Annotated in this window: 60 protein-coding genes (1 of these 60 running past the window's edge); 13 read left to right on the top strand and 47 right to left on the bottom strand. The window is 40.4% G+C overall.

The window, feature by feature from the left end; genetic code table 11:
• Positions 1-1,507, top strand: the 3' portion of a protein-coding gene (locus FW757_RS04240; RefSeq protein WP_182718557.1) for an alpha/beta hydrolase family protein. It extends 989 nt beyond the left edge of the window; 1,507 of the gene's 2,496 nt are visible here — the last part of the coding sequence; its start codon lies beyond the left edge, outside the window; its stop codon occupies positions 1,505-1,507.
• A gap of 154 nt (positions 1,508-1,661) precedes the next feature.
• Entirely contained in the window at positions 1,662-2,369 is a 708-nt protein-coding gene (locus tag FW757_RS04235) for a response regulator transcription factor (RefSeq protein WP_149980436.1), read from the top strand.
• A gap of 13 nt (positions 2,370-2,382) precedes the next feature.
• Here FW757_RS04235 and FW757_RS04230 read toward each other — a convergent pair whose 3' ends face one another.
• The 3 genes from FW757_RS04230 to dinF form a co-directional block, all read right to left on the bottom strand.
• Positions 2,383-3,897, bottom strand: a complete 1,515-nt coding sequence (locus tag FW757_RS04230) for a YifB family Mg chelatase-like AAA ATPase (RefSeq protein WP_182718556.1) — start codon at positions 3,895-3,897, stop codon at positions 2,383-2,385.
• A gap of 33 nt (positions 3,898-3,930) precedes the next feature.
• Positions 3,931-4,545, bottom strand: coding sequence for a trimeric intracellular cation channel family protein (locus FW757_RS04225; protein WP_145237840.1), 615 nt, complete (start codon positions 4,543-4,545; stop codon positions 3,931-3,933).
• A 116-nt stretch (positions 4,546-4,661) separates the two neighbouring features.
• Entirely contained in the window at positions 4,662-5,996 is a 1,335-nt protein-coding gene (gene dinF / locus FW757_RS04220) for an MATE family efflux transporter DinF (RefSeq protein ID WP_182739920.1), read from the bottom strand.
• On the opposite strand from dinF, the gene FW757_RS04215 reads away from it, so the two are divergent.
• Complete coding sequence (locus FW757_RS04215; RefSeq protein WP_404687737.1) at positions 5,973-7,004, top strand: polysaccharide deacetylase family protein; 1,032 nt, start codon at positions 5,973-5,975, stop codon at positions 7,002-7,004. The genes dinF and FW757_RS04215 overlap by 24 nt on opposite strands.
• A gap of 64 nt (positions 7,005-7,068) precedes the next feature.
• Here FW757_RS04215 and FW757_RS04210 read toward each other — a convergent pair whose 3' ends face one another.
• From FW757_RS04210 to FW757_RS04150, 13 genes are all read right to left on the bottom strand, one after another.
• Positions 7,069-8,100, bottom strand: a complete 1,032-nt coding sequence (locus tag FW757_RS04210) for a protein-glutamate methylesterase/protein-glutamine glutaminase (RefSeq protein ID WP_182739922.1) — start codon at positions 8,098-8,100, stop codon at positions 7,069-7,071.
• 10 nt (positions 8,101-8,110) lie between these two features.
• Positions 8,111-8,728 carry a chemoreceptor glutamine deamidase CheD gene (gene cheD, locus FW757_RS04205; RefSeq protein ID WP_182718552.1) on the bottom strand — a complete coding sequence of 206 codons (618 nt, stop codon included), beginning with the start codon at positions 8,726-8,728 and terminating at the stop codon, positions 8,111-8,113.
• Positions 8,721-9,542 carry a CheR family methyltransferase gene (locus tag FW757_RS04200; RefSeq protein WP_182718551.1) on the bottom strand — a complete coding sequence of 274 codons (822 nt, stop codon included), beginning with the start codon at positions 9,540-9,542 and terminating at the stop codon, positions 8,721-8,723. Before FW757_RS04200 ends, cheD begins: the two co-directional genes overlap by 8 nt.
• Positions 9,543-9,663: 121 nt before the next feature.
• Positions 9,664-12,351 carry a methyl-accepting chemotaxis protein gene (locus FW757_RS04195; RefSeq protein ID WP_182718550.1) on the bottom strand — a complete coding sequence of 896 codons (2,688 nt, stop codon included), beginning with the start codon at positions 12,349-12,351 and terminating at the stop codon, positions 9,664-9,666.
• 47 nt (positions 12,352-12,398) lie between these two features.
• Entirely contained in the window at positions 12,399-12,884 is a 486-nt protein-coding gene (locus FW757_RS04190; RefSeq protein ID WP_149980428.1) for a chemotaxis protein CheW, read from the bottom strand.
• Positions 12,881-14,968, bottom strand: a complete 2,088-nt coding sequence (locus tag FW757_RS04185) for a chemotaxis protein CheA (RefSeq protein WP_182718549.1) — start codon at positions 14,966-14,968, stop codon at positions 12,881-12,883. The genes FW757_RS04190 and FW757_RS04185 overlap by 4 nt, the downstream gene beginning before the upstream one ends.
• A gap of 15 nt (positions 14,969-14,983) precedes the next feature.
• Complete coding sequence (locus FW757_RS04180; protein WP_145237813.1) at positions 14,984-15,346, bottom strand: response regulator; 363 nt, start codon at positions 15,344-15,346, stop codon at positions 14,984-14,986.
• A gap of 9 nt (positions 15,347-15,355) precedes the next feature.
• Positions 15,356-15,628, bottom strand: coding sequence for an STAS domain-containing protein (locus tag FW757_RS04175; protein ID WP_149980677.1), 273 nt, complete (start codon positions 15,626-15,628; stop codon positions 15,356-15,358).
• 170 nt (positions 15,629-15,798) lie between these two features.
• The gene (locus tag FW757_RS04170; protein ID WP_182718548.1) at positions 15,799-16,422 is read right to left on the bottom strand and encodes an SCO family protein; all 624 of its coding nucleotides are present in this window, start codon (positions 16,420-16,422) and stop codon (positions 15,799-15,801) included.
• Positions 16,419-17,327 carry a heme o synthase gene (gene cyoE, locus FW757_RS04165; RefSeq protein WP_182718547.1) on the bottom strand — a complete coding sequence of 303 codons (909 nt, stop codon included), beginning with the start codon at positions 17,325-17,327 and terminating at the stop codon, positions 16,419-16,421. The genes FW757_RS04170 and cyoE overlap by 4 nt, the downstream gene beginning before the upstream one ends.
• 8 nt (positions 17,328-17,335) lie before the next feature.
• Positions 17,336-18,325 carry a COX15/CtaA family protein gene (locus FW757_RS04160; protein WP_145237805.1) on the bottom strand — a complete coding sequence of 330 codons (990 nt, stop codon included), beginning with the start codon at positions 18,323-18,325 and terminating at the stop codon, positions 17,336-17,338.
• Positions 18,326-18,342: 17 nt separating this feature from the next.
• Positions 18,343-18,837, bottom strand: coding sequence for a transmembrane cytochrome oxidase associated protein (locus FW757_RS04155; RefSeq protein WP_182718545.1), 495 nt, complete (start codon positions 18,835-18,837; stop codon positions 18,343-18,345).
• Entirely contained in the window at positions 18,834-19,574 is a 741-nt protein-coding gene (locus FW757_RS04150) for an SURF1 family protein (RefSeq protein ID WP_145237798.1), read from the bottom strand. The genes FW757_RS04155 and FW757_RS04150 overlap by 4 nt, the downstream gene beginning before the upstream one ends.
• A 12-nt stretch (positions 19,575-19,586) precedes the next feature.
• On the opposite strand from FW757_RS04150, the gene FW757_RS04145 reads away from it, so the two are divergent.
• Positions 19,587-19,901, top strand: coding sequence for a DUF2909 family protein (locus FW757_RS04145; protein WP_145237795.1), 315 nt, complete (start codon positions 19,587-19,589; stop codon positions 19,899-19,901).
• Here the strand turns inward: FW757_RS04145 and FW757_RS04140 are convergent.
• From FW757_RS04140 to FW757_RS04115, 6 genes are all read right to left on the bottom strand, one after another.
• A complete protein-coding gene (locus FW757_RS04140) occupies positions 19,801-20,676 on the bottom strand; it encodes a cytochrome c oxidase subunit 3 (protein ID WP_182718544.1) in 876 nt (291 codons plus the stop codon). The genes FW757_RS04145 and FW757_RS04140 overlap by 101 nt on opposite strands.
• A 35-nt stretch (positions 20,677-20,711) precedes the next feature.
• On the bottom strand, positions 20,712-21,239 hold the full coding sequence (locus tag FW757_RS04135; protein WP_182718543.1) for a cytochrome c oxidase assembly protein: 528 nt from the start codon (positions 21,237-21,239) through the stop codon (positions 20,712-20,714).
• Entirely contained in the window at positions 21,239-22,837 is a 1,599-nt protein-coding gene (gene ctaD, locus FW757_RS04130) for a cytochrome c oxidase subunit I (protein ID WP_145237784.1), read from the bottom strand. Before ctaD ends, FW757_RS04135 begins: the two co-directional genes overlap by 1 nt.
• Positions 22,837-23,979, bottom strand: a complete 1,143-nt coding sequence (gene coxB, locus FW757_RS04125; RefSeq protein WP_145237781.1) for a cytochrome c oxidase subunit II — start codon at positions 23,977-23,979, stop codon at positions 22,837-22,839. The genes ctaD and coxB overlap by 1 nt, the downstream gene beginning before the upstream one ends.
• A 421-nt stretch (positions 23,980-24,400) precedes the next feature.
• Positions 24,401-25,018 carry a transcriptional repressor LexA gene (lexA, locus tag FW757_RS04120; protein ID WP_145237778.1) on the bottom strand — a complete coding sequence of 206 codons (618 nt, stop codon included), beginning with the start codon at positions 25,016-25,018 and terminating at the stop codon, positions 24,401-24,403.
• 74 nt (positions 25,019-25,092) lie between these two features.
• Positions 25,093-25,887, bottom strand: coding sequence for a hypothetical protein (locus FW757_RS04115; protein WP_182739926.1), 795 nt, complete (start codon positions 25,885-25,887; stop codon positions 25,093-25,095).
• A gap of 121 nt (positions 25,888-26,008) precedes the next feature.
• Here FW757_RS04115 and FW757_RS04110 point away from each other — a divergent pair, with 121 nt between their 5' ends.
• A complete protein-coding gene (locus FW757_RS04110) occupies positions 26,009-26,452 on the top strand; it encodes a PaaI family thioesterase (protein ID WP_149980420.1) in 444 nt (147 codons plus the stop codon).
• Here FW757_RS04110 and FW757_RS04105 read toward each other — a convergent pair.
• Entirely contained in the window at positions 26,449-26,829 is a 381-nt protein-coding gene (locus FW757_RS04105) for a hypothetical protein (protein ID WP_145242456.1), read from the bottom strand. The genes FW757_RS04110 and FW757_RS04105 overlap by 4 nt on opposite strands.
• A gap of 167 nt (positions 26,830-26,996) precedes the next feature.
• Here FW757_RS04105 and FW757_RS04100 point away from each other — a divergent pair, with 167 nt between their 5' ends.
• The gene (locus FW757_RS04100) at positions 26,997-27,713 is read left to right on the top strand and encodes a hypothetical protein (RefSeq protein ID WP_182794411.1); all 717 of its coding nucleotides are present in this window, start codon (positions 26,997-26,999) and stop codon (positions 27,711-27,713) included.
• A gap of 112 nt (positions 27,714-27,825) precedes the next feature.
• Complete coding sequence (locus FW757_RS04095) at positions 27,826-28,479, top strand: endonuclease (RefSeq protein WP_145242452.1); 654 nt, start codon at positions 27,826-27,828, stop codon at positions 28,477-28,479.
• Positions 28,480-28,546: 67 nt separating this feature from the next.
• Here FW757_RS04095 and hmpA read toward each other — a convergent pair whose 3' ends face one another.
• Both hmpA and FW757_RS04085 read right to left on the bottom strand, forming a co-directional pair.
• Positions 28,547-29,728 carry an NO-inducible flavohemoprotein gene (hmpA, locus tag FW757_RS04090; protein WP_182718539.1) on the bottom strand — a complete coding sequence of 394 codons (1,182 nt, stop codon included), beginning with the start codon at positions 29,726-29,728 and terminating at the stop codon, positions 28,547-28,549.
• A gap of 10 nt (positions 29,729-29,738) precedes the next feature.
• Entirely contained in the window at positions 29,739-30,971 is a 1,233-nt protein-coding gene (locus FW757_RS04085; protein ID WP_446440894.1) for an NnrS family protein, read from the bottom strand.
• Positions 30,972-31,137: 166 nt separating this feature from the next.
• On the opposite strand from FW757_RS04085, the gene norR reads away from it, so the two are divergent.
• Both norR and rsgA read left to right on the top strand, forming a co-directional pair.
• Positions 31,138-32,706 (top strand): nitric oxide reductase transcriptional regulator NorR, encoded by a 1,569-nt coding sequence (norR, locus tag FW757_RS04080; RefSeq protein WP_182761244.1) that lies wholly within the window; start codon positions 31,138-31,140, stop codon positions 32,704-32,706.
• A 234-nt stretch (positions 32,707-32,940) separates the two neighbouring features.
• Positions 32,941-33,990 carry a ribosome small subunit-dependent GTPase A gene (gene rsgA / locus FW757_RS04075; protein ID WP_149980415.1) on the top strand — a complete coding sequence of 350 codons (1,050 nt, stop codon included), beginning with the start codon at positions 32,941-32,943 and terminating at the stop codon, positions 33,988-33,990.
• Positions 33,991-34,073: 83 nt separating this feature from the next.
• Here rsgA and FW757_RS04070 read toward each other — a convergent pair whose 3' ends face one another.
• Positions 34,074-34,970 (bottom strand): LysR family transcriptional regulator, encoded by an 897-nt coding sequence (locus tag FW757_RS04070; protein WP_182783889.1) that lies wholly within the window; start codon positions 34,968-34,970, stop codon positions 34,074-34,076.
• 126 nt (positions 34,971-35,096) lie between these two features.
• Between FW757_RS04070 and FW757_RS04065 the strand changes: the two genes are divergently transcribed.
• Positions 35,097-35,666, top strand: a complete 570-nt coding sequence (locus FW757_RS04065; RefSeq protein ID WP_145242441.1) for an NADPH-dependent FMN reductase — start codon at positions 35,097-35,099, stop codon at positions 35,664-35,666.
• Positions 35,667-35,671: 5 nt separating this feature from the next.
• On the opposite strand, the gene FW757_RS04060 is transcribed toward FW757_RS04065, so the two are convergent.
• Positions 35,672-36,118 carry a tellurite resistance TerB family protein gene (locus tag FW757_RS04060; RefSeq protein WP_145242439.1) on the bottom strand — a complete coding sequence of 149 codons (447 nt, stop codon included), beginning with the start codon at positions 36,116-36,118 and terminating at the stop codon, positions 35,672-35,674.
• A gap of 96 nt (positions 36,119-36,214) precedes the next feature.
• Between FW757_RS04060 and FW757_RS04055 the strand changes: the two genes are divergently transcribed.
• Positions 36,215-36,586, top strand: coding sequence for a hypothetical protein (locus tag FW757_RS04055; protein WP_182718534.1), 372 nt, complete (start codon positions 36,215-36,217; stop codon positions 36,584-36,586).
• 3 nt (positions 36,587-36,589) lie between these two features.
• Here the strand turns inward: FW757_RS04055 and FW757_RS04050 are convergent, their stop codons facing one another.
• From FW757_RS04050 to FW757_RS04020, 7 genes are all read right to left on the bottom strand, one after another.
• Complete coding sequence (locus FW757_RS04050) at positions 36,590-37,183, bottom strand: hypothetical protein (protein WP_182739931.1); 594 nt, start codon at positions 37,181-37,183, stop codon at positions 36,590-36,592.
• A gap of 125 nt (positions 37,184-37,308) precedes the next feature.
• On the bottom strand, positions 37,309-38,274 hold the full coding sequence (locus FW757_RS04045; RefSeq protein WP_145242433.1) for a hypothetical protein: 966 nt from the start codon (positions 38,272-38,274) through the stop codon (positions 37,309-37,311).
• 118 nt (positions 38,275-38,392) lie between these two features.
• Positions 38,393-38,992, bottom strand: a complete 600-nt coding sequence (gene leuD / locus FW757_RS04040) for a 3-isopropylmalate dehydratase small subunit (RefSeq protein WP_182718532.1) — start codon at positions 38,990-38,992, stop codon at positions 38,393-38,395.
• A complete protein-coding gene (gene leuC, locus FW757_RS04035) occupies positions 38,992-40,392 on the bottom strand; it encodes a 3-isopropylmalate dehydratase large subunit (protein ID WP_446440893.1) in 1,401 nt (466 codons plus the stop codon). Before leuC ends, leuD begins: the two co-directional genes overlap by 1 nt.
• Before the next feature lie 75 nt (positions 40,393-40,467).
• Positions 40,468-41,544 carry a 3-isopropylmalate dehydrogenase gene (gene leuB, locus FW757_RS04030; RefSeq protein ID WP_149980410.1) on the bottom strand — a complete coding sequence of 359 codons (1,077 nt, stop codon included), beginning with the start codon at positions 41,542-41,544 and terminating at the stop codon, positions 40,468-40,470.
• Positions 41,541-43,094, bottom strand: a complete 1,554-nt coding sequence (gene leuA / locus FW757_RS04025) for a 2-isopropylmalate synthase (RefSeq protein WP_446440892.1) — start codon at positions 43,092-43,094, stop codon at positions 41,541-41,543. Before leuA ends, leuB begins: the two co-directional genes overlap by 4 nt.
• Positions 43,095-43,645: 551 nt before the next feature.
• Positions 43,646-44,860, bottom strand: coding sequence for an ankyrin repeat domain-containing protein (locus tag FW757_RS04020; RefSeq protein WP_182718531.1), 1,215 nt, complete (start codon positions 44,858-44,860; stop codon positions 43,646-43,648).
• Between the two features lie 142 nt (positions 44,861-45,002).
• On the opposite strand from FW757_RS04020, the gene FW757_RS04015 reads away from it, so the two are divergent.
• Complete coding sequence (locus tag FW757_RS04015) at positions 45,003-47,693, top strand: hypothetical protein (RefSeq protein WP_182767852.1); 2,691 nt, start codon at positions 45,003-45,005, stop codon at positions 47,691-47,693.
• Complete coding sequence (locus FW757_RS04010) at positions 47,690-49,045, top strand: tetratricopeptide repeat protein (RefSeq protein WP_182718529.1); 1,356 nt, start codon at positions 47,690-47,692, stop codon at positions 49,043-49,045. The genes FW757_RS04015 and FW757_RS04010 overlap by 4 nt, the downstream gene beginning before the upstream one ends.
• A 72-nt stretch (positions 49,046-49,117) precedes the next feature.
• On the opposite strand, the gene FW757_RS04005 is transcribed toward FW757_RS04010, so the two are convergent.
• From FW757_RS04005 to FW757_RS03945, 13 genes are all read right to left on the bottom strand, one after another.
• Positions 49,118-49,561: a hypothetical protein gene (locus FW757_RS04005; protein WP_182718528.1), complete on the bottom strand. Its 444-nt coding sequence runs from the start codon at positions 49,559-49,561 to the stop codon at positions 49,118-49,120.
• Between the two features lie 155 nt (positions 49,562-49,716).
• Positions 49,717-50,562, bottom strand: a complete 846-nt coding sequence (locus FW757_RS04000) for a hypothetical protein (protein WP_446440891.1) — start codon at positions 50,560-50,562, stop codon at positions 49,717-49,719.
• Complete coding sequence (locus FW757_RS03995; protein WP_446440890.1) at positions 50,559-51,680, bottom strand: hypothetical protein; 1,122 nt, start codon at positions 51,678-51,680, stop codon at positions 50,559-50,561. Before FW757_RS03995 ends, FW757_RS04000 begins: the two co-directional genes overlap by 4 nt.
• Positions 51,680-51,979, bottom strand: coding sequence for a hypothetical protein (locus FW757_RS03990; protein WP_446440889.1), 300 nt, complete (start codon positions 51,977-51,979; stop codon positions 51,680-51,682). The genes FW757_RS03995 and FW757_RS03990 overlap by 1 nt, the downstream gene beginning before the upstream one ends.
• A complete protein-coding gene (locus tag FW757_RS03985) occupies positions 51,976-53,109 on the bottom strand; it encodes a hypothetical protein (protein ID WP_446440888.1) in 1,134 nt (377 codons plus the stop codon). Before FW757_RS03985 ends, FW757_RS03990 begins: the two co-directional genes overlap by 4 nt.
• Entirely contained in the window at positions 53,109-53,417 is a 309-nt protein-coding gene (locus tag FW757_RS03980; RefSeq protein WP_182719706.1) for a hypothetical protein, read from the bottom strand. Before FW757_RS03980 ends, FW757_RS03985 begins: the two co-directional genes overlap by 1 nt.
• Entirely contained in the window at positions 53,414-54,535 is a 1,122-nt protein-coding gene (locus FW757_RS03975; protein ID WP_446440887.1) for a hypothetical protein, read from the bottom strand. Before FW757_RS03975 ends, FW757_RS03980 begins: the two co-directional genes overlap by 4 nt.
• Entirely contained in the window at positions 54,535-54,834 is a 300-nt protein-coding gene (locus FW757_RS03970) for a hypothetical protein (RefSeq protein ID WP_446440886.1), read from the bottom strand. Before FW757_RS03970 ends, FW757_RS03975 begins: the two co-directional genes overlap by 1 nt.
• Positions 54,834-54,986 (bottom strand): hypothetical protein, encoded by a 153-nt coding sequence (locus tag FW757_RS03965; protein ID WP_259398924.1) that lies wholly within the window; start codon positions 54,984-54,986, stop codon positions 54,834-54,836. Before FW757_RS03965 ends, FW757_RS03970 begins: the two co-directional genes overlap by 1 nt.
• A 29-nt stretch (positions 54,987-55,015) precedes the next feature.
• Complete coding sequence (locus tag FW757_RS03960) at positions 55,016-55,924, bottom strand: hypothetical protein (protein ID WP_446440885.1); 909 nt, start codon at positions 55,922-55,924, stop codon at positions 55,016-55,018.
• A 58-nt stretch (positions 55,925-55,982) separates the two neighbouring features.
• The gene (locus tag FW757_RS03955) at positions 55,983-56,384 is read right to left on the bottom strand and encodes a hypothetical protein (protein WP_446440884.1); all 402 of its coding nucleotides are present in this window, start codon (positions 56,382-56,384) and stop codon (positions 55,983-55,985) included.
• A 1-nt stretch (position 56,385) separates the two neighbouring features.
• Positions 56,386-57,042: a PGRP and LysM peptidoglycan-binding domain-containing protein gene (locus FW757_RS03950; RefSeq protein WP_446440883.1), complete on the bottom strand. Its 657-nt coding sequence runs from the start codon at positions 57,040-57,042 to the stop codon at positions 56,386-56,388.
• A gap of 49 nt (positions 57,043-57,091) precedes the next feature.
• Positions 57,092-57,436, bottom strand: a complete 345-nt coding sequence (locus FW757_RS03945; protein ID WP_259399482.1) for a hypothetical protein — start codon at positions 57,434-57,436, stop codon at positions 57,092-57,094.
• Between the last annotated feature and the right edge of the window lie 235 nt (positions 57,437-57,671).

Below are 57,671 nucleotides of genomic sequence, written 5' to 3'. Positions count from 1 at the left end.
AACCTCACAAGCTTACTTATTAGATATAAGTACAGGCCTGAGTAAAGCATTGAGCCAAGGACCACTTAGTCACAGTATTGAAGATTTTAATAGCAAACGTGGTACGGTATTACTGAGTCGTGGTGTGCAAGTAATGCAAGCGTCGACTCACCCCACCACAGAGTTAGTGGAACTGAATATTGCCAATGCGAGCAACACAGTTATTGGTCAGTTTACTACGTTTAATCAAGCTAAATACACAGGTGATGACATTTATGTCACTGCGGGTCCTGATTTTAAAGATGGTTTAGGCAGAAACCTACCTGAGAATATGCTTGCCAACAACTATGATGGACAGCTTTACCTATTAACTGATCATGGTAAAAATGCAGCACCATTAAGTCGTGAATTTGATCCTGCCATTGGTCAACTTGAAGTACTCGCTAATGGCGATGCCCTCGTTAAAGTCACTGAGCAAGATACGATTGCTTTATACCTGTACGATAAAAGTAAACAACGCTTTAGCAAACTCAAAACAGGTTTTGATGTAGTTGAACAATTCAGTTATTCAAACAACCGCAGCCCAGCTATTTTAGTTAGCGGCTCTAATGCATCATCTCCACAGCAATTAAAACAGTTAAGTATTAATAAAAACACCGCAACCACATTGTGGGATTCTAAACCACAAGCGTATGCAAATACCGATATAGCCAGCTTAGATGAATTTAACTTCATCAATACCGCAGGTGTTGAAATTAAAGGTCGTGTTTACTTTCCAAGCAATCTTGATAAGAACAAACACTACCCAGCATTAGTATATTACTATGGCGGTACATCACCGGTTACTCGTGGTTTTACTGGGCGTTATCCTTTCAATTTATGGGCAGAGCATGGCTATGTGGTTTATGTAGTGCAACCGACCGGTGCAACTGGATTTGGCCAACAGTTCTCTGCTAAGCATGTGAATGCGTGGGGTCAATATACTGCTGACGATATTATGCAAGGTACCCAAGCACTATTAAAACAGTATCCATTTATTGATAAAAATCGTTTAGGTAATTTAGGCGCATCATACGGTGGCTTTATGACTATGTTACTGACCACTAAAACAGACATGTTTAGTGCCTCAATCGCACACGCGGGGATTTCTAATATTACCTCGTATTGGGGTCACGGTTGGTGGGGCTATTTATATTCTGGCGAAGCCTCTAAAAACAGCTATCCTTGGAATAATAGTGAACTATACAGCCAACATAGCCCGGTTTTCCATGCAGACAAAGTAACCACACCGCTACTGCTATTACATGGTGATGCTGATACCAATGTACCTGTAGGCGAAAGTCACACTATGTATACTGCGCTGAAACTACTAGGCAAAGATGTTGACCTTATTGAATATAAAGGGGCGGACCATCAAATTTTTGCTCGCGATCAACGCTTTGATTGGTGGAATACTATGCTTGCCTACTTCGATAAGCATTTAAAAGAGCAACCACAGTGGTGGCAGTACTTATACCCTGAAAAGTAGCTTTTATTCTGTTCAACAGGTAAACCTAGTATGTTTACCTGTTGATAATAATTAAATAATCACCTAAATAGTGCATAAATACTAAAAATCGCCCTTCTCACCTTTTACGAATGAGTGATAACATAGAGGCATCATTAAAGGTAATTAAGATACTATGACTATTCATGTTTTATTGGTTGAAGATGACGAACTATTAGTTAAACGCATAATCAATCATTTTGCAGAGACTGAATTTTGCATTGAGAATGATGCAACTGGCGCTGATGCCTTAGCTATAGTGCAATCTCGCGCTAATAATTATGATGCCATATCATTAGCAATTATTGACATAGTATTACCTAAACGTGATGGCTTACATTTAGCAAAAGAACTCAACACCCTCACAGACATTGGTGTGATCATGCTTTCAAGCCGAGATTCTCAAGCCGATCGTATTGCCGGACTTGCTCAAGGCGCTGATGACTATATTTGTAAACCTGTTGATTTATTAGAGCTTGAACTGCGTATAAGAGCACTTTATAAGCGCTTAAAAAGCAATAATAACAGTAGCGATGAAAGCGAAGAATTTATTGAATATGCTGACTTCAAACTGCATCCAGACAACCGCACTTTAATCACTGCTAATGGCATTGAATCTAGGCTCACTGAAGCGGAACATAAAGTGTTAATTTGTTTGATCTCAAACGCAGGAAAAGCCACGTCTCGTGAAAAAATATCAGAAGAAATTGGCCAGCCAGATTGGAGTCCAAATGACAGAACTGTTGATGTTTTAATTGGTCGCTTACGTAAAAAACTGAGCGATGAAAAAGACCAAAAACGCATCGTTACGGTACGCGGTAAAGGCTACATGCTGTCAATTTAATGCAATCTAACCACTAATACTGGGTTAATTGTGATAACAAACGTTCAAATGCACGATAATTGAGTGCCTCTTTTAGTTCATCTAAACTAATATTATCTTGCCCTTTTAGATCACTAATAGTTCGCGCTACTTTGATCACTCGATGATAAGAGCGTGGCGATAATGATAGCTTTTCACTGGCTTTAGCTAAAAACTGTAACTCTGGCGCTGCAAGCGCGCAATACACACTCATTTCTTTATTATTAAGTCGCGCATTGACTTTACCTTGGCGACGCAATTGCAGATTATATGCCGCCTCCACCCGCGTGCGCACAGTCGCACTACTTTGTTCTTCTTGAGTGCTTTGCAATTGCGCACTGTTTAAACGTGGTAGCTCTATTTGTAAATCAATACGGTCAATAAATGGTCCTGACACTCGCGATAAATAACGCATAACTTGATCCGGAGTCGCGCGCTTATCATTATGGCAACCCGTAGGACTTGGATTAAGAGCCGCAATTAATTGAAACTGTGCAGGAAACTCCATTTGCCTTGCCGCTCTTGAAATCGTTACAGTGCCTGTCTCCATTGGCTCGCGTAATGAGTCAAGCACCTTACGTTCAAACTCAGGTAGTTCGTCAAGAAATAATACGCCATTATGTGCCAGTGAAATCTCCCCTGGTTTTGGGTTTGAAGAGCCTCCGACTAGCGCCACAGCGGAGCATGTGTGATGAGGATTACGAAATGGTCGCTTGCGCCAGTTAGTTAGATCGACACTTTGGCCAATAATTGAATACAACGCTGCGGTGGAAAGTGCCTCATCATCAGACATGCCCGGCATAATAGTCGGCATACGTTGCGCGAGCATTGACTTCCCCGTACCAGGTGGCCCCAAAAAAAGTAAATTATGGCCACCCGCCGCAGCAATTTCTAACACCCTTTTCGCGCCCGGCTGGCCTTTTACATCACTTAAATCAATTAAGAACTCAACACCGCTATGTTGCTGTTCTGGGTAGCTAATATTAAGAGGTAAAGGCTGCTGATTGAGTAAATCACTCCATACTTCTTGGATAGAAGAGACCGCTTTGCGCTCAACGCCATTTACTAAACTCGCTAAACTGTCATTTACTAAAGGTAAAAAACAACAACGCCCTTGTGCTTTAGCTGCTAAAACTGATGGGAGTATTGCATTCACGCCACGCACTTCGCCATTCAGTGCCAGCTCACCATAAAATTCATAGCGTTCAATATCAGTGCAAACAATTTGCTCTGAAGCGATGAGAATACCAACCGCAATCGCTAAATCAAAACGCCCCCCCTCTTTGGGTAAATCAGCAGGTGCTAAATTGACTGTAATGCGTTGGTCTGGAAAACCAAATTTAGAGTTTTCTAATGCGCTGCGTACACGATCTTTGGCTTCTTTTACTGAGGCTTCGGGCAAACCTACAATATGAAATGCTGGTAAACCATTACCTAGATGCACCTCAACGATCACTTCAGGTGCTTGAATACCCACTTGGGCACGAGAATAAATTCGAGCTAATGACATCCTTTGTCCCTGTAACGTTCTGTTCTTTACAGTCTAGTCAGGATATTTAAAAATATGTAGTGTTAGTTGCCATTTCATTGCTGCAAGGCGTAACAGCAAGGTGGTTAACATCGCTAACACCATCGCTATCTCTGTCTCAATGTTCAATACAATTGCTTGGGTATAAACAATACCACCAGCAATACAAGTAATTGCATATAGCTCACCTTTTAATAGCATAGGAATATTGCCTGCCAACACATCTCGCGTTACCCCGCCAAAGCAACCGGTGATCACCCCCATAATAATTGCGGTTGTAGCTGGCATCCCCGCGAGCAATGCTTTTTGCGCCCCCATTACAGCAAAGAACGCTAAACCAAACGCATCTGCAACTTGTAAATGATATAAAGGAATTGATTTTTGCTTATTGATCAATCGCGTGGTAACAAAGACAGACGCAAATATCGCGATAAAATAACTTTGGTCGTGTAACCAAAATACCGGAACATCTAAAATCAAATCTCGAATTGTGCCACCACCTATCGCGGTGACCGTCGCCAGTACCACGACTCCAAAGCCATCCATTTTTTTATCATAGGCAATTAAAGTGCCTGACATGGCAAATACGGCGATGCCAATTAAATCAAACCAATGATAAAGTTCAGTCATATATCCAAGCCATCCCAAGATGCGAATCGAAGTTAAAATAAACAGTGCTTAACGACGCCGTTTTAGCACAATAAATCCAAAGTTATAAGTGAACTTTAGATTTATTGCTATTTCTATTAATTCAGTAACTGCTGCGCTGTTTGCAACTGCTTATAACGTACGACCAATGTAACGCCACGCAGTAGCATAAAGCAGGTCATTGCTAACCAAAGCGCATGATTTTGCCAAGCATTAAACACCCAAAACACGCCAAAGAATCCAACTAATGCTGAAATTAGCATAGTATTTCGCATATCTTGAGCTCTGGTTAGGCCAACAAAAATACCATCAAACAAAAAGCAACTCATTGCCGCTAATGGCATAAAAATCAACCATGGTAAGTATTCATAGGCGGCTTTGATCACTTCAGGAATATCTGTTAATAAGGTAATAATTTGCGAACCAAACAATGCAAAAAACACGCTATAACAAAAAGCAAATAGCATTCCCCAAAATACGCTTATTTTTACCCATAAGTTTATACGTCGTACGCTATGTTGACCTTTTGCTTGGCCAACTTTTGCTTCACTTGCATAGGCAATACCATCAAGAGCAAAGCTCACTAGCATTAAAAAGTTCAGTAATACAGCATTTACCGCAAGCGTTACCTCGCCAATGCGTGCACCATAGAAGGTCATAAAGCTAAAACACAGTTGTAAAATTAAGGAGCGAATAAAAATATCACGGTTAATACTTAATAACGCCCACATTTTATCTCGGCTAAACCACCCACCTAAAAATAGCGGCACAGTCATTTTTTTCGCTAACCTAAAAACCAAGAATAACGCAAATAATAGCGCGGTATAATCGGCAATCAACGATGCCCAAGCAGCTCCGGCGACTTGCCAATCTAAGTACACAACAAAATAAATATCTAAAACAATGTTGGTGATATTAGTAACTAGTAATAAATAAAAAGGCCCTTTACCGTAATGAATCCCTAACATCCAAGCTAATAATACCAAGTTACATAATGCCGCTGGTGCACTAAAAATACGAATTTCAAAATAACTATAAGCTTGTGCGAGCACCTGCGCACTGGAACCAGAAAGGTAAGCTATGGCATTTTTAATAAGTGGCGATAAAGCAATTAAAGAAAATGCCACGATAAGCGCTAATACTAAACTGCGCTTTAATAATCCGGCTAATTGAGGATAATCTTTCTTGCCATAAGCTTGCGCAACCAGCCCTGTGGTACTCATGCGTAAAAAGCCCGCCAACCAAAATAGCAATGAAATTACCGTGGCGCCCAAGGCAATTCCGGCAAGAAAATGAGCACTACCAAGATGCCCTATTACTGCAGTATCAACTATTCCTAACAGTGGCACGGTTATATTTGATAATATCATTGGACCAGCTAACAACAGCAAGCTTTTATGGTGTGCTTTATGACGATTAAGAAATTTTTTCACAGTCTGCTATCGATCCTCTTTTGTCTATCTTTACCTGCTCACAGCGCAGTTATTTTACAATATCACCATGTCAGTGAGACCCTGCCAGCAGTCACCAGTGTCAGTGCAGAAACCTTCACTGAGCATTTAAACTATCTAAAACAGCATGACTTTAACGTAGTGCCACTGAATGAATTACTATCTGCTTTACAACAAGGCCAAAGTTTACCAGATAAAACCGTCGCTATTACCTTTGATGATGGTTACAACAATAATTATGAACAAGCAGCGCCGATATTAGAAAAGTTTGCTTACCCCTATACTATTTTCGTTAATCCAAAATTAATTGATGAAGGTAAAGGCTATGTAATGGGCTGGGATAAACTCAGAGAACTTGCCAAAAAAGGTGCTCTGATCAGCAATCACAGCGCACAACATGATTACCTACATCGTAAATTAGCCGATGAAACAACCCAACAATGGCAGGCGCGTATTAAGCAAGATATTTTGTCATCACAACAACGGATCAAAGAAGAAATTGGCCATGACTATAAATACTTAGCATATCCATATGGCGAGTTTAATAACCAATTACAAAGTTTAGTGAAAGAGTTGGGCTTTATTGGTATTGGCCAACACTCTGGTGCCATCAACAAAGACTCTGATTTTAGCCGTTTACCACGCTTTCCGGCTTCTGGGTTTTATAGCAAGCTTGATACGCTAGTGACCAAACTAAACTCTCGCGCATTTTCAATCCAAGAGCTTACTTATATTGATAGCGTGACCAGCCAAAATCCACCTCAGATCAGCATTAAATTTAATATGGGAGACTTTCATAAAAGTCAGCTAGCTTGTTATGTATCGGGCATCGGTCAGGCAAAACTAAACTGGTCAGCAGCTGATACTGTGACCATAAATTCACCGAAAAATTTAGCTCAAGGGCGATCACGATTTAACTGCACAGCACCATCAATTGCTCATAAAAATAGCTATTATTGGTTTTCACAACCGTGGGTAATTGTGCAGTAAAAATATAATCCCTTGACAATTATCAACCTGAGCCCGGGATAATCAGCTCAAGTTTATAAGATGACTACTTTTTCATTGCTTGGTTTAGTAGATGCTGCGTCACTTTATCAAGCGAGACCACCGCTAAAGCTGCTCCGATCTCTACAGCGGCTTTAGGCATGCCCCATACCACTGACGATAGTTCATCTTGCGCTACGGTATAAGCACCATGCTGTTTTAGCGCCAGTAAACCTTGCGCGCCATCGCTCCCCATACCCGTTAATAAAGCTGCGATGGTATTTTTAGGGCACACTTTAACCAGCGAGTTAAACAATACATCAACCGCAGGACGATGACGGTTAACCGGCTCGCTCTCATCAAGCTGACAATATAAGCTGCCTCCTTGCTGTATAACGCTTAAGTGTTGACCACCCGGGGCGATAAACGCCCAGCCAGCTTTTAACTTATCGCCTTGCTGCGCCTCTTTGACATTAATAGTACATGTCCTATCCATGCGCAAAGCAAATGAACTGCTAAACACAGGTGGAATATGCTGCGTGATAACGATCGGAGGGCAGTTTTCTGGCATTCTTATTAGCACCTCTTTAATCGCCTCTGTTCCTCCTGTTGAAGCTCCAATCGCCAAAACCTTATTGATACTAAACTGTGCATTACTTAACGTTTCGATAGGTTGTACTTGGCTTAATTTAAAAGGCCGTACTCGTGCCGCCGCTGCCGTACGGACCTTTTGTTGCACTAATTTAGCATACTGGCTTAATTGCTCAGATACATTGACTGTCGGCTTAGCTATAAAATCAACTGCCCCTAATTCCAGCGCCTCCAAAGTCATCGGTGAACCTTTTTGGGTGAGCGTTGATATCATTACCACAGGCATAGGCCGTAGACGCATTAGGTTTTTCAAAAAACTAATACCATCCATTTTCGGCATTTCAATATCTAAAGTCAGCACATCGGGATTAAGCTGTTTAATCATTTCTCGTGCTTGATAAGGGTCTTCTGCACACCCTACGACCTGAATATCATCAGCCTGGTGTAGTACCTCCGTCAATACTCGTCGAATCAATGGCGAGTCATCAATCACTAACACCTTGACCATTTTTTACCCCTTAAAATAACTCAATATCGGTTTTAGAATCTTGTTCTTCAATATCGTGTAAATAACGGACTTCGCGTTTTTCAATCACATCAGTGTGCATGTCGCGCAATTTTTTAACCTGTGCTTTGCCTGTTTGAGGGTTAAAATTGACCTTACGCGGCCAAGGCCCCCCCACATCATGAGACACTAATTCTAGCCCTTCTTCTTGCACATAAGAGTAAGCAAAGCGAATATTACCAAGGCCAATATCTGTCATCGAGCGAATAATTTTACCGCCGCCAAACAGTTTTATTTTTAGATTTTGCCTAGAGGCGCCATTTTTAAGTACTTCATTAATTAAAAACTCCATCGCCCAGTTACCATAACGACAATTTAAGTTATGCGCACTAGTTGGCTCTGCGCCTTTTTCAATCGGTAACATAAAGTGATTCATGCCACCCACACCAAGCTTGTCATCATAAATGCAAGCTGCAATACATGAACCTAGCACAGTGGAAATCATCTCATCGTTTTTTGACACGTAAAATTCACCGGGCAATACTTTAGCAATAACTTGCCGCTGACCTGAGTCCCAAAACCGCTTAATATGCTCAAAGCCATGTAATACTGGCTTAAAATGACTATCCATAAATCACCTTCTGATACATAGTTTTACCTAAGTTTTTAAACTCACTATGCTCCTTTCCCATGGTTTCAGAATGACCTAATAATAGGTATCCATGATCAGCTAAAATATGACAATAACGGTGGAATAGCTGATCTTTTGTTTCTTTATCAAAATAAATCACCACATTACGACAAAAGATCACATCAAAAGGCCCTTTCATTGGCCAGTCTTGTAATAAATTCAACCGCTTAAAATGAATTTTTTGCTGTAATTCAGGTTTAACTTTGAATAACTCACCATCTTTAGTTTTTAAAAACCAGCGCTGTAATTGATGTTGTTCAAGTCCATTCACATTAGCCGCAGTGTAGGTACCTGATTGTGCTTTAGCTAATACGTTTGAATCCAAATCAGTGGCTAAAATTTTCACATCCCAATCGGCTGGAAATAACCCATGTAAGGTCATAGCTAAAGAATAGGGTTCTTCCCCAGTTGAACAACCTGCAGACCATATCCGAACTCGCCGAGTACTTTTATTTGTCACTAATAACTTTGGTATTACATGGGATTGCAAATAATCAAAATGATGTGATTCACGAAAAAAAGAAGTCAGATTAGTTGTTATTGCATTGATAAAATCACTAAATTCTTGCTCTTTATGTGCCTCTAAATAAGCTAAATACTGTTTAAAATTTGTCAGCTGCAATGTTCTGAGCCGACGAGCAAGACGTGAATAGACCATTTCTCGTTTATGATCACCTAATACAATGCCACACGCGTCATAAACTATTGCAGCTATTTGCTTGAAATCATGGTCGGTTAGTAAAAACTCTTTCATTACAATTACTCGCAATAGGCGTGACTGAGCTGCGATTGAATATTAACAAAATTGCTAAAAGTTAAGACTCTGGATTTTTCAAAGTACAGAGGCTTAACTAGTAATCCGATTGCAAAAAACGTTAAAATTCCTCCCATTCATCAGCTGAATTAGCAAAGTTATTACCTCGCGCTTTACTACGGATATTATTACTACGTGGTGGCGCGGTAGTAGGAGTTACTGATGCAGTATTAATTACAGCGTCTTGCTGACTTATAGTAAAAAAGTTCAGTAACCGGGTCATATCATTCGCTTGCTCTGACATTGACTCGCTGGCCGCGGATGCTTGCTCAACTAAGGCCGCATTTTGCTGGGTCATTTCATCCATTTGCGAAATAGCTTTGTTGACTTGCTCAATACCTGAACTTTGCTCTTCGGATGCTGCTGCAATATCAGATATCATTTCAGTTACTTTTTGTACTGCAATAACAATTTCTTTTAAAGTGGCTCCTGATTCATTAACTAATAAAGTGCCATCTTCAACTTTACCAACGCTATCTCTGATCAACTCTTTAATTTCTTTTGCAGCCCCCGCGGAACGCTGCGCTAGATTACGCACTTCGCCGGCAACGACAGCAAAGCCACGCCCTTGTTCACCAGCTCTAGCAGCTTCAACAGCGGCATTAAGAGCTAATAAATTAGTTTGAAAGGCAATCTCGTCAATCACGCTAATAATATCGGCAATTTTTTTACTCGACTCATTAATTGCCGACATGCTGATCACCGCGCGATTAACAACTTCGCCCCCTTGCTGCGCTTTGTCGCGCGTTTCTTCTGCTAATTCATTAACCACTTTTGCATTATCAGCATTTTGACGTACTGTACTGGTCATTTCCTCCATGCTAGATGCTGTTTCTTCAAGCGATGAGGCCTGCTCTTCTGTACGCTGGCTTAGATCAGCGTTGCCTTGAGATATTTCCTCTGCCCCACTTGCCACTAAGGTTGCCGAGGTATTAATACGATTAATGACTTCCGTTAATTTATCAGCCGTGGTATTGGCATCACGCTTGAGTTTTTCAAACGACCCCTGATACTCTTGCTCTATCCGTTTTGATAAATCACCATTGGCCATCGCATCAAGCATATTAGCAGTACCGGTGACAGCATCATCAACAATACCAATTAAACCATTTAGACCTTTAGCTAAACGTAAAAAGAAACCGCCCTTACCTTGCTCTGTAACACGAGCGTCTAGATTACCTTTGCGTGCAGAGCTGACTAAGTCAGCAATTTCTTTTTCTATTGCGACTTCGGCTGTTCGATCTTCCCACTCCACCACAGTGCCGATTCGTTCATTTTCTGAGTTAAAAATAGGGTTAGCAACTAAACCAAAAGTGCGCCCGCCAACCAGTATCTCTGCACTGTAAGTATCGGTTAGCTTGCTTAACAGATTGCGTTGATGCGCTGGATTTTTATGAAATACATCAATGTTTTGCCCTAATAACTGGCTACTATCAAAATTAGGTAAATCGCGACGTAAATCTTGCTCAGCGTTGCGCATCATATTTTGCACTGCTTCATTCATATAAATAATATCGTTTTTAGTATTTGCAATCATGGTATTTGTTGCAACTCGATCCAGGGCTTGACGCACCCTAAGATTTTCTTCAGCAGCACGTTTTTCAGCAGTCGCTTTTTTAATACTTTCGGTTAAATCTTGCCACTCAATTATAGTTCCTAATCGTTTACCTTCTTTATTAAACCAAGGGGTCGCAATAATATTAAAAATTAACGATGCAATTTCTAGTTTTGATTCAATAGAGTCGGTCAAGTTTGTATACAACTGAGCCTGCTGTGCTGTATTTTCAAAAAATGCCGTAATACTTGAGCCCACTATACTATTGACGGAAAAATCACCTAGTACACTCTGCAGCTCACCTTGTCTGGCTTGGAGCATTTGTTTTAGTTGATTATTAGCAAACACTATCTGTAAATCATTGTCTGCCATCATCACACTCGCCTGGCAGATCGTTAATGCGCTCGATAGATCAGCATCCCTTTTTGATTCTTTTTCTAATTCTTTTTGAGCTGTGATGTCTGTCGCATATTTAACCACCTTATAAGGTTTGCCACTGAGATCAAATATTGGATTATAAGATGCTTGGATCCATACTTCACTGCCATCTTTAGCAATACGTAAATACTCACCGGAGTCAAATTCACCACGGCCTAATTTTTGCCAAAACAGTTGGTATTGCTCACTTTTAGCAACCTCAGGCTCAATAAATATACGATGATGCCGTCCGACTATTTCCTCTAACTGATAACCAAATGTCTGCAAAAAGTTGTCATTCGCGGTCAACACGCTGCCATCTAAATCAAACTCAATCACCGCTTGAGATTTACTAATAGCAGCAATTTGCTCCGCAGCTTCAACAGCGACCATCTTTTGCGCCGAAATATCACTGGCAAATTTCACAACTTTTATAACATTTCCATGCTCATCCTTAACGGGGTTATAAGTTGCTTGGATCCACACTTCTTTGCCACTTTTACTGATCCGCTTAAACTCATCAGCAATAAACTCTCCGCCTTTCAAGCTTTGCCAAAAGCTTTTATATTCACTGCTCTGAGCTTCTTTTTTAGATACAAATATTGAATGATGCTGGCCCTGAATTTCTTCTAAGGGGTAACCCATTACATCTAAAAAGTTATTATTCGCCGTAATAATTATGCCGCTAGGCTCAAACTCAATCACCGCAAGTGACTTATTTAATGCCGTAACGATTAAATCATTATTTGATTTTTTAGAATTACTAAACCACCCCATGCCCATCACCTTCTTGTTGATCACCATTTGCTATATTTAGTATTTGGCTAAATATCCATTGTTTTTTGCAGGTCCAATAACGCGACCATCTTCTCACCGACATTCACTAACCCTGCGATAAATTCAGCATTCTCTGAGCCGCTAAAGTTAGGCACCGTCTTCGCATCTTGCTCTACAATACTGTAAACATCAGATACGGCATCGACTACCATTCCCATAATCTTGCTATTTTGCTCAAAAATTACTTTCACTACGATCACCACTGTTAACGGTCCATAGTCAATCGTCGCTAAGCCAAACCGTAATCTAAGATCTAAAATAGGTACTATGGTGCCACGTAGATTAATCACCCCTTTTACATAATCTGGGGCATTCGGGATCTCGGTGATCTCCTCCCAACTACGAATTTCTTGAACAGTTAAAATATCAACACCGTATTCTTCATCAGCCATAATAAAGGTTAAAAACTGCTTAACTCCTTGGCCCTGTTCAAGCATTATTTTGTTATTTAATTCGCTGTGCGCAGAGATCATGAAGCCTCCAAGTTAGCTTGCGATTCAATAATCAATTCTTGGCTACCGGGTTTTCTTAATCCTGATAATTTAATTAAGCCGCTGATATCGACAATCAACGAAACCCGACCATCCCCTAATATAGTGGCACCTGACACGCCATCTACTTTTTGGTAATTAGCTTCTAAACTTTTAATCACTACTTGTTGCTGTGACAATAAATCATCAACTAACAAACCAATTTTTTGATTATCGCTTTCAACTACCACTAACAAGGTTTTATCAAGCGCTTCTATCGCACCTTGATGATTGAAAATACTGTATAAACGCAAGATAGGAATGTATTCATCACGCAGTCTAAGTACGTCTAAGTCTTTACCCACTCGACTGACTTTATTGATATCAATTTGTAATGATTCAACAATAGATATTAATGGAATAATATAGGTGTGCTTTGCAACCCTCACTAACTGACCATCTAAAATAGCCAGAGTAAGTGGCAAGCGAATAGTAAAGGTAGACCCAACACCTGCAGCAGATGACACTTCAACCGAGCCATTAAGTGATTGGATATTACGCCTGACCACATCCATACCAACACCACGTCCGGATATGTCACTTACCTCATCTGCGGTTGAAAAACCGGGCATAAAAATGAGCTCATTAATTTCATCATCATCTAACTCATCAGCTTCGCTTACGAGCCCATTAGCAACCGCTTTTTGTTTAATCTTTACAGTATTAAGGCCTTGTCCGTCATCCATGATCTCTATAACAATATTGCCACCTTGGTGAAATGCATTAAGTGTGACTGTACCGACTGGGTCTTTACCTGCAGCAAGGCGCTGTTCAACCGTTTCTAGCCCATGATCCAGCGAATTTCGTACTAAGTGCACCATAGGATCTGATATTTTTTCCATTACGGTTTTATCAAGCTCGGTCTGTTCACCTAACAGTTTTAGCTCAACTTGCTTATTCAGTTTTTGCGAAATATCTCGCACCAAACGCGGAAAACGACTAAATACAAAGCTGATTGGCAGCATTCGGATACGCATTACATTTTCTTGTAAATCACGAGTGTTATGGGCCAATTGCGCTAAGCCTTCCTGCAAAGAGGCGATAGTCGCTTCGGTGATCTCTTGTTGACCAATTTGGCTCAACATGGCTTGAGTGATAACCAGCTCTCCAACCATATTGATCAATGAATCAACTTTATCTATGCCTACTCTGATTGAAGTAGATTCTGCAGCTGGAGTGCTTGCTTTGACCGCAGTGCCTTTTTTTATTGGTTTAACCGCAGCAACATTGACAACTGCAGGGGCTGAAGTTGAATTAGAGTTTTCCTCAATTACATCAGGTGTTGTAATTTGCGCATCATCATCAGCAAATAACCCTCCACACAACGCGATGGTAATATCAGCATCATCTTCAACCCACTCAAATATTTCTCGAATCGCACTCTCATCTTTTGCTGTGTTTAAAAAGAATCGCCAAGATAAAAAACAATCGTCGGGACTTAAATCAGCAATGTCAGGGATCTCATTATTGAAAGCTTGAGTCTCTAAATCGCCCAATTCAGCCAACTCACTGATCATATAAAGTGGCTCATTGCCTGTTTTAAATAAATGATGATGTGGTTTAAAATCAATCTGATAGGTGTTTAGCGCAAGTTGAGCGGGGCTAGCAGTGACTTCCAGTTTATTTTGTTCGGCTTGGTTTACTCCTAAAATCTGTTCAAACTTAATTCTCAGTGCAATTGCTTCTTCTAAATTAGGTTCTTGCTCTGCTTGTAAGCCACGAAGTAACTCCCGCAAGCAATCAACAGATTTAAGTAATAGGTTAACATGCTCTGCGGTAAGCTCTCGTTTCCCCTCACGAATTTGATCTAATAGGGTTTCTAGCACATGAGTAAAGTCAGACACAGAGTTAAAACCAAATGTACCACTGCCGCCTTTGATAGAATGCGCAGCACGAAAAATGGTATTGATTGTTTCTAAATCTTCTTCGCCAGGTACTAAGTTTAATAACTCAGCTTCCATCGCATCTAAGCCTTCAAAACTTTCCTCAAAGAAGACTTCAAAAAATTGACTTAAATCTATACTCATACCCCGTCCCCTAGATTAGCGAATTACTTTTTTTAAAACCGCTAATAACTGTTCAGGATTAAAAGGTTTAACTATCCAGCCTGTTGCACCAGCAGCTTTCCCTTCTACTTTTTTGTCCATACCTGATTCTGTTGTTAGCATTAGCAATGGCGTAAATTTATAGTTTGGTAAGGTGCGTAACTCCCTGATCAAAGTAATACCATCCATCACTGGCATGTTTACATCTGAAATAACAGCATCAAAACCTTGTTGTTTTGCGATGCTAAGTGCTTCACTTCCGTCCTTTGCCTCAGTGACATCAAAACCCGCCTTTTTCAGTGTAAAACTCACCATTTGACGCATTGATGCCGAATCATCCACGGCTAAAATTCTTTTCATATGAACCCCTTAATCTACATTTTCAAGTATCAGATATTCACTTAGGCCTAAGCGACTAATGGCATTTTTTAAAGGCTCACTTTGCCCAACCCAAATAATTTTGTGATGGACGCACAGCAAGTGCTTTTGCAGAGCACACAATAGTTGAATAGAGGCAGTATCTACGCGTACAACTTCACTAATGTCTAAACAAACATCATCATTGCGGTGTAATTCTTGTAATAAATCTTGGTGTAAGTTTTCAACTTGGGTGATTGCTAGTTCAGCGGGAAGCTTCATCATATTGTTCGCACTTTCCATGTTTAACCAATTCATAACAAAAGCTTAGACTGAGTTAGTAAAAATGCCATAAATGCGTTGAAAAAAGAGTGAAATTATTTACAGGGGGGATAAAAGAAAAACAAAAAAGGAGCTCATCGCTCCTCGAAAAGAATTAAAGTATACTTATGCTATTAATAATGATCCGCAATCTGTTTAAACTCAGTTATTAATAATTTAGCATTAATTAACGGCACACTGCCTTGTTTAAATTCAGGTTTAAATATGGCTCTTACCGCTCCTTGAGGGTCAACCATCGCAATTGAAGCACTATGGTCAACGGCATATTCTTGCTCATCACTATTGCTAATTGCGTAAATTAAACCTAGCTCTCTAACTAGTGGGAATAAATCTTTATGCTCCCCTGAGACCGCTAAAAAATCAGGATTAAAATAATCAATGTAGGCTTTACGTTTAGCGACTGTATCGCGTTTTGGATCGACCGCTAAAAACCAAATTTGTAATGGGTATTCATCTTTCAACGCTTTATAAACACCATTGAGTTTAGCTAATGTCAGAGGGCAAATATCTGGGCAACTGGTATAACCTAAAAACACTAAATTCCATTGACCTTGCAATGTTTGCTTAGTTACTGGCTGAGCATTTTGATCTTGTAAAGTAAAATCACTCAAAGGTTTGGCTTGTTCATATACCAAAGCTTCAACGTCAGGCATAGCGCTGTCACTACAAGCTGTTAACAGCAATAAACTTAACGCCAACCACACTCTCCCCCCACGCTTAACTGCTAAGCTATTCATATAACGAACCATTTATCTATAAATAAGGCGACAAAGAGTATCATTAAATGAATAATTGAAAAACGGAATAAATCCATTGCTTTATCGTCATTCCCCGCTATTTTTAGTTTTACCGCTTTATAGATGAAAATCCCATTAAGTAATGTCGCAGCAATTAAATAAATGAGCCCCGACATACCAATTAAATAAGGCAATACACATACCAAAGCCAATAAAATAGAGTATGCAACTACACAGGTTTTACAAAAATCAATACCATGAGTGACTGGCAACATGGGGATCTTAGCGCGTTCGTAATCACTTTTGCGAGCAATTGCCAGCGCCCAAAAGTGCGGCGGAGTCCAAGTAAATATGATCATCACTAATAACCAAGGAGCAGCTGCCATATGGCCAGTTTCAGATACCCACCCTAACAACGGCGGCATGGCCCCTGCTAGTCCTCCTATAACAATATTTTGTGGCGTTGCACGCTTTAAAAAGGAGGTATAAATAAACGCATAACCAACTAACGCAAATAAGGTTAATACAGCGGTTAAAGTATTAGCCCAGATCATCAACATAATGAAACCACTCACCCCAATAACAGCGGCAAAACTTAAAGCATGCAGTTTAGATAACCGCCCCTTCGCCACTGGCCGATGGCGTGTACGTGCCATTTTGCTATCTATTTCGCTATCAACCACATGATTGATCACCGCAGCTGCTGCGGATAACAAGCCAATCCCCAGTAAACTAATAAACTGTACGCCAATACCACGACCAACATCGGGTGCCAGCGCTAAACCAACCCATGCTGTTAATACCAACATCGCGACTACTTTAAATTTACTGATCGCTAAATAATCATTTATTAAGCCGCTAATTTGGCTAGGTGCTAACTTTGTTATTGCTATTAATGGTGTCATAACTGCCCCTATGTACGTGCTTTTAAGTAAAAACATAAACGAACGACTGTTAACAATAGTATGGCAGCCATTAAATTATGTGCCAGCGCAACGCCGAGCGGGAAATGCCAGTGCACAACCGCCAAGCCCAAACAAATTTGACACAGCAACGCGACCAATACGGAGACTGTACAATGCTTTATTTTTCTCGACACAGCACGGCTATAAATGCGCCACATGATCAGCGCTAATACTACACAGGTAACTAACGCCCACATTCGATGTAATAAATGGATCGACATTCTAGCCTGCTGTGAAAGTACACCATATTCATAAGTACTTTGCTCTAATGGCAACTGAAATACACTACTCAATGAAAACGGCTGTCCGTAACTACACAATGGCAAGCCATTGCAGTGCGGCGCCGCATAATTAGCAGCAAGCCAACCGCCTAGCGCTATTTGCAATACCAACACCACTAATGCGACTAGACTAAGTTTAAAGTAACGCCGAGCTGGGGCGTCGCCGCCAAAAATTGGTTTTGCCGTTAGCCGTAAATACAATAATGTAACCAATGATAAAATACTAAATCCACCTAATAAGTGCCCCAATACAATCAGCGGCTGTAAATTCATGGTGACGGTCCACATCCCTAAAGCCGCTTGAAACACCACCAGTATTAGTAATAGTAAGGGTAATTTAATTGGCGTGGTTGGATATTGACGTTTTAATAAAGCCAATATAAATAACGCTAAAATAAGTAAACCTAACGTGCCGGCAAAATAGCGATGGATCATTTCTTTCCACGCTTTAGCGGTTTCGAACATCATATCTGGGTAGGTTTGCTCTACATGGGCTAAATCAGCCTCATGCTTGGGTACCGTCAAAAAGCCATAGCAACCGGGCCAATCCGGACAACCCAATCCGGCATCACTCAAGCGCGTATAAGCCCCTAAGCCAACAACTAAGATCGATAACATAAAAGTGGCTAATACCAAATGTTTATAGTTTTTATACATAATTGGCACTCCTTAAATTAGCTAGAACGCGAATAGTTAAGTAATTTTTTTAAATCTTTTAACAGTCCTTTTTGAGTCAAACGGTTTTGCTGTGGCTCACTATGGTAAGGATACTGCAAGACCACTAAGCCCATATGATCAATTAGATATAAACTAGCTGGTTGCAGTACATCAACCTCAGGTAACTGACGCCATGGCAGCTCTTTTTGCTGTGTCTGGCCAAGGATGGCTACATCGACTTTACCTTGATTTTTACCAAGAGCGATGTAGAGGTTCTCTAGTGCTTGTAACTGCTGTGCACAAGCTTGTTGGCATTGTGCTGGGTGATTTAAAGCAATAGTCCATTGTTTATGCTCCGTTTTTTTCCAATCTTGTAGTTTTATTTCCTGTTTTAAAAATTCCCCTTTATTACTCGATGCACTAGGTATCCACTCAAGCTTTAACGCCAAATACGCCAGTATTAAAGGCACTAAACAACAGCCAATAAATATTAATAACGGATTGTTTTTCATTGTAATTCCTTCTTTTTAAAAGCAAATACAGCAATAACAAGGCAGGCAATCGCAATCAATAACCATTGCACTGCGTAGGCTTGATGTTTTTCGGGGCTCATCACCACAGCTTGGTAATGCGGCGCAGCAATCTCATCCGCGATACCTTGCCGATAACCAATAAAGTCAATCATGTCGCGACCTGTTTGCTGTGAAAACAATGCTAAATCGATAATTTGTACGCGCTTGGGCCATGCTGTATCCGTCTTGTGTTGTGCATCTTGCAAAGTAAAGCCACTGAGCTTTCCTTGCTTTAATTGCACGGTCATTGCCAAAGGAGTCGATGGTAGGTTTATACTAGGGAGTTGCTGGCGAGTAAGTGGTGCTTTAACCCAACCCAAATTCACCAACAGAGTTTGCTTACTTTGCTGTAAACGCAGCAAGGTAAGTACATCGTAGCCAACCTGACCTTGGTAAACTTGATTATCTAACAACCAATATTGCTGCGTATCTAGCACTCCAGAGATACTTATCTGCAAGCCCGTTTTATTCCAATCACTAGGCAGTTGCTGCATTTGCTGCCAGCTCATTACTCCCTGACTTTGCAGGGCTGCTATTTGTGTTAATTGCTCAGTTTTACTTTCAGCTCGCTGTAATTGCCAATACCCTAGGCGTAAACATACCAATACCACAATGGTTACCACGCAAATGGTAATAATTGAGCTAAGCTTTTGTTTACGCCATAAAATTAACTGCATAAAGGTGACCCAGTGATTATTAAAATTATTATCGTACTGTTGCTACTATTTATACTTTTTAACTTGTTCCGTGCCTTATTTATTATGGTATCGGGTAAAACAGATGGACGGCCTATGTCTCACTATTTAGGCCGTCGTGTGCTGTTTTCTGTTATCGTCTTAGTGGTTGTTATTGCAGCCCTTAAACTAGGTTTCATCCACAGTAACTCATCACCAATTGATAAAGTTACAGCACATATACAAACACAAATAAACACAACCACACCACATCAACAAAATGCCAATACCAAGCTGCGGCTTGAAACGCAAAATGTTTATCTGGGCTAAAGTGGCCCTTTAAAATACGGATCAGCATGACTAATAATAAAATAGTTCCTAAGGTCACATGCATGCCATGAAAGCCGGTTAGTAAAAAGAAAGTATTGCCATATACGCCAGCATCTAAGGTCAGTCCTAAATCCTGATAAGCATGCATATACTCTACGACTTGCAGCCCTAAAAAACAGACCCCTAATACGATTGTCAGTGCCATAAATACTTTTAATGGCCCACGCTTATTGTTCTCCATGCCTACATGAGCAAAATGTAAGGTAACCGACGAGGTTAGTAATATTAATGTGTTGATCAGCGGCAATCCCTGCCAACCCATAGCCTGTGTCGTACTACCACCGGGTGTAGTAACTAATGGCCAGATTGCTTCAAAAGTAGGCCACAGTACCTCATTGGTCATGGCATTATTTCCGGCGCCGCCAAGCCAAGGCACAGAGATCATCCGGGCATAAAAAAGGGCACCGAAAAAAGCCATAAAAAACATTACTTCAGAGAAAATAAACCAGCTCATACCTTGACGAAACGAGCGATCCATTTGTGCTGAATATAAGCCTTGATCAGACTCCTCAATGACATTTTTAAACCAGCGAAATAGCATAAACAGCAACACACCAATTCCTGCGTAAAGTACATAATGGCCAGCACCACCGCCGCTGCTTGCTTGCATTACAGTAAGACCTGCACCAACAGCAATAAAAAACATCGCAAATGCGCCAACTATTGGCCACGGACTTTGCGCGGGAACATAATATTTTTCGTAATTTTTATCCATTTTGTTTGCTCCTAATTAGCTATTAGCTTGGCAACCTAATTACTAGCCACTATCTGCCCGCTAATATCAAACACGGTATAAGACAAAGTTAACTCTTCAACATCTTCAGGTAATTGCGTATCAACATAAAAAAGCAGTTTAAATTCCACTTCTTCACCTGCTTTCAAAAGTTGTTGATCAAAACAAAAGCAAGCCATTTTATGCAAATACTTAGCTGCTTTGCCTGGAGACACCGACGGTACAGCTTGCATGACTTTATCTTCATTACTGGTATTTTTTGCTCTAAACAGCACTTCGCGCATAGCTCCGGGCTTTACTACCACACTATACTCATGTGATTGCACCTCAAATGGCGCTCCACTTTGCGCATGAGTTGTGAAGCTTACGTCGATTTCTCGTGCCTCATTAACACTCGTACTTTGCTTTGCTTGCTCTAACGAAGGCTTACCATTAAGGCCTGTTACATCACAAAAAACGTCGTACAACGGCACCAAAGCAAACGCAAAAGCGAACATGCCAAGACATATTAAAACTAAGCGCTTAAGCAGTGGTGCATGACTCATTACTTAATCTCCGGTGGCGTTTCAAAAGTATGATAAGGCGCAGGAGATGCCACCTCCCATTCCAAACCCTCAGCACCATCCCACACTTTGGCGGGCACTTTATCGCCGCCTCGTGCACACTTAAATACTACAACCACAAATAACAATTGTGATAAACCAAAAGCAAAGCCACCAATACTAATAATCGCGTTAAAGTCTGCAAATTGCAGTGCGTAGTCAGGAATCCGGCGCGGCATACCGGCCAAACCAACAAAGTGCATAGGGAAAAACAATACATTCACGCTCACTAACGACAACCAAAAATGCCATTTAGCCAAGGTGATATTGAACATATTTCCCGTCCATTTTGGCAGCCAATAATACGCCCCGGCCATAATTGAAAATATCGCCCCAGTCACTAACACATAATGAAAATGCGCCACCACAAAATAAGTATCATGGTATTGAAAATCAGCAGGAGTAATCGCCAGCATCAACCCAGAGAAACCACCTAAAGTGAATAACACAATAAACGCAATACTAAATAACATAGGCACTTCAAAACTAATCGAACCACGCCACATGGTGGCTACCCAGTTAAATACTTTGACCCCAGTTGGCACCGATATCAGCATAGTGGCATACATAAAAAATAATTCGCCAGCGACAGGCATACCTGTGGTAAACATATGATGCGCCCAAACTATAAAGCTCAGTAAAGCAATCGAAGATGTGGCATATACCATAGAGGCATAACCAAATAATTTTTTACGTGAAAAGGTCGGCACTATAGTCGAGATAATGCCAAAGGCTGGCAGAATCATAATGTACACTTCAGGGTGACCAAAAAACCAAAATATGTGCTGGAACATCACCGGATCACCGCCCCCAGCAGCATCAAAAAAGCTGGTTGCAAAATACTTATCAGTCAATACCATAGTCACAGCACCGGCCAATACCGGCATCACAGCAATCAATAAAAAAGCGGTGATAAGCCATGTCCACACAAACAGCGGCAGCTTCATCCAAGTCATACCTGGCGCACGTAAATTAACGATAGTTACAATCACATTGATTGCGCCCATAATTGAACTAATACCCATGATGTGAATAGCAAAAACAAATAATGCGGTATTATCGTTACTGTAAGTTGTTGACAGTGGTGCATAAAAAGTCCAGCCAAATGCCGGGCCACCACCTGGCATAAATAGGGATGCCAGTAAAATAATAAAAGCAAAAGGTAAAATCCAAAAGCTCCAATTATTCATCCGTGGTAATGCCATATCTGGTGCGCCAATCATGAGTGGTACCATCCAGTTAGCCAATCCTGTAAAGGCCGGCATAACGGCACCAAAGACCATGATCAAGCCATGTACTGTGGTCATTTGATTAAAAAAGTGAGGCTCTACTAACTGTAAGCCAGGTTGAAATAACTCTGCGCGGATCACCATCGCCATGGCGCCACCAATTAAAAACATCGTCAACGAAAAAATTAAATATAAGCTTCCGATATCTTTATGGTTAGTAGTATAAAGCCAGCGTTTAAAACCTTTCGCAGGATGATGATGTCCATCATGGTGTGCAGCTTGATCATGTTGTTGCTCTGTTACGCTACTCATTATTTAGCCTCCGAAGTTGCATCAATCGCGGCTTGTATCTGACTCGGTTGAATTACATCCCCAGTGTCATTGCCCCATGCATTACGCTTATAGGTGATCACAGCTGCTAGCTGCTTGATTGATAACTGCTTGTCAAATGCTTGCATAGCGGTACCTGGGCGACCATGAAGCACGACATCAATATGATCTTTAATATCTCCTAATACTACCGGACTGCCTTTGAGCGCAGGGAAAACCCCCGGTAAGCCCATACCTGTTGGTTGGTGACACGCAGCGCAACTGGCCATATAGACTTGCTCGCCGAGTGTCATTAATTCTTCTTTTGGTAATGTTTGATCTAATAAGGCAGCATCAGCAATTGCAGCGTTTGCTTTTGCCTGCTTAGCTTCGCTCAGCCAGTTTGCAAATGCTTGCTCAGATTTAGCTTCAACCACCACAGGCATAAAGCCATGATCCTTTCCGCATAGTTCTGCACATTGCCCTCGATAAATGCCCTCTTCATTAATTCTGGTCCAAGTTTCATTGATAAACCCAGGGTTAGCATCTTTTTTCACTGCAAAATCAGGCACCCACCAAGAATGAATAACGTCGTCTGAGGTCATTAAAAATCGTACTTTTTGATTAATTGGCAACACCAAAGGTTTATCAACTTCAAGCAGGTAATTAGGGTTTTTATTTGCAAGATTAGTTATTTCATCTTGAGGTGTAGCAAGCATTGAATAAAACTCAACATCTTCACCCATGTACTCATAATGCCATTTCCATTGAGAACCAGTAATTTTAATGGTGAGATCAGCTTTACTAGCATCTTCCATTGCAATCAAAGTTTTTGTCGCAGGAATTGCCATACCAATTAAAATCACAAACGGGATTGCCGTCCAAAGGATTTCAACTTTAGTACTTTCATGAAATTGGGCTGGTTTTGCCCCTTTAGATTTACGGTGGTGGATCAGTGCCCAAAACATCACGGCGAACACGATGACCCCAATCACACAACATATAATAAATATTGTCATGTGCAGCTGATAAACATCATTACTTATATCTGTTACGCCCTTACGCATATTAAACTGGCTATTAGCCAATACTTGCTGCGGTAGAACAAACAATATAAGCCACAAGGTAGAGCTCAATTTACCCATGTGACGGCTCCTTTAAATGCTATTGCAAAACGCAAAGCGAAAAGGCGGCACAGCTTTATTCGCGCCAATTCGTTATTTTTTATTGTTACTGAATATTAACGCAACCCTAAATTATGCTATTGAGCAAAATTGTTAGACTTTTAAAGTAGCTGTTAACACAGTGTATTAACCAATTAGTTAAAAAATGAACAATTAGCAAGTTTTAAGAGCAATTAAATTCTTTTTTGGTGCATAAATAACAGCTAAAAATCAGCGCGTTATTTTGTAATTAGGGATAATATTAGAGGGCTAAAAGTAGCTGGTAAGTAGATTTGATAGGGCTTAGGACGCTATAGCTAAGTATAAAATCTAGCCATTAAAGCGGTAAAAAATTAAATGCACCAAACTTCACCAATTTGGTGCAAAATATAGATCAAAAAATTTACATCCAATCAGCGTTGCGGATCACCCCAACAGCCAACCCTTCAATATTGAAAGATTCATGTTCAAGATCCACTTCAATCGGTGAAAATTCATCATTTTCAGCATGTAAAAAAACTTTTTTACCTGCTTTTTCAAGGCGTTTTACTGTTACATCGTCATCAACACGGGCAACCACCACCTGGCCATTTTCAGCAACTTGAGTGCTGTGTACAGCCAATAAATCGCCATCCATAATACCAATGTCTTTCATACTCATGCCTTGCACACGCAGTAAAAAATCAGCAGCCGGTTTAAACAAGAGTGGATCTATTTTGCAATGACTTTCAACATGCTGCTCTGCCAAAATAGGCTCACCAGCGGCAACTCTGCCTATTAGAGGTAAACCAAGTTGTTCCGGCTCATCCTCTTCAACTAACTGAATACCTCGACTGGCACCGGGCTTCATTTTAATAACGCCCTTTTTCGCTAATGCCTTTAAATGTTCTTCCGCTGCATTAGCACTTTTAAAACCTAACGTTTGCGCAATCTCAGCACGGGTTGGCGGCATACCGGTATCTTTAATAAAAACTTTAATAAGTTCGAGAATTTGAGCTTGGCGATTCGTTAATGGGCGCATACAACTGGTTTTCCATACAGTACATTTAACTGTGAGTATATACAGTTATCTGAAAATCGCAAATATAAATTGGCTTAAAATCGCGCCGTTAATAACAAGCTCATACTATTTAAACCACTTCCAGAATCAAGCGCAGATCCAAGACCAAACTTTAATGCTACATGTTGATTAAACCAATATTGCGTTTGCAGTTCATAGTTGTCTTTTAGATTTTTCTGATTACGAATATTAGCAACGACTCCCACTGACCATGCTTGATTTACATAATAAACCGCCTGCCCCTGCACATAACGATAACGCCCTGCCAATTGCTTTAGCTCTAAATCCCAACCTTGATTGCTAACTATATTTGTCCAACGAACATAAGGAGCATAAGTCCATTCAACCGCGACTCTTTCATTATCTTTGCCAAACCACATATCATGGCGCTCTAAGCGACTGTAATATATATTGAACCCTAGTTGTAACTGCTCATTCATTTGCTTACCAACAGCGGCACTCACTAAATAATCAGTATTTTGCCAATAGCTATTATCCTCACAGAGGCGCTGCGCGCTGGCACTAATAACTAATCCTGCGGGACCATAGATGGCAGCATCGGCATTTAAATAGCTAAAATCATCATTAGCAAACCCACCAATAGCATAATTATTGACTTGATTTAAATACGCTTTTAGCTCGTATGGACCAGTCAACGATTCAAGATCTTGCGCAAAATATCGATACCGTGCGCCTAAAAAAGATTCATCTAAACCAGCTAAATCGGTAAAACCAATATCGAGTTGATGTTGGGTACTAGCAACAGCCTGCGGCTGAGCAACAAGGCTCATTAATAATATTGCACCACATCCAAATACCTTTACTTTCATCCTTAAGATCCATTAACAGTTAGATAATATAGGTACATTTTATCTATTTTTATGATCTTAACTGTAGGAAAATGTTTAAAAGTGTAGACTGATTTAGTAAATAACTTAGTGAGGCAGGCAGATGAGTATTTGGTATCAACCGATCACCCTAGCACAATGTAAGCAACTTGATGACGGCATAAGTGGTCAAGGCACATTGATGAAAACCATGGGCATTGAAATAAGTGAAATAGGCGATGATTATTTAGTAGCAACGATGCCCGCGATCCCAGCTCATCATAACCCTATGGGTATGGTGCATGGCGGCGCAAATGTTGTACTTGCAGAAACGGTGGCGAGTTATGCTGCAAACTTTGCTGTTGATTTTACAAAGTTTTATTGTGTTGGCCAGGAGATCAATGCCAATCATCTAAAAGCATCACGTAATGGTATATTAACCGCGATAGCAACACCACTACACTTAGGCAAGCGTACATCCGTATGGGAAATAAAAATCACCAATAGTCGTGGAGAACTGTGCTGCGTATCAAGAATGACCGCAGCAATTGTAGAGCGAAAAGGCTAACTTGAAAGTGGATAAATTGTAATTTCAATACCTGCGCCAATAGCAGAAATACGCAATAAAGTATCGGCACTGAGCGCTTGATTAAAGCATTTTGGCGAAGTGCCTGATTCAAAGCCAATATCAAAGGTGCGCTTTGAGCATGATAACCACTGCTTTAATGCATTGCGTGAGCAAGATTCAATTAACTCACATAAGTGGTTAATCGCTTTATCTGGTGAGATAACGTCTTCATTAGACTCAATACGTGCTAGTTGACGGTACTCATCTTTATCGTAATGCAAAACCACAGCACTTTTTTTTAAGTCTGCAACTAACAAACTAATATCTTGCTTTGATTCAAGCTCTAGATCTACATTTAAAAATTGAATTTCCGACATTGTTTCATTTTTACCCTGCGTTAATAACAACGCAAACTTTAACCTAATTTTGCGTATATACCAAATCTAGAGTAGCTAGTTTTATTTTGTTGATGCGACAATTTGCCACATTGGCAAACTCAATATAATTTATAGAATACCGCACTAATAACAAACAGGTAGTCACTATGGATAAACGCATTTTTAAACATGCGCGTAAGTTTCACAAATGGTTAGGTTACTTATTAGCGCTACAAATTTTTGCATGGTTACTCGGTGGTTTAATTATGAGTGCTATACCGCTTGAAAAAGTTCACGGTAAACATTTAGCTGCGCGGCAATTAAATAACCCATTCAAACAAGCTGATTATCTAGCCTCAGTTGATAATATCGTTGCAAAAATTACTCAACCAAGACAAATTAGTTATAGTCACTTTTTAACAATCCCTACCATTATTGTGAGCAACAGTAACGGTGAGTACAGCTTTAACGGAGTTACTGGCCGTCCTTTGGTAGCACCGAGTAAAGCGCAAATTATTGCCAATGCCCAAGCTCATCTATTAATTAATGCGCAAGTAACAGACGTGATCAAACTAGCTAAAGGTACTCGCGAAGTTGGCTTTAAAGAAAATATTTGGCAAGTAAATTTTGACGATACGTTTAACACCACACTATATTTATCCGCTGATAGCGGCCAAGTTATTACTGTTCGCAGCACAATTTGGCGAATTTTCGATTTTTTCTGGATGTTACACATAATGGACTATGAGCAACGTGAAGATTTTAATAACCCATTATTAATAAGTTTTGCAGCCAGTAGCGTATTGTTTTGTTTAACTGGCTTTATTTTATTACTACAGAATATCCGTTTTAGAAAACGTACTTCCCGTCGCCCAAGTAGCTAACCTTACCTTAGAGATGAGTTAAAATTCCCACTACATCACACAGTTAAGCGATTTACTTTTTGAATAATCGCTCTAAACTAGCGCTTCCTGTAGTTCACTAAAGTGATTGGATATGCCGCATTTAATTATTGCGCTGGTATTGTGTTGTGTGAGTTTTAACCTTTATGCAGAACAATTCACCAGTTTTTACAGCGCAAAAAAACACCTCATCAAAACCCTTCCTGATAACGCCACCAGCCTCTATTGTGGCTGTAATATTAAACGCCAAGGTAAAAAACTGGTGCCCGACCCAAATGCATGTGGTTATGTGCCTCGCAATGCGGTTACTCGTTCAGGCAAACCAAATGCGCGCGCAACTCGGATTGAGTGGGAACATATTGTGTCTGCATGGGAATTTGGTCACCAGCTACAATGCTGGCAAGATGGCGGCCGAAAAAATTGCATTAAAGTCAGTGCGCAATTTCGGAAAATGGAAGCTGATATAAATAATCTCGCTCCGGCAATTGGTGAAATAAACGCAGACCGATCTAATTACAGCTTTGGCATGATTGCAGGTAATGCAAGCCAATATGGTCGCTGCCAGGTAAAGGTAGATTTTAAACAGCGTGTGGTAGAGCCGCCCTTTTATGCACGAAAACGCATTGCCGATGCTTATTTTTATATGCAAAAAACCTATGGTTTAAAAATTTCCGACAAGCAACAAAAATTATTTACCGCATGGCAAAACCAAGCTTTAGCAGCGAAAAATAGCAATGCTGTACTTTAAGTAGCCAAAACCATAAAAAAGGCGCATTTCGCGCCTTTTCACTTAAAACCTGCATTTAGTTTCGTCATTAAATATCTTGATGTGGGCCAAACACCTCGTAGTGAATACGCTCAGCAGCGACTCCTAATACGAGTAATTGCTGTTTAATTGCAGCCATAAACCCCGTTGGGCCACAGATGTAGAAATCACCTTCTTCAAGCGGTAGCTGCTCAGCAACAGCGCTGACATTCATCAATCCAGTAAACTCAGCTCCCTCGCCACCTTGATTAAACCAAGTGTAGTAATTTAATCGAGTATGCGCCGCGGCTTGCTCCGCCAAAAACTGACTAAATGAATGCTGCAGGATATTTTCACAGGCGTGTAAATAGGTGACCGCTTGATTCGATGTATCACATAATAATGTTTGTAACATTGCCAGCATCGGTGTTTGACCAACGCCCGCAGAAATTAATACCACAGGTTTTTTATTTGCGCGTAAAAAGAAGTCTCCAGCCGGTGGATAAAGCTCCACAACGCTGCCCACATCAAGTGAGTGCAAATAATTAGATACAATCCCCGCTGCTGGCAATAACTCTTTTTTCACGCTAATACGGTAATTTTCACCATTACTTTGCTGAGAAATAGAGTATTGGCGTATCTCACTATACTGTGTATAAGCTGGTTTTACTTTGATACCTAAATACTGCCCTGGTTTATGAGTCATTACCGCTTTACCATCGACTGGCACTAAAGTAAAACTGGTTACTAACTCTGATTCAGGCTGTTTTTTAGCAATAACAAATGCTCTAGTACCCGACCAGCCACCGTGGTTATTTTTACTGTGCTCGTATAGCGCCGCTTCTTCGGTAATACAAATATCAGCAAGTAGTGCGTAAGCCTCACGCCATGCATATTCAACTTCAGCTGTAAATTGCTCAGGGAGCAATTCTTTTAAAGTGCCAATCAGATGTCCGCCAACTATTGGATAATGCTCAGGTAAAATATGCATGCTGGTATGCTTATGATTAATGCGTGCCAGCGCCTCTTTTAATACGGCTAAATTATCAATATTTTGAGCATACGCAGCCAAGGCATTAAATAATGCAAATTGCTGACGGCCACTACGTTGATTGGCCATATTAAAAATATCCTGCAGCTCAGGGTTATGACTAAACAGCCGGTTATAAAAATGCTCCGTGACAACGGTGCCCGCCTGCGCCAATAAAGGCGCTGTGCTTTTTACTATTTCAATGGTTTTATCAGATAACATACAACTTCCTTTAACCACGACGCCCATCAACACGACGCCGCGTTAAAATAGGAATACAGTGGAATAAGAACAATAAAAATGCCACGATCCACAGTACAGCACTCAGCTGCCATGCGATGTGTGGCCCAATAACAACAGGTAATAACGAACGAATAATTGCTGCAATAAACACTAAAGCAAACGCCACAGCCATAAAGTGAGGAATAGTTAAAGGGCGGCCAGTATGACCATGAGATACCCGCGTCATCATCGCTAAGATCATCATGCCAATCGTACCTATAGTGATCATATGCAGCGCGTCTTTAAACAAAATAACCGAGCTGTAAAAACTCAGCGCAAGCAATACTAAACCAAGCCCAAGAGCTAGATAAGAGAAGTGCAACGACCATAACAGTGGTACTTTGAGTATTTGATTATTCCACCACAACAATGAGCGACTTAAATGCACTACAGCAACAACAGCCAATGCCCAACCAGGATTAACGCTTGCTATAAATAATTGGCTGATAAAATAAAGCGCGACAGCAAACAATGAGCTGTAAAGCAGCACTTTATCTAAACGAGGAGTACGCACTTGCTCCGCTAAACCAAGACCACGAGCAGTAAAAAAAGGTAATACCCGCCCAGCCACCACACCGACAAGTAAGGTCATTACTAGTACTGCGGTATCGGCGACTGCCAATGCAAGTAGCATGTTTTGTTGTATTGCTAAGCATAAATAAATAATATTGAGCACACACAATGCGCTTAGCATCGGTAAAAATTGGTAGTTATTTTTATTGCCAGCTTTAAGGAGCATATTAGCCAGCGCCATAACTGCACCTAACCACCAAAGCAATTGGAACAATAACACCGCATATAAACTAAAGTTTTCAATACCTGCACTGGTAATAAAAAACGCAACACGAGCTGCTAGCCACACTAGGGTTAGCAACATCAATTTACGACCATTAATACTCGCAACCCCGCTCCAAGTTTGTGCTGCGGTTAATAAAAACCCCACAGCTACAGCGCCTGCAAAGCCAAACATCATTTCATGGGCATGCCAAAGTGTTGCTGGCATAGTCAATTGCCATCTGGCATGGCCTGTTAAAATGAGTAACCAATAACTAATCGACAAAACGGCCAATAAGCCAGCTCCTAAAAAGTAGGGCCGAAATGCTAACATCCATAACGGCCATTGACTGACTTGATAAAAACGCACTTTTTTGGGCATTGGTTCGGTTAAATTGATTGCTCGCATCAGCGTATTAGACTCATCTATCTAGGTATTTATAACACGCTATTGCACAAGCCGAGCCAAGATTTAAACTGCTTATTATTCAAGATATTAACTATTTTGCTATTGACAAAAAAGTCTTTATGACTCACCTTTAAATAAGATAAAAACACATTTGAGTCATTTTGACATGGTAGATAAACAAAGCTTACTTAATGTCGCCCTTGTGCTTGCTAAAGTGAGCGACCAAAAGCAGCCTTTTCAGCAGTTAATTCAGTGTATCAAACAAGTAATACCCAGTGACGCTATTGCACTGCTTACCTTACAAGGAGATGTGTTAAAACCACAAGCTATTCATGGACTGACGCCTGACACCCTAGGACGACGCTTTGTAATAAACGAGCATCCACGTTTACATGCCATTTGCAACGCTAAGCAACCATTACAGTTTGCCCATGATTGCCCAATTCCTGATCCGTACGACGGTTTACTATCGAGCAAAACTGGCGATATCCCTGTTCATGCTTGCTTAGGCATCCCCCTACTTGATAGCGAAGATAACTTACTAGGGGTGATCACCCTCGACAGTCTCGATGCAAATGCATTCGACAGTTTTGACCTTGAGCTATTTACTCAACTAGGTACGCTTTGCACCGCGCATTTGCAAACTGTATTAAAACTGCAGCAATATCAAAACCACGCGCAACATAGTAGCGCTTTAGTGCAAGAGCTAAACCGCGAAGCGCTTACCCGCGATGGTGCAGAGATCATCGGCCAAAGCACCGCCATGCAAGCCCTTCGAAGCGATATAAAACTAGTGGCGGCTTCTGAGTTTAGTGTCTTGATCCAAGGTGATACCGGGGTAGGTAAAGAGCTAGTAGCACGCAATATCCATCTTCATTCAAAGCGTAGCGAAATGCCGTTAATTCACTTAAATTGTGCATCATTACCAGAGAATCTCGCCGAAAGTGAATTTTTTGGCCACGCCAAAGGCGCATTTACCGGCGCCCATAATGCACGTCAAGGCAAGTTTCAGCTGGCTGATGGTGGCACCTTATTTTTAGATGAAATTGGTGAACTACCACTTGCCATGCAAAGTAAACTATTGCGCGTCTTACAAAGTGGTGAAATCCAAACGGTTGGCGAAGATGAAGTAAAATACGTCGATGTAAGGGTTATTGCGGCTACAAACAGGCATTTAAAAAACGAAGTCGCTCAAGGGCGTTTTCGAGCCGATTTATATCATCGGTTAAGTGTTTACCCGCTCAACGTTGCGCCACTTAAACAACGCGAAAACGATGTAATTTTACTTGCAGGTTACTTTGTTGAAAGAACAGCCCGTAAGCTAGCTATCAAACAACTCAAACTCAGCGTCGAAACGCAACTACTACTCACTCAATATGACTGGCCGGGAAATGTGCGAGAACTTGAGCATGTGATCAGCCGTGCAGCATTAAAAGCCAAACAAAGCCAGTGGCAGCAAGCAATAATTACTATTGAACCTGCTCATTGTGAACTTAACCTAAGTACAAATAACCCAACGCCTGTCGCATTAACAACTGCCGATAACAATAACATAAATAAACAAAATTTCTCGCTCAAACAAGCAACGGATACATTTACTCAGCATTTAATCAGCCAACAGCTAGAACAACATAATTACAACTGGGCCAGTGCAGCACGAACATTAAAAGTTGATCGCGCTAACTTAGTGCGATTAGCCAAACGTCTTGGTATTACAGTAAAAAAATCTATTTAATGTGTATTTTATTCACCCAAACTTGGCTATAGTACCAACTGGTGTAAAACCACAATAAACATCTAAACAGGAGATATTTGATGATTGTATTAAACCCCCTTGCTGGGCAAGTAAGTGCTTAATTTTATTTTTTAATATTAAGTTTTGCCCGGCCATTAGCCGGGGCGCTGTTGATAGCTAAAATTTAACAGCAAACCCCTTTGTTATTTTTACTCTTTGCAGTAATGGGGTTATATGAATACTAATTTAAGTTTAAGCCAACTGGGTTGGCGCGCATTTTTCCAACAACAACTTACGCTCAATGATTTAGAGCACACACTGATTGCACGGATCATTACCTACCATCGCGACCACTTTGTTGTACAGAGTGAGCAGGGTTGCCACAAGGTATTGGTAAATTCAGATCATCCCCCCTTAACTGTGGGTGACTGGATATTACTTACGCAACACAACGAACACTGGCTGTTTACCCGATTGCTTGAGCGCTTAACATTGCTCAGTCGCAAAAGTGCGGGAAGTAAATTAAGTGAACAGCTTATTGGCGCTAATATTGATACTTTGTTTATTGTCAGCTCGCATAATCAAGATTTCAATCTAAGCCGCTTTGAACGCTACTTAGCGTTAGCGTATCAAAGTGAGTGTTTACCCGTTGTTGTACTGACCAAACGCGATCAATGTGCAGAACCAGAGCAACATATAGCACAACTAACAGCGCTTGATAATCACTTAACCGTGCTGTCTGTTAATGCATTAGAGCGTGGCAGTGTTGAGCAATTAATGCCATGGTGCGGCAAAGGTCAAACATTAGCTTTTGTTGGGTCTTCGGGTGTAGGTAAATCCAGCTTAGTTAATAGCTTATGTGAACAGCAGCTAAGTGACACTGGTGCAATTCGTGAGGACGACAGCAAAGGTCGCCACACCACGACTCATCGAGCATTGCATGTTCTTAACGTAGGAGCGCTGTTACTCGATACTCCCGGCATACGAGAGCTGCAACTAAGTGACTGTCAACAAGGTGTAGAGCTTACTTTTAACGATATAAGTGAACTGGCGCAGCAGTGTCGATTTGCCGATTGTAGTCATCAGCTAGAACCCGGTTGTCAGGTGCTAGCTGCGTTACAAAAAGGCTTATTAACGCAGCGGCGTATCACTAATTATCAAAAACTGTTAAAAGAGCAGCAACGCAATACTCAGAGCCTTGCGCAATTACGTAGCCAAGATAGAAGCTTAGGTCGGTTTTATCGTAACGTACAAGCAGACATGCGTAATTTAAAAGGACGTTAATTAATTTTTCTCAGTCGTTAAACAAAACGTGGCTAAATACTGTTTAGCCACGTTTTTGCTGATAGAAAGATTAACCAGCTAAATTACGCGAGCTTATGCTCCTTAAAATACGCTTTTAAAAGCTGACTGAACGCCTGTACCTTAGCTGTTCGGTGCACTAAGTGATGGGTTACTAGCCATAAATCCGTTGGCCAACTCAGTTCATCCGCTAGTATTGGTACTAAATCAGCATACTGCGCCGCCACGTCATGCTGCATCCCGCCAATTCCCAAGCCTTTAACAATCGCACGGGTTGCCTCTGAGGTTTCAGACACGCGTAATTTCACTTGTGAAGTTGGTATATTTTCATCAACCCAAACAAAATAAGGCACTTTGCCATTATAGCCGGCCACCCCCGAAACAAAATTATGCAACGGCAATTGCTTAATACTTTTTGGCACGCCATGCTTATCAATATAACGCTTTGATGCATAAAATCCTGACGACAAATGCGCCAAATGCTGGGCGATATAATCACCTTCATCAGGACGGGGACCTGCGCGAACCGCTATATGTGCTTGGCCGTGGTCAAGACGTAAACGCTTTTGATCTAATATAACTTCCAGCTGCACCTGTGGATGTAAACTTTGAAATTGTTCACACACATCACTCAGTACATCAATAAAACCACTGACCGTTGTAAGCAATAAACTACCACGCAAAGTACTATCTGCGGCAATAATATCATTGTGTAAGCGTTCAAGTTCACTATTAATAGACTGCGCTGCTGTAAAGAGTTTAGCGCCAATCTCAGTTACTTTATAACCCCGGGCATGACGATGAAATAAACGTGCATTTAAACTTTGCTCAAGGTTATTAATGCGCCTAAGTACCGTACTGTGATGAACGTTGAGCTTTTCAGCCGCCGCTGTTAACGTTCCTAACCGCGCAACTTCATAGGCTACTTTTACATCTTGCCAGTCATCAAATTGAATCGCCATACCTGCCCTTAACCTTAAGTGTGCGTATATGCACATAAGTTTTGCGTTTATTTGGCTTTTCTGCAAGTAAATATTTGCTAAAGTAGTTAACAGGCAAACCCAACTACGTTATTGAAGGCGACCACCATGACAGCACCAAAAATTATTGCCTTAGCAGGCAGCTTACGTAAAGACAGCTTTAACCAAAAATTGATCAATGAAGCAGCCCGCTTTGCATTAGAAAGCGGTGCAGAAGTTGAAGTAATTAAACTGGCAGATCTAAACTTACCCATGTTTGACGAAGACGTTGAAGCGCAAGGCACACCAGTAGGCGCTCAGTTATTAAAAGACAAACTACGCGCTGCAGATGGCATCTTACTTGCCAGCCCTGAATATAACGGTTCAATTACCGCGGTACTAAAAAATGCCATTGATTGGGCATCACGTACTGAGCAAGGCGCAGTTCCAGCATTTCGTAACAAGGTAACGGCTTTATACGCCTCATCACCGGGAGGCTTAGGTGGCTTGCGTGGTCTAAATCACGTTCGCGATATTTTATCGGGTATCGGCAGCTTGGTATTGGCAGATCAACTTGCCGTACCTGCAATTCACACTTTGCTTGATGAAAATGGCCGCATTAGTGACCCTGTGACAGCAGAACGAATTGCAGGCCTTGCTCAGCAGCTCGTCAGCGTTGCCAGCAAATTAAATAAATAAACCGCTTAAGAAAGCTTTGTCGCTGCTAACTTGGCAGCGATAAAATCCTCATGCGCGACATACAACAAGTTAGAAACACGGCGAATTACATACTCTTCTTGCGGATCTAACTCACCATCGGCATACGCTAAGCGCCATAGCAGCTCTATAATTTCAATGCGTTGCTCTGCGCTGCATTGATCATTAATTTGTTTAGAAAACTGAAAGTAATCAATCGCGTCATCCAAACTTTTTCCTGCGCTTTGCATTAGCTCACTAACGTCTTCATCACTCAAATTAAAATACTTTTTTAAAGTCAGAGATAACGTTTTCAATTCATCGTCTTGCTGCTCGCGATCAGCACGCATTACTTCAATCAATAATGCCGCTACAGCCGTTTTCAAATCATGCTCTTGCAGCTGAGCTGGTTGCTCATCAAAAGCTGAAAATAGTTGTTTTATTTGTTTGAACATCACATTTTCCCTTTTTGGGTGTTAGACTTACAGCATAACTCGTTGCATCACTGTAATTAAATAGTGCGCTCAATACAATAATGGAGTTAAAGGTTTATGAAAGGAAAAACAGCAAATAGGCTAGTAATTATCAGTGCACTGGCACTATTAATAGGCAGTAATGCGGTATTAGCAGATAAAGGTGAAACCGAAAAACTCTATGACTTCGATGAAAAAGTCCATTATTACCAAACAAAATTAGACGCAAATAACTATCATCTAGAAATTCAATCTGACGACTATCAGCACTTTAAAAATCAAAGTGTATTTTTATTGCGCCATGCTGACCGTTTATGCCGTGGTAATCCGTTTATGCTAAAAGTGACTGATGGTGTACAAGAGTATGATCGTTTCCCAACCAAACCCCGCGCCTATCAGCCACCTTTAACGGTATTACTACAATGTGAGACAAAGCCCAGCAAAGACTAATCTTTAGTCTTTATAACCCCAAGGCGCTGGCGGTGGTGTAATTGGTTTTGTTAAATCAAAATCAACGCGAAACTCGCGGCCTTGGCGAATTAAACGATAAGTAAACTTTTCAGGGTAAATATACATCTGCCATGTATTACCGATAGATTGTGGAATACTTTGGCTAACAAACAATTCTTTTGAATACTGATCCGCAGGGAACGACTGCACGTTAGCAAACCCAGCATCAACAGTATGACCACCGTACATAGTCGATACATCATCAGTTCCATCTTGATGGCGATGATCATGTTTTAAACTCAAACCACTACCGGTTTTGGTAATGATCCACGTACGTGATGCATCATCACCTACATGAAACGGAATTTGTAACTCACTATCAGTACATTTACGAACATGCATGACTAGTTTTTTGCCTGCAAACGAGCTAGGACCAGTGGCATTATCAACCGTTACTTTACCCTCAAAAGCTTTACCACAATAGGCGGCAATATTATCAAAAAAGTCATCATGTGTTGGGATAGATACTAAAGGCGCAGGGCGAGCAAACGCCGCCGTAGATGCCAGCAATAAAGTTGCCGCAGTTAATAATTTCATAGCATGTTCCTAAAAGTATAAAGTTGCAGCTTAGCCTGTTAATAAATACAAAGGAAGTAATCGCGGTGAATGGTGGTCCAGCGGTGAGTAAGCTAAAAAAGTTTGCAAGCCAACCATAAAATAGCTTAAACGGCTTTTTCAGCTCGGCTTTTCATCAACTTTAATAGTGAATTATGAAAGTCTTGAAAAATAACCTCACCCCATAATCGAGAGTAAATAGTAAAGTTGGTATTATCTTCAACAGTGGTTTTTAACGTTAAAACGGTTTGTCCATTAGCGGTTTCTGCTAAATAATAGCCTCCATAAAGAGGAGAAAAATATTCTCCACCTAGCTTTACATGTTTATCTAGTGCGTTGTCTGGAATCAAATCAGGGTCGATATCAAACTGGTAGAGCATTTGTTTATTTGGCTGCCAATCTGTTATAACTTCTTTAAATACAACGCCATTTTGCCATTTACTAGTTCTCACTGCACCTACACCTTGTGCATCCATATCCGCCTGCAAAGGGCGAGGAATACCAATCAATTGCGAAAATGACATTGGGAACTCCCCCTCTGCAATGTAACTTACATTCGCCAATTGCCGCCAAACAACATCTATTGGTGCATTGATAACAACTGAATTTTTAACTTCGTATGTTTGCGATAGCTTTAAAAAATTCACCTCTAGCGGTGATAAAATCAAAGGTATTAATGCCACTGACATGACGACTTTTTTACTTTCTTTTTCTAATTTACGATGTACAAATCCAGCTAAGACTCCTCCTATACTTGCAAATAACATAAATGCAGGTAGCGCCATAGCGACACAGATACTCCCCTCTAAAAGAGTGACTACACTGACCAGTAAAAATACAAAAATAGGCTGCCAAGCCTTAACTGCCATTTGCTTATAAGACATTGATTTATTGAGTTTGCATTCAAAATAAATACGAATATAGCCAATCGCAATGGGGACTAAAAACATAAAAGAAATAGTGACTAAACTGCCGAAGTTAAACGCATCACTAAACTCTAGAAATACCCGTATAGATATGCCGTAAAGCACACCTAAAATAATGCCTATATATTTTGGAGAAAGCGTTCGCATAAATAGTTCTTTCAATGTTTAATTGCCAATAATGTTCCGAAGTTAACAACTATTTCTAACCGCAGCAATAAAAAACGCGGCCTGAGCCGCGTTTCATTGTTTAATAACTTTTAAACCTTTACTGCCAAGGGCGCTCAGCGTTAAGCTTTGCCTCAAAGGCGTCAATTTGTGGGTTGAGGGTTTCGGTGACGCCGATAAAATCTAAGCCACTTAATAAACGCTCTTTTACGTCTTTGCGAATATCAAAGCAAATTGGTGCAAACTTGTTACTGATAAGTACCTGATTTTCAAGATCGATGTCGATATGAATATCGTCGTGTTGCTCGCTCAGTACAAACAAGTCTTCCAATGTTTGCGCTGGTAGTGCAATAGCTAGCATCTGGTTATTGCCACAGTTATTAAAGAAAATATCAGCAAAGCTTTCCGCTAAAATCACTTCAAAACCATATTGCTTAAGCGCCCATGGTGCATGTTCACGTGATGAGCCGCAGCCAAAGTTATCGCGAGTTAGTAATATTTGCGCGCCTTGGTAACATGGCCGATTTAAAATAAACTCAGGGTTTGGCTCGTCGTTATCTAAATAGCGCCAATCATAAAACAATGCCGCATCAAAACCATCACGGCTGGTTGAGGTTAAAAACTGCTTTGGAATGATTTGGTCGGTATCGACGTTGTTTTTATCAAGTGGGGCCATTAAGCCACTAAAAAAAATGCTCATTAGGCTTCTCCTCTAATATCAACAAAGCGACCATGAATAGCTGCCGCAGCGGCCATTGCAGGGCTTACTAAGTGTGTACGACCACCACGGCCTTGGCGACCTTCAAAGTTACGGTTTGAGGTGGATGCACAGCGCTTGCCTGCACCTAAGCGGTCATCGTTCATGGCTAAGCACATTGAGCAACCCGGTTCACGCCACTCAAAACCAGCAGCTTTGAAAATATCAGCTAGGCCTTCATCTTCAGCCTGTTTTTTCACCAAGCCAGAGCCAGGTACAATTAACGCCTCAACACCAGCAGCCACTTTTTTACCTTCAACAATCTGTGCGGCGGCGCGTAAATCTTCAATTCGGCTATTGGTACATGAACCAATAAATACCGTATCTACGCTCGCTGACGATAACTTATCACCGGCTGTTAAACCCATGTATTTAAGCGCGCTGCGAATCGCATCAGCTTTAATTAAATCAGGCTCTTGATCTGGATCTGGAATGCATTCATCAACACCAATAACTTGCTCAGGGCTAGTGCCCCAAGTAATTTGCGGCTGAATGCTACTCGCTTCTAGTTCAACTTCTAAATCAAACTGCGCACCTTCGTCAGTTTTTAAGGTTTCCCAGTAGGCAACTGCAGCTTCAAAATCATCGCCTTGTGGAGCAAATGGGCGGCCTTTTAAGTAATCATAAGTGATTTGGTCTGAAGCGATTAAACCCGCTTTAGCGCCCATTTCAATACTCATGTTACACAATGTCATACGCGCTTCCATTGACAGTGCTGCAATGCCTTCACCACAAAACTCTGCCACATAACCTGTACCACCAGCGGTACCTAGCTTACCAATCACCGCCATGATCAAATCTTTGGCTGTAACCGTTGGACGTAGTACACCATTAATTTGAATTTTTAATGACTTGGCTTTTTTCTGTTGTAGTGTTTGCGTCGCGAGTACGTGCTCAACCTCAGACGTACCAATACCATGGGCCAGCGCACCAAATGCACCGTGAGTAGAGGTATGGCTATCACCACAAACAATGGTAGTGCCAGGTAAAGTAATACCTTGCTCAGGCCCCATTACATGCACTATGCCTTGGTTAATTGAGTTTAAATCGTAAAGTACAATACCAAACTCTTTGCAGTTGGCATCAAGCGCCATCAATTGGTTTTTTGATACTTCACTGGCGGCATCTAATGAGCGGCTTTTGGTCGATACATTATGATCCATCGTTGCGATGGTTTTTTCAGGACAACGCACTTTACGGTTTTTCTCTCGCAGGCCAGCAAAAGCTTGCGGCGATGTCACTTCATGTACTAGATGACGGTCAATATAAAGTAAATCGGTTTGATCATTAATACTAGCAACTACATGTGCTTGCCAGATTTTATCGTATAACGTTTGGGCCACTTGCTGATCCCCTAATTTGTTTGACTCGCCGCGTGACGGTGCAGCGAGTGAATAATTGTTTAAATACGTGCTGTTTTATATACGAGCGACAATTGCTGCGGCAACGTCTTGCGTTGTATAACCTGCATTTGGGTAAATATCCGGTGTACCTACGCCTGCTTCGACCGCTTCGGCTACTGCTTTTTCAATGCTGCGCGCCGCTTCATCTTGGCCTAGTGAATAACGTAACATTAACGCGGCACTTAAAATTTGTGCGATTGGGTTTGCAACCCCTTTGCCAGCAATATCAGGTGCCGAACCACCAGCAGGTTCATACATACCAAAGCCTGACTGATTTAAACTTGCCGATGGCAATAAGCCCATAGATCCGGTGATCATCGCGCATTCATCTGACAATATGTCACCAAATAAGTTATCACACAGTAACACATCAAACTGGCTAGGTTGTTTAACCAGTTGCATTGCCGCGTTATCAACGTAAATATAATCAAGGCTTACTTCTGGGAAGTCTTTGCTTACTTCGGTTACTACTTCGCGCCATAATACACTTGATGCTAATACGTTGGCTTTATCAACCGACGTTACATGGTTATTACGTAATTTTGCTGCTTCAAAGGCAAAACGTGCAATGCGTTCAATTTCTTTGCGTGAATAAGTTTGTGTATCAAATGCGGTTTCTTCAGCCCCTTCGCCACTGCGGCCTTTTTCGCCAAAGTAAATACCGCCCGTTAGCTCGCGCACGCATAAGATATCAAAGCCTTTTTCGCTTATATCGGCACGTAATGGCGATGCAGCGCTCAGTGCTGGTAATAGTTGCGCTGGGCGTAAGTTACAAAACAAACCAAAGTGTTTACGTAGTGGCAAAAGTGATGCGCGCTCTGGTTGCTCATTGGCAGGAAGATGCTCCCACTTTGGACCGCCCACTGAACCAAACAAAATTGCATCGGCACTTTCACACGCTGCAAGGGTTTGATCGGGTAACGCTTTACCAAATTGATCAATCGCAGCGCCGCCAATGGCATGATGATGACGAGTTAAAGTAAAACCAAATTTACTGCTCACAGCATCCAATACTTGCTCTGCTGCTGCCATTACTTCTGGGCCGATACCGTCGCCTGCTAATACTGCAACGCTATAATTTGATTGACTCATCCTGCTTTCCTTTGTTGTTTTAAATCAGACACTTTTTGTGCACGATAAATTAAGTTATAAACGCGGATCATGGCGCGTACTGACGCCTCAACCACATCCGCTGCAATGCCCGCGCCGTGATAAGGGCGGCCATCGTATTTAGCTATTATATTTACTTCACCTAATGAGCTGGCACCTTCACCGGTAGCTTCTAGATTAAATTCAATCATTTCAACAGCCATACCCGTTAAACGTTCAATCGCTAAGAATGATGCCTCTACAGGGCCATTACCAGTGGCGGCTTCTTGTTTAGACTCACCATTAATCGCCATACCAATAGTAGAGCTTGCCACTGATTGCGAGTTAGACGTTGAGTTAACAAACTCTAATTGGTACTTGTCGTCTTTATCACTGATTTGGTTAAAATAAATCATCGCTTCTAGATCGTAGTCGTACACTGTACCTTTTTGATCGGCAAGGGTTAAGAAGCTTTCATATAGGCTATCCATATCGTAATCAGACTGTTGATAGCCTAATTCTTCAAGGCGGTGCTCAATAACATGACGACCCGAACGTGAGGTCATATTTAATTGGTTATTTGGTACGCCGACGCTTTCTGGTGACATAATTTCATAGGTATTTTGCGCTTTTAGTACACCGTCTTGATGAATACCTGAACTGTGGGCAAAAGCATTCTCGCCAACAATCGCTTTGTTAGGTTGCACTGGCATATTACAAATTTTCGCCACTTGGCGTGATGCGCGATAAATCTCTTCACTGCGAATATCGGTATACACTTTTAAGTGGTCTTGGCGCATCTTCATGATCATCGCCACTTCTTCAAGTGAACAGTTACCCGCACGCTCACCAATACCATTAATAGTACATTCGATTTGCCGTGCACCGGCTTGCACCGCTGCAACAGAATTGGCAACAGCCAAACCTAAATCATTATGACAATGTACACTTAACCGCGCTTTATCAATATTTGGCACGTTATTCATTAAATGGCGGATCATCGCCGCGTATTCGTCTGGCGTAACAAAACCAACTGTATCTGGTAAGTTGATGGTTGATGCACCAGCATTAATCGCCTGCTCAACAATTTTGCATAAATCCCAATGCGGTGTACGGCCTGCGTCTTCGCATGAAAATTCCACATCATCAGTATAATTACGGGCAAGCTTAATTGATTTAACCGCCATGGCTGTCGCATCATCTAAGCTCATACGTAGCTTGTGTTCTAAATGCAAAGGGCTGGTAGCAATAAAAGTATGAATTCGACTTTGTTGTGCTGTGCGAAGTGCTTCGCCACAGGCTTCAATATCTTTAGCAACAGCGCGTGCTAAACCACAAATAATAGGGCCTTTCACTTCTGTAGCTATACGTTGCACTGAACGAAAATCGGCAGGGCTCGAAACCGGAAAACCTACTTCCATCACATCCACATTTAGGCGGCTAATAGTATGCGCCAGCTGGATTTTATCTTCTTCAGTCAGGCTCGCTTTAAGCGCTTGCTCACCATCACGTAAAGTGGTGTCGAAAATCCATACTTTATCTTGTTGTTGCATAATCTACCCTTAATTCTCTGCTGCCCTGGATGCGAGATAAAAAAAACCCCGCGATATGCGGGGTTTTTTGTGTTTACTTAATGCAAATACACTAATCCCCGCTCACGTGCGCTTGCAGTAAGAGGTTCAGTTTTAATGTAATTAAATGAGTGTTTTGCATCGTCTTTACTAAATGTGTGTGTTCAGTGAGCCCTATTTTTAACACTTCAAAACTGCGCATGCAAGCATAATCTCACCTTTAAATGGAATGAAAAACCACAATAAAAGAAAATAAATTTCGTATAAAACCAACTTTAAGGTTATATAATTCAAACCAAACCTAAAGCAACCATAATATACTTTACTTTATGGCCGATCCTGCTTAGATAAGTTTTCTATTTTAATGTCAACCTACTCGCCGATAATACAATCCCGATATGCTCAATTAACAACGCCAACTTACTTATTGCATCAATTGCAGCTTTACTCACAGATACTTGAAGTGTCATGTTAGAAATAAAAGGCTAGCCGACATAAAGCAGCCTCTCTAATTGTCACTCATTCAATAAGTGTTATTTATATACATAAAGAGAATATTCTTTTAAAAGCTCTAAACTCGCTTTTTCTACTTTTAAGTTATTTACTTTTTTATGCGAGCCATACCATTGGATGGAGCCTTGGAATTCATCATCAAATGGTAACACTATAAAAGAAGATGTTTCTGAACCAATCGGTGAATTTGGCTCATACCAAATAAGATTACTATCTTGAGAGTAAATCCTCCCAGACTTGCCAGTAATGAGGTAATGGTAATACTTCCAATCCGGGCAACCTCCAAAAACAAATGCATCCATTCCTGTAGACATACTCAGCGTATTATTCATTTGTTCATTGAGCGTTATCCCCTGAGGACCATTCCTTGGCCCACCCATTAAACGAAAAGAACAACTTAAATCGAGGTTGTGAGCATTTATAAAATTTGTCCAATAATCCATATATTTAGACCAAGAAGCCTGCCTTTTTTTCTGCCTTTCTAAAAACTCTTGCTCGCGCTTATTTTGTATCTTTAATTGCAAGGCATTATTGACAACTTCACCATTAATATAGCTCTGCGCGCCTTTAGATTTTAAAAGATCGATGACTTTTGAATTATCATTTGTAATAGCAATGCCTAATGCTGTACTGCGGTCCATGTTTTTATAATTTAAATCAGCACCATACTTTATAAATATCTCAGTATGTTTTGCGTTCCCGCTATTATTGATAGAGTACATCAAGGGTGTGTCGCCAAATACATTCTGATGATTAATATCAACGCCTAGTCTTACTAACTTATCAATATATAACGCCAATGTTCTGTAATTCAAAGAACTAGACATTATATGAAAAGCATTTTCACCCACTTCATTTTCATATGAGTAGTTACAACCATTACTAGCCATGTAGTTCATTAAAGTAAGGTCAGTGGTATCTTTTAAAAGAGTTTCCATACAGACAGGCAAGCTGTCACGACTCTCTTTGCAATTAGGGTCAACCCCACCTTCAAGCGCATATTTAATCAAAGAAAAATAACTATGTTCAATGCCTTGGCTAAGCGTTCTGCAGCTTTTAGCTATTTTTTCATCATCCATAAAATCTTGTAATCGAGGAGTAACTTTTTTACCACCTCGAATAATCTCTACATCTAAAACTCGCTCATAATAACCACTGTTGTTTTTTTTATAATACAAATAGCTCGCCCAAGCGATAAGGCTCAGTAATACAAAACTTAAAAATATTTTTTTCATCTGTTATTCCTTAACGTAATTTATTAGAAGTTCCTTTTTTTTACACAACCGAATAGTGTATTATATTTACCGAAAATACGATATTACTTTTGCATTTTCAATAGTCATGTAAGACACGGAAACATTTTATAAAGGATTATTTATGCCAAAGCATACTGCTTTTAAGATCATTACATACCTCATTTTTGTCACTTTGCTTGGTTGTGAAAAGACTGACCCTGACCCTGACACACAAAAAAACGAATCTAAAGCAACCCAACCCATAGCTTTAAAAGAAGATATCACCGACGCTGCGCAATTTGATCAAGAGCGTATCCAGTTTTTGTGGCAGGGACCTCAGCAAGAAAAAAGAACGATATGGAGCATCAAAATAGATGGGACAGATCTTCGCCAGGTGCTTGATGAGAAAGAACTTTCATTCAACACCCCTCCTGGCGGTAATGGTGGGCACATAACATACCTTTCTCGCTCACCAAATAACCGCTATTTAGCGCTAATTATGTACCAAGAAGTCATTGTTTATGATCTGTTAACTCGAGATCACCTTATCATCGGTGAAGCAGTAAGAGGCCAACCACAACTGATAATTTGGAAAGATAATACCTTCAATGTTTACATGTCTAAATTTGGCGACCACTCGCGAAACTTATATGTCGACTTGAACAACCTAACAGTAACAGAGAAAAAAGAAAATAGTGATACGGTCTATTTAAAAGATGGTTCAACTCTCTCTTTTCACAAGTTTCATATGAGTAAATACAAGGACGATAAAAGGCTCTTTAAAATTGATCTAGATGGGTATGATAAACTTAACAAACCATATCTAAATGGATACGATAAACTTAATGAACTATATCTTAATAATGAACAAACACATGGGCTACTGCACACTAAAGAAAGGTCTTTTTACTTTAATATAACAACTGGAAAAATACTCAGCACCTTCGATAATAACTTTTTTACACCGTGGCATATTAACCATGCTAATAGCCAACTAATAGGCACTGACAAAGAGCATAAACAGTTAACCTTTTATAATATAACGACAAAAACAACAACAAACATTTTAACCTCCGCCACCAAATTAAGAATAATAAGCCCACTTAAAGCAAGTGCCTACAATCAAGAAAAGCCCTCCCTTTTACCTAAACTCTCAAACTTACCAAAAGGGTACATTTACGGAGACCGCAAAGTCGATGAAAATTATTATTTTGGAGAAAAAGTTGATGGAAAAGCAGAAGGTTATGGGGAAATGTATCAACGTTACACTCACCTTTGGCAATATCAAGAAAAAAACAATACTCTGATACCGCTTCACTATAAAGGAAATTGGAAAGCGGGTGTATTTGAGGGTAATGGCGAGGTTATTTATACAAACGGTAGTCGCTATAAAGGAGAGTTTTCTTCTTACCTTCATCACGGTCAAGGACGTTTTACTGATAAAGACGGAAACGGCTTTGATGGAAGCTGGAACAAAGGACAAAAACATGGCCGTGGCCTCTGCCTTACCTACCGTAAACCAACTCCATGTGAATACTACTACAATGCAATAGTTACTTATGAGGGAGAGCTAGACGACAACGGCATACGTAACGGTACGGGTACTTTTAGTTGGGTACCTTACATTAAAAAAAACATCTATAAAGGTAACTTCAAAAATGATTTATTTCACGGTCAAGGCGTGCTAACCAAGACCTATTATAGTAACGACGTTTATAAAGGGCAATGGCAATTGGGCCTGCGCCACGGTCAAGGCACACAAACCAATGGCGAAACTCATTATGAAGGACAATGGAAAGCCGATAAGCGCCATGGTAAAGGTACACAAACTAAAGGCAACATTCGCTACGAAGGCATGTGGCGAGTCGATTATTATAATGGTCAAGGAACATTAAATGAAAATGGTAATATCTACAGTGGACTATTCAGTGCTGGCTGGCTATTTGGTCAAGGCACATATAAAAACAAAAATGGAGACAGCTATAACGGAGAATTTGAATACTCCCGTTACAATGGATATGGAGTAATGAACTACGCAAATGGTGATCAATACAGTGGCCAATGGCTATCCCACATGAGGTGGGGTAAAGGCAAGTTAACCTTAGCAAATGGTGACTTTTATGATGGCGATTGGGACAACGATACAAAGCATGGCGAAGGAGTCTGTCAAGAGAATTCAGAGGAATACCCATGCCAATACTTTCGTGGTTATAAATTACATAATATACGTGATGGTTATACAAAATCTAGAGTTATCATAGACGATGGCTACGGTGAGGTGTTGGGCGACTATATTGGGGAGCTTGAAAACAATATCCCCCATGGACAAGGGTCATTTATAAATAAATATCAACGTTTTTATATTGGTCACTTTGACCACGGTCTATTCAATGGTCAGGGGATATTACTAACTTCACATCATGGCATTATCTATGATGGTATGTGGATCAAAGGCAAACCTAATGGCTACGGAAAAACGAATATATTTGAAGGGCACTGGAAAGATGGCGTGGCTCATGGAGTAGGTAAGTTACATATAGGTATTAACAGCACGAGGCGTATTATTAAAGGTAACTGGCAAGATGGAGAAATCAGTGAGGGAACTATTATATACCAAGATGTTGATTATATAGAAGATAAAGCTATTTACACTAATAACTGTGTTTATACTGGGAGGTTATCGTTATCTATTAATACAAAAATTACCTATTCAACAAGTGACATGACTTTTGTTAAGGTCACCCCACAAGGGAAATGTGTACGTGTAGAACAAGAAAAAGAACACAACACTAATGCTTTGAGTAAAAACCATTTACAAAAGGATAGCAAATGAAACGTATTATAGTATCGATATTAGTCATTTGTTTTAGCTTAGGCGAGTGCGAACATGAAGCTCGAGCTCAAGTCCCACCTAAAATGGAAGCACAGCAAATCAAACAACCATTACTTGACTTGTTTGCCAAGCCAAAGTTGACAACTGAAAAAGCTAAACTAGAGGAAGCGCTTATTCTAAAAGCAATAGCAGATGACCCTTCGGCCCAAATCGCATTAGCAAATATGTATGAAAATGATAACCAACAAAAACGCGCCTTATTTTGGTATCAGCAAGCAGTTGAACATGGCGGTATAGATGAAGAAAATGCCATTCTTAAATTTTCTCAACAAAAACTAGCACAAAGTAACGACCCTAAAGATATATTTATGTGGACAAAGTATGCAGCTGAACACGGCGATATTAGCGCACAAGAAAAAACAATGGAATACTATCGTAGGGGTCAAAAAGTTAAAAAAAACCTTATTGAAGCCGAAAAATGGCTAAGAAAACTAATTAGCCACGAAGCCAAAAAACCTACATTTAAACTGGTAGAGCTACAGTTAGATACAATTAATTCAAATAGAGAAAAGAACATCCCTAGCGCGATTGCCCTAGCCAAAAAACTCGCTGAATCGGGGTCTGTAGACGCGGCTTATTTTTTAGGTTGGTTGCACCAATTTGGCTCATTGTTGGATAAAGATATTACCAAAGCGATTTACTGGTATAAAAAAGCAGCCGAGTTAGCTGATATTCGTGCATATCGCAGTTTAGGGTGGATATATCACTCTCACTATAACGATAATAAAGCAGCCGCTCACTGGTATGAAAAATCTGCTTATTTAGAAGATCAAGTATCTCAGTTTAATTTAGCCGTTTTATATCACTTAGGGAAAGGGGTAGATAAAGATTTAAAAACTGCAGCCCAACTGTATGAAAAAGCAGCTTATACAGGGCATAATTCCGCAAGAATTAATTTGGCTAATATGTATGCGAATGGTATTGGGGTGAGCAAAAATAAAGAGCTGGCCGAGCAATATTATAACGGTTATCAGCATATAAACCTCGCGACTGAAAAAAAACAAAGTCAGCTAAATATAGAACCAAATATTGATTATATAAAAATAGATATAGCAGATTTGGATTTATCAACTCAAAACTTTTATACGCTCCATGAACGTTTAGGAATTTATAGCCACTCAATTGATATAAGTAAACTTCCCGTTTTAGAAGATAACTCAGTGATCCTATTATTTGTTAATATACCAACTTTAGGGCATTACTCTGTAAGTAAAGGAACAAAAAGTAGCTTATACCAACGAACTCTTATTAATGATGTAACTATTAATAATTTTAGATCTGGTAATTTATAACACAATAAAACGTTGGTCCATTATCATGGGTCAACGTTCATAATAAGCGCTTAAATAGGATAATTAAAAACATCACTCCAGTATTATGGACGGCATTACGGGCACATCCGAATACGGATTGTAAAGATCTTTATAGGCTACACCTTTTAAAATGTAAGTAGGATCTTCCCCATTTCTAAGATCTTGTAATAAATCAAAATCACCACTTTTAGGTATGTCGGTAAATTTTATATTTACATAAGCATTACCATCGAAAACACTAGATATTGACCTAATCTGCTGCCAGTCATGTTGTTTGTTTCTAAAAATCAATTGCGCTTGGCCATAATTAGGGTTACTGGCATTAACTTTGTAAACGTATTCATAATCACTGCTGGTAATTATTACTTTATTCAATTGGTTAACTTGGATTGGCACCAGCGGCGAAGCTTTAATACTAGCCGCCCCGAGCGAATTTTGCGATAGTAGCGCACTTAAGGCAACAATGACTGTTGTGTATCTTTTCAAAAAAAGCATTTTTCCCTCCTTGGTAAATTAAGATATGTTTATACTTTCACTTAAACTTTGTAGTAGAGCAACAACCAGCCACTATACTACGGCATAACATTAAACCATTGTTGTTCCTACTAGGTTTACCCATTAATGATAGTCGCACACTCTTCTCAACTGTTCTAGCAATCGTTTTTCCGATTTATTTTTGCACAATGGCTGTCAAGACAATAGTAAAGCTTTTTATCATCGTCATAGCATTGTTGCATTAATCTGGCTTGATATTCGCTATCGCTCAACGTTAATAGATTATTCAGCTCAGATATTACTGATTTATTTTGCATGTCCCACTTTTGCGTTCTCAGCTTTTGATCATTATTATTAATTACAGCGGTGTAAACTTTACTTTCTTCTCGTTTGGCCTCTGCTATATTAAAAAAACCTTTAATTGGCGTTTCAGTGCCTTTTACTATTTCAACATTACCATCGTCAGCTGCTAACGGAATAGAGCGGTTTACACTGAGCAACAGCGCCCGTGTTTTGGGTATAACATAACCATAAATATGGGTTACCTTGCTCTTAATAATATGTTCGTTATACCAATCGCTGTAGGTTGTATCTTTACTATTAATATCAGGGCGCTTTAAATCTGCAACTGCAATTTCTTTGTAGCTAAGAGTATTGGTTTTACCCTTATAGCTTTCTAGTTGAGTTTTAAACGTATCAAACCACTTATCACCTTGGCTTGCTGCTAACAAGCTTATCGCATCAACCGGCGGCACAATAATAGGTCGGGTTTTATGGGCATGAAACGGGTTTCGTGTTGTTAACTGCTTGTCATCAACAGTTTCTAACACCGCACCTTCATCACTACTTAATAGTATTGGTGCGGCTTCATTGCTATCAGCCACCACCACACGGTTAAACAGCGGGGTGAGCTTGCTGATTGGCTCGCCTCTATTAACATAGCCCGTGAGTAAATACGCTTTAGGAAAACTAGATTGCCCTGTATTCAATAGCTCTGTCATTGTTCATCCTTGATATTAAACACGTCAAAAATATATATAGTTCCCATGCCCCATATATCATTTTCTTGAATGGGTATTTCTCGTGTTTGCTGAGTACTTAAATCAAATTCATAAAAAAAGTCATCTATATAATACTGACCATTCCCCATTAAATCCTCTGAATCTTTAAACCCTTGACTTAACACTTTATTTTTTTTATCTGAGAAAAAAAACGTCCCTGCTTTTCTTGGTAGTATAATGCGCTTGCTGGGATCTGATAAATCAATCCAATAATTTTTTGGATAACCAAGCCCTTCTGACACAAAATAAATATAATCGCCGAAAGGGGATACTTCTAAATACTTCATAGTAAATTGAGTGTTAAAACCTAAATCGACCTTCTCTATCACGTCGCCATTAAAGTCATGTAACCAGTATTTATTTTTTTTATCGGCTAAAAACGTTTTACCATCTGGCAATAAAAACAAGCCATTAGAGTAAATAATTGGTCGCTCAGTGAGTGTTTTAGTCGGTACATGGTAGTTATAATGCTTACCACTGGCGTAAAAAATCACATTTTCACTGTCTTTAGTCCAGTTAAAATGAGCATAACCATGGCCTTTGCTCATTAAAATAAACTGTTGGGTTTTAGTGTCCCACAGCTCGCGGGTAAAACCGTGCTCTGTTGTATCCATGGATAAGGCAATGTACCGGTTATCAGGAGAGCGCTTTGGCGTGTGGCTACCAATAAGCCCTCTACCTTCGAAGGCATTTTCAGGAATAATGCGGCGCCTATCAGAGCCATCCATGCGTGCTGAGAACAGCGTTTTCTTTTTCATCCACTCGACTTTCGCGTTAAATAAAATACGCGGAGTTGAAAACGTTTCTTTATCGCCATATACCTCATTGCGCACCTCTTTAGGCCACTCAGGGTGGTACGTATGACGATACGCCATTTTATCTTTACTAAATCGGCTGGGCTGCTCTTCAACAGCTTGTTTAGCAGGTGGAGCAGGCTCCTCACCACAGCCAGTTAATAGCAATGTAGCGACACTTAGTAACATTATGACTGCACGGCGTGAAAATGACTTAGTTAACAGCGGCGTTATTGGTGATTTTTTTACTGAAATTAATGACATCAATAGTCCTTGATTGTACGGTGTAAATTGGTCGTAGAGGCAGCAATGCGAAGCATGAACGGGGTAGTTTTTTGGGCATGAAACGGTGTCCGTGTTGTTAACTGCTTGTCATCAACAGCCTCAAGCACCGCGCCTTCATCAGTGCTTAATAGTATTGGTATCGCTTCATTACTATCAGCCACCACCACACGATTAAACAACAGAGTGAGCTTACTGATTGGCTCGCCTCTATTAACATAGCCCGTGAGTAAATACGCTTTAGGAAAACTAGATTGCCCTGTATTCAATAGCTCTGTCATTGTTCATCCTTGATATTAAACACGTCAAAAATATATATAGTTCCCATGCCCCATATATCATTTTCTTTAATTGGTATTTCTCGTGTTTTCTGAGTATTTAAATCAAATTCATAAAAAAAGTCATCTATATAATACTGACCATTCCCCATTAAATCAGTCGAATCTTTAAACCCTTTACTTAACACTTTATTTTTTTTATCTGAGAAAAAATAACCCCCTGTTTTGAAAGGTTTTGTAATGCGCTTACTGGGGTCTGATAAATTAACCCAGTAATATTTAGGGTATCCAAGCCCCTCTGATAAAAAAGAAATATAATCGCCGAAAGGGGATACTTTTAAATACTGCATCGTAAATTGGGTGTTAAAGCCTAAATCAACCTTCTCAATCACGTCACCATTAAAGTCATGTAACCAGTATTTATTTTTTTTATCGGCTAAAAAAGTTTTACCGTCTGGCAATAAAAACAAGCCATTAGAGTAAATAATTGGCCGCTCAGTAAGTGTTTTAGTGGGTACGTGGTAGTTATAATGTTTACCACTGGCGTAAAAAATCACATTTTCACTGTCTTTAGTCCAATTAAAATGAGCATAACCATGGCCTTTACTCATAAAAATAAACTGTTGGGTTTTGGTATCCCACAGCTCGCGGGTGAAACCGTGCTCTGTTGTATCCATGGATAAGGCAATGTAGCGGTTATCTGGCGAGCGCTTAGGCTTATGTAACCCAACCCTCCATTTATCTTTATAGGCAGTTTCGGGAATAATCCGGCGCCTATCAGAGAGATCCATGCGCGCAGAAAATAATGTAGTTTGCCCCGTCCACTCTATGTCGGCTTTAAATAAAATACGCGGAGTTGAAAATGTTTCTTTATCGCCATACACCTCGTCGCGCACCTCTTTAGGCCACTCAGGATGATATGTATGGCGATATGCTCTTTTATCTTTACTAAATCGGCTGGGCTGTTCTTCAACAACTTGTTTAGCAGGTGGATTAGGCTCCTCACCACAGCCTGCTAATAGCAGCGTAGCGACACTTAGTAACATTATGACTGCACGGCGTGAAAATGACTTAGTTAACAGCGGCGTTAAAAACGGTTTAAATCGTGCTGTGTTTTCTGAGATTAATGACATCAATAGTCCTTGATTGTACGGTGTGAATTGGTCGCAAGTGCAGCAGTGCAAAGCTTGAGAAGCTTAAGATAAATAGTTTTATGAGCATGAAACGGTGTGCGTGTTGTCAACTGCTTGTCATCAACAACCTCGATCACCGCACCTTCATCAGTGCTTAATAGTATTGGTATCGCTTCATTACTATCAGCCACCACCACACGATTAAACAACAGAGTGAGCTTACTGATTGGCTTACCTTCATTCACATAGCCCGTGAGTAAATACGCTTTAGGGAAGCTACATATCCCTGTATTCAATTGCTCTGTCATTGTTCATCCTTGATATTAAACACGCCATAAATATATACTCGCATCAAGCCCCAAATATTACTTTCTTTAATCGGTATTTCTCGTGTTTGCTGAGTATTTAAATCGAATTCATAAAAAAAATAATCTAAATAAGTCTGACCATTTCCCATTAAATCAGTCGAATCTTTAAACCTCCTAGTTAACACTTTATTTTTTTTATCTGAGAAAAAAAACGTCCCTGCTTTATCAGGCTTTATAATACGCTTGCTGGGGTCTGATAAATTAATCCAATAATTTTTTGGATAGCCAAGCCCTTCTGATACAAAATAAATATAATCACCAAAAGGTGATACCTTAAAACTACGCATAGAAAGGTGATTGTTAAAACCTAAATCAACCTTCTCTATCACGTCGCCATTAAAGTCATGTAACCAATACTCATTTTTTTTATGTGCTAAAAAGGTTTTGCCATCTGGCAATAAATACAAGCCATTAGAGTAAATAATTGGCCGCTCAGTAAGTGTTTTAGTGGGCACATGGTAGTTATAATGCTTACCACTGGCGTAAAAAATCACATTTTCACTGTCTTTAGTCCAATTAAAATGGGCGTAGCCATAGCCTTTACTCATAAAAATAAACTGTTGGGTTTTAGTATCCCAAAGCTCACGGGTAAAGCCGTGCTCTGTTGTATCCATAGATAAAGCAATGTAGCGGTTATCTGGCGAGCGCTCAGGTTTATGTAGCCCAACCATCCATTTATCATTAAATGCAGTTTCGGGAATAATGCGGCGCCTATCAGAGAGATCCATGCGCGCAGAAAATAATGTAGTTTGCCCCGTCCACTCTATGTCGGCTTTAAATAAAATACGCGGGGTTGAAAACGTTTCTTTATCGCCATACACCTCATTGCGTACCTCTTTGGGCCATTCAGGGTGGTATTTATGACGATACGCCATTTTATCTTTACTAAATCGGCTGGGCTGCTCTTCAACAACTTGTTTTGCAGGTGGATTAGGCTCATCACCACAGCCAGTTAATAGCAATGTAGCGACACTTAGTAACATTATGACTGCACGGCGTGAAAATGACTTAGTTAACAGCGGCGTTATTGGTGATTTTTTTACTGAAATTAATGACATCAATAGTCCTTGATTGTACGGTGTAAATTGGTCGTAGAGGCAGCAATGCGAAGCATGAACGGGGTAGTTTTTTGGGCATGAAACGGTGTCCGTGTTGTTAACTGCTTGTCATCAACAGCCTCAAGCACCGCGCCTTCATCACTGCTTAATAGTATTGGTATCGCTTCATTACTATCAGCCACCACCACACGATTAAACAACAGAGTGAGCTTACTGATTGGCTTCCCCCGATTAACGTAGCCCGTGAGTAAATACGCTTTAGGGAAACTACATAGCCCTGTATTCAATTGCTCTGTCATTATTCATCCTTGATATTAAACACGCCATAGAAATTATATATTGCCCCCATACCCCATATATTACTTTCTTTAAGTCGCATTTCTCGTGTTTGCTGAGTATTTAAATCAAACTCAACCAATAATTCATCTTGATAATATTGACCATTACCCATAAGTTCCCTTGATTCTATTAACCAAAATGTTATTGCTTTATTTTTTTATCCGAGAAAATATACGAGCTTATACTTCGTGATGTAATACGTTTACTGGGGTCTGATAAATTAATAAAGTAATGTGTACTCCCTGATTTAAAATAAATATAATCGCCGAAAGGGGATACTTCTAAACCCTGCATAGTAGAATGGTTATTAATACCTAAATCGACCTTCTCCAACACGTCGCCATTAAAATCATGCAACCAATACTCATTTTTTTTATATGCTAAAAAGGTTTTGCCATCTGGCAATAAATATAAGCCATTGGAGTTAATAATTGGCCGTTCTCTGAGCTTTTTAGTGGGTACATGGTAATTATAATGCTTACCACTGGCGTAAAAAAGCACGTTTTCACTGTCGTTAGTCCAGTTAAAATGGGCATAACCATGGCCTTTACCCATAAAAATAAACTGTTGGGTTTTAGTATCCCACAGCTCGCGGGTAAAGCCGTGCTCTGTTGTATCCATCAACATTGCGATATATCGATTATCAGGAGAGCGCTCAGGTTTAAAGCCGTCGATCATTTTCTTACCCGAAAATGCACTTTCTGGAATGATCCGGCGCCTATCAGAGCCATCCATACGTGCAGAAAATAATGTAGTTTGCCCTATCCACTCTATCTCAGCACTAAATAAAATACGCGGGGTTGAAAATGTTTCTTTATCGCCATACACCTCATTACGCACCTCTTTTGGCCACTCCGGATGGTATGTATGGCGATACGCTATTTTATCTTTACTAAAGTTAGATTCACCGCCACACGCAGTTAAAAACAGCGTAGTAATACTTAGCAATATCATTGCGCTGCTTCGCGCGCTTTTACTAAACGCCTTTATATTCGTTATGCTGTGTAAAAGTGGTTTAAAACGGGCTGTGTTTTCTGAGATTAATGACATGGGTAATCCTAGTATATGTGGTGTGAATTTATTAATAGATTTATCTTATAAATCTATGTTATTTATAATAAATTAATTCATCATCTATATTAATGCTTGGCATTAATTCTGCTTGCGGTGTTTGACCACTCAACTGTGTATAAGGCACTCGTTCAAAGATATAAAAAGGCTCAGCCCCGTCATCTGGATCTTGTATTAAATTAAAAGTACCTTCGGTGGGAATTTTTTTAAACGTGAGCCGAACCCAATCTGTATCTACAATACGTCGATCACCGACAGAGCATTCTTGGCGCCAACAGCTTTCAACATGCTCAAGAATAACTTTCTCATTGAGCGGGTTTATTGGTTTAGCCGATGATTTAGTTAAATTTAACTGGTATGCAAAGGTGATTTTTGGCTCTGTAATATACTTTTTATTTCTATTATTAACTTGCATTGGCATGCACTGTGAAACACTCATATTAGCTCCCAAATACTTGCTGTAATTTTGCTTTGGTTTTCTTCCCTGCAATTCCATCTACTTCAAGGTCGTGCTCGTATTGAAAATCCCTCACACCGGCTTTAGTTTTTGCGCCGTTAACGCCATCAACTGTGCCACAGTCAAAGCCCAATAAATTGCAGCGTGCTTGCACGCCTGAAAGGGTATCGATGGGGTCTAAATGACCAACTTGTGCGGTAAAACTTTCACTGGGTGAGCTTTGATCTTCCTTGAGATATAAATCAACCTGAGCGGTGAGTGTGTCGTTTTCATTTAGCTCAACTTCAACTAAGCCGTCAGTCGGTAACACTGTGTCGATTGTTTGACTGCCGATGTTGAGCACAATACGTTTGCCAGTGATGTCATCACCATCTTCATGAATTATTTGCAGGCGAAAATATTCTTTTTCGTTTTGTACAACAAACGTATTTAGGCTGTTGGCGCGCAGCGGCATAAACTTTTCTTTTTTAGGTGGTATGGTAATAACGTCACCGGGGTAAATTAAGTTTGGATCAGGGCGCAGCGCTCTAAATTCAGCATTACTGGGGTGGTTATACAAGGCGGTTGAGGTTTTATAACCATATTCGCGTGCTATGCGTAGCAGTGTTTCGCCTTGTGCGACGGTGTGTTGTTGTGTCATTGAAATATCCTTATCCCTAAATATAAATATCGCCAGAGCAAGTCTACGTTTAGGTGATGTTGCCTACTGACCAATCGTGATCGGCGAGTTCAAAAAAGCTGACTTTGGCGTTTTCAAAATCAGGGCCTGAGACATTGGCATAGCCGTTTTTATCGAGCTGTCCGGTGATAATATGGCCGTTACGTAAGCGAATTTTATAGCCCATGTTGGCTTGGGGCTCGCCTGTCTCATCTAGTAGCTCAATTTCGTAACCTAACGTAGGCTGCTCAACGGTGAATGTGGTGCTATCTACCGCGCCATTGGCAGTTGCAGTGACATTATAAGCCCCTGGTTTAACCTCAAAATAGTGCTGCCAAAAGGATACTTCGTCTGGGCGTTTTTTTGCTAGTTGCAAGGTTACTTGCCCGCTGGTTGGCCCTTGCCATTGTTACTACATGAACCTTCAATATGTTGTTTTTAGTGGTAAATTCCGGCCCATATTCAGAACCACGGGCCAAAGCTACAGATGGAAATCGCTTTACTAGTTATTCTCACGCCACTGGGCTTGTCCTGAGGCTAGTTCGTGTAATACACGGCCTGTAAATCCCGCTGAACGGGTATTAGATAACCAAACTTTGATTTCACCTGAC

The sequence above is a fragment of the Pseudoalteromonas sp. 1181_04 genome, assembly GCF_052850545.1.
The sequence above is the reverse complement of the archived record's forward strand: the minus strand, read 5'-3'. Positions and strand labels throughout refer to the sequence as shown.

Coding starts and splice junctions, on each gene's coding strand:
- FW757_RS04235 (WP_149980436.1), top strand. CDS start 1,662: ATGACTATTCATGTTTTATTGGTTGAAGATGACGAACTATTAGTTAAA.
- FW757_RS04230 (WP_182718556.1), bottom strand. CDS start 3,897: ATGTCATTAGCTCGAATTTATTCTCGTGCCCAAGTGGGTATTCAAGCA.
- FW757_RS04225 (WP_145237840.1), bottom strand. CDS start 4,545: ATGACTGAACTTTATCATTGGTTTGATTTAATTGGCATCGCCGTATTT.
- FW757_RS04215 (WP_404687737.1), top strand. CDS start 5,973: ATGACGATTAAGAAATTTTTTCACAGTCTGCTATCGATCCTCTTTTGT.
- FW757_RS04210 (WP_182739922.1), bottom strand. CDS start 8,100: ATGGTCAAGGTGTTAGTGATTGATGACTCGCCATTGATTCGACGAGTA.
- cheD (WP_182718552.1), bottom strand. CDS start 8,728: ATGGATAGTCATTTTAAGCCAGTATTACATGGCTTTGAGCATATTAAG.
- FW757_RS04200 (WP_182718551.1), bottom strand. CDS start 9,542: ATGAAAGAGTTTTTACTAACCGACCATGATTTCAAGCAAATAGCTGCA.
- FW757_RS04195 (WP_182718550.1), bottom strand. CDS start 12,351: ATGGGGTGGTTTAGTAATTCTAAAAAATCAAATAATGATTTAATCGTT.
- FW757_RS04190 (WP_149980428.1), bottom strand. CDS start 12,884: ATGATCTCTGCGCACAGCGAATTAAATAACAAAATAATGCTTGAACAG.
- FW757_RS04185 (WP_182718549.1), bottom strand. CDS start 14,968: ATGAGTATAGATTTAAGTCAATTTTTTGAAGTCTTCTTTGAGGAAAGT.
- FW757_RS04180 (WP_145237813.1), bottom strand. CDS start 15,346: ATGAAAAGAATTTTAGCCGTGGATGATTCGGCATCAATGCGTCAAATG.
- FW757_RS04175 (WP_149980677.1), bottom strand. CDS start 15,628: ATGATGAAGCTTCCCGCTGAACTAGCAATCACCCAAGTTGAAAACTTA.
- FW757_RS04170 (WP_182718548.1), bottom strand. CDS start 16,422: ATGAATAGCTTAGCAGTTAAGCGTGGGGGGAGAGTGTGGTTGGCGTTA.
- cyoE (WP_182718547.1), bottom strand. CDS start 17,327: ATGACACCATTAATAGCAATAACAAAGTTAGCACCTAGCCAAATTAGC.
- FW757_RS04160 (WP_145237805.1), bottom strand. CDS start 18,325: ATGTATAAAAACTATAAACATTTGGTATTAGCCACTTTTATGTTATCG.
- FW757_RS04155 (WP_182718545.1), bottom strand. CDS start 18,837: ATGAAAAACAATCCGTTATTAATATTTATTGGCTGTTGTTTAGTGCCT.
- FW757_RS04150 (WP_145237798.1), bottom strand. CDS start 19,574: ATGCAGTTAATTTTATGGCGTAAACAAAAGCTTAGCTCAATTATTACC.
- FW757_RS04140 (WP_182718544.1), bottom strand. CDS start 20,676: ATGGATAAAAATTACGAAAAATATTATGTTCCCGCGCAAAGTCCGTGG.
- FW757_RS04135 (WP_182718543.1), bottom strand. CDS start 21,239: ATGAGTCATGCACCACTGCTTAAGCGCTTAGTTTTAATATGTCTTGGC.
- ctaD (WP_145237784.1), bottom strand. CDS start 22,837: ATGAGTAGCGTAACAGAGCAACAACATGATCAAGCTGCACACCATGAT.
- coxB (WP_145237781.1), bottom strand. CDS start 23,979: ATGGGTAAATTGAGCTCTACCTTGTGGCTTATATTGTTTGTTCTACCG.
- lexA (WP_145237778.1), bottom strand. CDS start 25,018: ATGCGCCCATTAACGAATCGCCAAGCTCAAATTCTCGAACTTATTAAA.
- FW757_RS04115 (WP_182739926.1), bottom strand. CDS start 25,887: ATGAAAGTAAAGGTATTTGGATGTGGTGCAATATTATTAATGAGCCTT.
- FW757_RS04110 (WP_149980420.1), top strand. CDS start 26,009: ATGAGTATTTGGTATCAACCGATCACCCTAGCACAATGTAAGCAACTT.
- FW757_RS04105 (WP_145242456.1), bottom strand. CDS start 26,829: ATGTCGGAAATTCAATTTTTAAATGTAGATCTAGAGCTTGAATCAAAG.
- FW757_RS04100 (WP_182794411.1), top strand. CDS start 26,997: ATGGATAAACGCATTTTTAAACATGCGCGTAAGTTTCACAAATGGTTA.
- FW757_RS04095 (WP_145242452.1), top strand. CDS start 27,826: ATGCCGCATTTAATTATTGCGCTGGTATTGTGTTGTGTGAGTTTTAAC.
- hmpA (WP_182718539.1), bottom strand. CDS start 29,728: ATGTTATCTGATAAAACCATTGAAATAGTAAAAAGCACAGCGCCTTTA.
- FW757_RS04085 (WP_446440894.1), bottom strand. CDS start 30,971: ATGCGAGCAATCAATTTAACCGAACCAATGCCCAAAAAAGTGCGTTTT.
- norR (WP_182761244.1), top strand. CDS start 31,138: ATGGTAGATAAACAAAGCTTACTTAATGTCGCCCTTGTGCTTGCTAAA.
- rsgA (WP_149980415.1), top strand. CDS start 32,941: ATGAATACTAATTTAAGTTTAAGCCAACTGGGTTGGCGCGCATTTTTC.
- FW757_RS04070 (WP_182783889.1), bottom strand. CDS start 34,970: ATGGCGATTCAATTTGATGACTGGCAAGATGTAAAAGTAGCCTATGAA.
- FW757_RS04065 (WP_145242441.1), top strand. CDS start 35,097: ATGACAGCACCAAAAATTATTGCCTTAGCAGGCAGCTTACGTAAAGAC.
- FW757_RS04060 (WP_145242439.1), bottom strand. CDS start 36,118: ATGTTCAAACAAATAAAACAACTATTTTCAGCTTTTGATGAGCAACCA.
- FW757_RS04055 (WP_182718534.1), top strand. CDS start 36,215: ATGAAAGGAAAAACAGCAAATAGGCTAGTAATTATCAGTGCACTGGCA.
- FW757_RS04050 (WP_182739931.1), bottom strand. CDS start 37,183: ATGAAATTATTAACTGCGGCAACTTTATTGCTGGCATCTACGGCGGCG.
- FW757_RS04045 (WP_145242433.1), bottom strand. CDS start 38,274: ATGCGAACGCTTTCTCCAAAATATATAGGCATTATTTTAGGTGTGCTT.
- leuD (WP_182718532.1), bottom strand. CDS start 38,992: ATGAGCATTTTTTTTAGTGGCTTAATGGCCCCACTTGATAAAAACAAC.
- leuB (WP_149980410.1), bottom strand. CDS start 41,544: ATGAGTCAATCAAATTATAGCGTTGCAGTATTAGCAGGCGACGGTATC.
- leuA (WP_446440892.1), bottom strand. CDS start 43,094: ATGCAACAACAAGATAAAGTATGGATTTTCGACACCACTTTACGTGAT.
- FW757_RS04020 (WP_182718531.1), bottom strand. CDS start 44,860: ATGAAAAAAATATTTTTAAGTTTTGTATTACTGAGCCTTATCGCTTGG.
- FW757_RS04015 (WP_182767852.1), top strand. CDS start 45,003: ATGCCAAAGCATACTGCTTTTAAGATCATTACATACCTCATTTTTGTC.
- FW757_RS04010 (WP_182718529.1), top strand. CDS start 47,690: ATGAAACGTATTATAGTATCGATATTAGTCATTTGTTTTAGCTTAGGC.
- FW757_RS04005 (WP_182718528.1), bottom strand. CDS start 49,561: ATGCTTTTTTTGAAAAGATACACAACAGTCATTGTTGCCTTAAGTGCG.
- FW757_RS04000 (WP_446440891.1), bottom strand. CDS start 50,562: ATGACAGAGCTATTGAATACAGGGCAATCTAGTTTTCCTAAAGCGTAT.
- FW757_RS03995 (WP_446440890.1), bottom strand. CDS start 51,680: ATGTCATTAATTTCAGTAAAAAAATCACCAATAACGCCGCTGTTAACT.
- FW757_RS03990 (WP_446440889.1), bottom strand. CDS start 51,979: ATGACAGAGCTATTGAATACAGGGCAATCTAGTTTTCCTAAAGCGTAT.
- FW757_RS03985 (WP_446440888.1), bottom strand. CDS start 53,109: ATGTCATTAATCTCAGAAAACACAGCACGATTTAAACCGTTTTTAACG.
- FW757_RS03980 (WP_182719706.1), bottom strand. CDS start 53,417: ATGACAGAGCAATTGAATACAGGGATATGTAGCTTCCCTAAAGCGTAT.
- FW757_RS03975 (WP_446440887.1), bottom strand. CDS start 54,535: ATGTCATTAATTTCAGTAAAAAAATCACCAATAACGCCGCTGTTAACT.
- FW757_RS03970 (WP_446440886.1), bottom strand. CDS start 54,834: ATGACAGAGCAATTGAATACAGGGCTATGTAGTTTCCCTAAAGCGTAT.
- FW757_RS03965 (WP_259398924.1), bottom strand. CDS start 54,986: ATGGGTAATGGTCAATATTATCAAGATGAATTATTGGTTGAGTTTGAT.
- FW757_RS03960 (WP_446440885.1), bottom strand. CDS start 55,924: ATGTCATTAATCTCAGAAAACACAGCCCGTTTTAAACCACTTTTACAC.
- FW757_RS03955 (WP_446440884.1), bottom strand. CDS start 56,384: ATGAGTGTTTCACAGTGCATGCCAATGCAAGTTAATAATAGAAATAAA.
- FW757_RS03950 (WP_446440883.1), bottom strand. CDS start 57,042: ATGACACAACAACACACCGTCGCACAAGGCGAAACACTGCTACGCATA.